Source organism: Companilactobacillus sp. FL22-1, assembly GCF_043951805.1.
GTDB lineage: Bacteria > Bacillota > Bacilli > Lactobacillales > Lactobacillaceae > Companilactobacillus.
The window spans coordinates 115,344-173,014 of the sequence record NZ_JBINJY010000006.1 but is presented as its reverse complement, the minus strand read 5'-3'; the positions used below and the strand labels follow the sequence as shown (position 1 = coordinate 173,014).

General features: G+C 36.5%; 57 protein-coding genes and 1 CRISPR repeat array (2 of these 58 cut by a window edge). Of the genes, 34 read left to right on the top strand and 23 right to left on the bottom strand.

Annotated elements, in window-relative coordinates; genetic code table 11:
- The 9 genes from ACG72T_RS06715 to ACG72T_RS06675 form a co-directional block, all read right to left on the bottom strand.
- Positions 1-383, bottom strand: the beginning of a protein-coding gene (locus ACG72T_RS06715) for an MFS transporter (RefSeq protein WP_395265405.1). 943 nt of this gene lie to the left of the window's left edge; the window shows 383 of its 1,326 coding nt (coding positions 1-383); it begins with the start codon at positions 381-383; its stop codon lies beyond the left edge, outside the window.
- A 9-nt stretch (positions 384-392) separates the two neighbouring features.
- A complete protein-coding gene (locus tag ACG72T_RS06710) occupies positions 393-905 on the bottom strand; it encodes a YagU family protein (RefSeq protein WP_395265433.1) in 513 nt (170 codons plus the stop codon).
- Between the two features lie 900 nt (positions 906-1,805).
- On the bottom strand, positions 1,806-2,732 hold the full coding sequence (locus ACG72T_RS06705; RefSeq protein ID WP_395265404.1) for an ABC transporter ATP-binding protein: 927 nt from the start codon (positions 2,730-2,732) through the stop codon (positions 1,806-1,808).
- The gene (locus ACG72T_RS06700) at positions 2,725-3,777 is read right to left on the bottom strand and encodes an ABC transporter ATP-binding protein (RefSeq protein WP_395265403.1); all 1,053 of its coding nucleotides are present in this window, start codon (positions 3,775-3,777) and stop codon (positions 2,725-2,727) included. The genes ACG72T_RS06705 and ACG72T_RS06700 overlap by 8 nt, the downstream gene beginning before the upstream one ends.
- A gap of 16 nt (positions 3,778-3,793) precedes the next feature.
- The gene (locus tag ACG72T_RS06695; protein ID WP_395265402.1) at positions 3,794-4,819 is read right to left on the bottom strand and encodes an ABC transporter permease; all 1,026 of its coding nucleotides are present in this window, start codon (positions 4,817-4,819) and stop codon (positions 3,794-3,796) included.
- A complete protein-coding gene (gene opp3b, locus ACG72T_RS06690; RefSeq protein ID WP_395265401.1) occupies positions 4,819-5,751 on the bottom strand; it encodes an oligopeptide ABC transporter permease in 933 nt (310 codons plus the stop codon). Before opp3b ends, ACG72T_RS06695 begins: the two co-directional genes overlap by 1 nt.
- Positions 5,752-5,774: 23 nt before the next feature.
- Entirely contained in the window at positions 5,775-7,412 is a 1,638-nt protein-coding gene (locus ACG72T_RS06685; RefSeq protein ID WP_395265400.1) for a peptide ABC transporter substrate-binding protein, read from the bottom strand.
- A 225-nt stretch (positions 7,413-7,637) separates the two neighbouring features.
- Entirely contained in the window at positions 7,638-8,933 is a 1,296-nt protein-coding gene (gene hflX / locus ACG72T_RS06680; protein WP_395265399.1) for a GTPase HflX, read from the bottom strand.
- Between the two features lie 317 nt (positions 8,934-9,250).
- A complete protein-coding gene (locus tag ACG72T_RS06675; RefSeq protein WP_395265398.1) occupies positions 9,251-9,457 on the bottom strand; it encodes a hypothetical protein in 207 nt (68 codons plus the stop codon).
- Positions 9,458-9,591: 134 nt separating this feature from the next.
- Here ACG72T_RS06675 and ACG72T_RS06670 point away from each other — a divergent pair, with 134 nt between their 5' ends.
- From ACG72T_RS06670 to ACG72T_RS06630, 9 genes are all read left to right on the top strand, one after another.
- A complete protein-coding gene (locus tag ACG72T_RS06670) occupies positions 9,592-9,942 on the top strand; it encodes a hypothetical protein (protein ID WP_395265397.1) in 351 nt (116 codons plus the stop codon).
- A 204-nt stretch (positions 9,943-10,146) separates the two neighbouring features.
- On the top strand, positions 10,147-10,524 hold the full coding sequence (locus ACG72T_RS06665; protein WP_395265396.1) for a GntR family transcriptional regulator: 378 nt from the start codon (positions 10,147-10,149) through the stop codon (positions 10,522-10,524).
- The gene (locus ACG72T_RS06660; RefSeq protein WP_395265394.1) at positions 10,517-11,257 is read left to right on the top strand and encodes an ATP-binding cassette domain-containing protein; all 741 of its coding nucleotides are present in this window, start codon (positions 10,517-10,519) and stop codon (positions 11,255-11,257) included. The genes ACG72T_RS06665 and ACG72T_RS06660 overlap by 8 nt, the downstream gene beginning before the upstream one ends.
- Positions 11,250-12,002: a hypothetical protein gene (locus ACG72T_RS06655; RefSeq protein WP_395265393.1), complete on the top strand. Its 753-nt coding sequence runs from the start codon at positions 11,250-11,252 to the stop codon at positions 12,000-12,002. The genes ACG72T_RS06660 and ACG72T_RS06655 overlap by 8 nt, the downstream gene beginning before the upstream one ends.
- 15 nt (positions 12,003-12,017) lie before the next feature.
- Positions 12,018-12,731 carry an ATP-binding cassette domain-containing protein gene (locus tag ACG72T_RS06650; RefSeq protein ID WP_395265392.1) on the top strand — a complete coding sequence of 238 codons (714 nt, stop codon included), beginning with the start codon at positions 12,018-12,020 and terminating at the stop codon, positions 12,729-12,731.
- The gene (locus ACG72T_RS06645) at positions 12,724-13,509 is read left to right on the top strand and encodes a hypothetical protein (RefSeq protein WP_395265391.1); all 786 of its coding nucleotides are present in this window, start codon (positions 12,724-12,726) and stop codon (positions 13,507-13,509) included. Before ACG72T_RS06650 ends, ACG72T_RS06645 begins: the two co-directional genes overlap by 8 nt.
- A 33-nt stretch (positions 13,510-13,542) precedes the next feature.
- On the top strand, positions 13,543-14,322 hold the full coding sequence (locus ACG72T_RS06640) for a hypothetical protein (RefSeq protein WP_395265390.1): 780 nt from the start codon (positions 13,543-13,545) through the stop codon (positions 14,320-14,322).
- A 439-nt stretch (positions 14,323-14,761) separates the two neighbouring features.
- Entirely contained in the window at positions 14,762-14,959 is a 198-nt protein-coding gene (locus tag ACG72T_RS06635; RefSeq protein WP_395265389.1) for a hypothetical protein, read from the top strand.
- 19 nt (positions 14,960-14,978) lie between these two features.
- Positions 14,979-15,194 (top strand): hypothetical protein, encoded by a 216-nt coding sequence (locus ACG72T_RS06630; protein WP_395265388.1) that lies wholly within the window; start codon positions 14,979-14,981, stop codon positions 15,192-15,194.
- Between the two features lie 161 nt (positions 15,195-15,355).
- Here ACG72T_RS06630 and ACG72T_RS06625 read toward each other — a convergent pair whose 3' ends face one another.
- Positions 15,356-16,291 (bottom strand): bifunctional oligoribonuclease/PAP phosphatase NrnA, encoded by a 936-nt coding sequence (locus ACG72T_RS06625; protein ID WP_395265387.1) that lies wholly within the window; start codon positions 16,289-16,291, stop codon positions 15,356-15,358.
- Positions 16,292-16,479: 188 nt separating this feature from the next.
- Here ACG72T_RS06625 and ACG72T_RS06620 point away from each other — a divergent pair, with 188 nt between their 5' ends.
- The 8 genes from ACG72T_RS06620 to ACG72T_RS06585 all read left to right on the top strand — a co-directional run bounded on the left by ACG72T_RS06620 (position 16,480) and on the right by ACG72T_RS06585 (position 24,547).
- Entirely contained in the window at positions 16,480-17,232 is a 753-nt protein-coding gene (locus tag ACG72T_RS06620) for an ABC transporter ATP-binding protein (RefSeq protein WP_395265386.1), read from the top strand.
- Positions 17,233-17,242: 10 nt separating this feature from the next.
- On the top strand, positions 17,243-19,036 hold the full coding sequence (locus ACG72T_RS06615) for an FtsX-like permease family protein (RefSeq protein WP_395265385.1): 1,794 nt from the start codon (positions 17,243-17,245) through the stop codon (positions 19,034-19,036).
- 267 nt (positions 19,037-19,303) lie between these two features.
- Entirely contained in the window at positions 19,304-20,035 is a 732-nt protein-coding gene (locus tag ACG72T_RS06610; protein ID WP_395265432.1) for an amino acid ABC transporter ATP-binding protein, read from the top strand.
- A gap of 12 nt (positions 20,036-20,047) precedes the next feature.
- Positions 20,048-20,875 (top strand): glutamate ABC transporter substrate-binding protein, encoded by an 828-nt coding sequence (locus ACG72T_RS06605; protein WP_395265384.1) that lies wholly within the window; start codon positions 20,048-20,050, stop codon positions 20,873-20,875.
- Positions 20,872-21,510: an amino acid ABC transporter permease gene (locus ACG72T_RS06600; protein ID WP_395265383.1), complete on the top strand. Its 639-nt coding sequence runs from the start codon at positions 20,872-20,874 to the stop codon at positions 21,508-21,510. Before ACG72T_RS06605 ends, ACG72T_RS06600 begins: the two co-directional genes overlap by 4 nt.
- A 10-nt stretch (positions 21,511-21,520) precedes the next feature.
- The gene (locus ACG72T_RS06595; RefSeq protein ID WP_395265382.1) at positions 21,521-22,174 is read left to right on the top strand and encodes an amino acid ABC transporter permease; all 654 of its coding nucleotides are present in this window, start codon (positions 21,521-21,523) and stop codon (positions 22,172-22,174) included.
- A 391-nt stretch (positions 22,175-22,565) separates the two neighbouring features.
- Positions 22,566-23,978: a Na+/H+ antiporter NhaC gene (gene nhaC, locus ACG72T_RS06590; protein ID WP_395265381.1), complete on the top strand. Its 1,413-nt coding sequence runs from the start codon at positions 22,566-22,568 to the stop codon at positions 23,976-23,978.
- Between the two features lie 86 nt (positions 23,979-24,064).
- The gene (locus ACG72T_RS06585; RefSeq protein WP_395265380.1) at positions 24,065-24,547 is read left to right on the top strand and encodes a prolyl-tRNA synthetase associated domain-containing protein; all 483 of its coding nucleotides are present in this window, start codon (positions 24,065-24,067) and stop codon (positions 24,545-24,547) included.
- Positions 24,548-24,663: 116 nt separating this feature from the next.
- On the opposite strand, the gene ACG72T_RS06580 is transcribed toward ACG72T_RS06585, so the two are convergent.
- Positions 24,664-25,497 carry a LysR family transcriptional regulator gene (locus ACG72T_RS06580; protein WP_395265379.1) on the bottom strand — a complete coding sequence of 278 codons (834 nt, stop codon included), beginning with the start codon at positions 25,495-25,497 and terminating at the stop codon, positions 24,664-24,666.
- Between the two features lie 278 nt (positions 25,498-25,775).
- Between ACG72T_RS06580 and ACG72T_RS06575 the strand changes: the two genes are divergently transcribed.
- The 9 genes from ACG72T_RS06575 to ACG72T_RS06535 all read left to right on the top strand — a co-directional run bounded on the left by ACG72T_RS06575 (position 25,776) and on the right by ACG72T_RS06535 (position 34,917).
- Positions 25,776-27,083, top strand: a complete 1,308-nt coding sequence (locus ACG72T_RS06575) for a YeeE/YedE family protein (protein ID WP_395265378.1) — start codon at positions 25,776-25,778, stop codon at positions 27,081-27,083.
- Between the two features lie 25 nt (positions 27,084-27,108).
- Entirely contained in the window at positions 27,109-28,815 is a 1,707-nt protein-coding gene (locus tag ACG72T_RS06570) for an FAD-dependent oxidoreductase (protein ID WP_395265377.1), read from the top strand.
- 19 nt (positions 28,816-28,834) lie between these two features.
- Positions 28,835-29,602 carry an ABC transporter permease gene (locus ACG72T_RS06565; protein ID WP_395265376.1) on the top strand — a complete coding sequence of 256 codons (768 nt, stop codon included), beginning with the start codon at positions 28,835-28,837 and terminating at the stop codon, positions 29,600-29,602.
- Positions 29,602-30,603 carry an aliphatic sulfonate ABC transporter substrate-binding protein gene (locus ACG72T_RS06560; RefSeq protein ID WP_395265375.1) on the top strand — a complete coding sequence of 334 codons (1,002 nt, stop codon included), beginning with the start codon at positions 29,602-29,604 and terminating at the stop codon, positions 30,601-30,603. The genes ACG72T_RS06565 and ACG72T_RS06560 overlap by 1 nt, the downstream gene beginning before the upstream one ends.
- 1 nt (position 30,604) lies before the next feature.
- On the top strand, positions 30,605-31,357 hold the full coding sequence (locus ACG72T_RS06555; RefSeq protein ID WP_395265373.1) for an ABC transporter ATP-binding protein: 753 nt from the start codon (positions 30,605-30,607) through the stop codon (positions 31,355-31,357).
- Positions 31,358-31,505: 148 nt separating this feature from the next.
- A complete protein-coding gene (locus ACG72T_RS06550) occupies positions 31,506-32,276 on the top strand; it encodes a hypothetical protein (RefSeq protein ID WP_395265372.1) in 771 nt (256 codons plus the stop codon).
- Positions 32,277-32,404: 128 nt separating this feature from the next.
- Positions 32,405-33,415 (top strand): aldo/keto reductase, encoded by a 1,011-nt coding sequence (locus ACG72T_RS06545; RefSeq protein WP_395265371.1) that lies wholly within the window; start codon positions 32,405-32,407, stop codon positions 33,413-33,415.
- A gap of 10 nt (positions 33,416-33,425) precedes the next feature.
- Positions 33,426-34,322, top strand: a complete 897-nt coding sequence (locus tag ACG72T_RS06540; protein ID WP_395265370.1) for an amidohydrolase family protein — start codon at positions 33,426-33,428, stop codon at positions 34,320-34,322.
- Between the two features lie 13 nt (positions 34,323-34,335).
- Positions 34,336-34,917: a histidine phosphatase family protein gene (locus ACG72T_RS06535; protein WP_395265368.1), complete on the top strand. Its 582-nt coding sequence runs from the start codon at positions 34,336-34,338 to the stop codon at positions 34,915-34,917.
- Positions 34,918-34,981: 64 nt separating this feature from the next.
- Here the strand turns inward: ACG72T_RS06535 and ACG72T_RS06530 are convergent, their stop codons facing one another.
- Positions 34,982-36,676 carry a phosphoenolpyruvate carboxykinase gene (locus ACG72T_RS06530; RefSeq protein ID WP_395265367.1) on the bottom strand — a complete coding sequence of 565 codons (1,695 nt, stop codon included), beginning with the start codon at positions 36,674-36,676 and terminating at the stop codon, positions 34,982-34,984.
- A gap of 562 nt (positions 36,677-37,238) precedes the next feature.
- Here ACG72T_RS06530 and ACG72T_RS06525 point away from each other — a divergent pair.
- The 4 genes from ACG72T_RS06525 to ACG72T_RS06510 all read left to right on the top strand — a co-directional run bounded on the left by ACG72T_RS06525 (position 37,239) and on the right by ACG72T_RS06510 (position 41,798).
- Positions 37,239-38,093 carry a PRD domain-containing protein gene (locus tag ACG72T_RS06525; protein WP_395265366.1) on the top strand — a complete coding sequence of 285 codons (855 nt, stop codon included), beginning with the start codon at positions 37,239-37,241 and terminating at the stop codon, positions 38,091-38,093.
- Between the two features lie 18 nt (positions 38,094-38,111).
- Entirely contained in the window at positions 38,112-38,456 is a 345-nt protein-coding gene (locus ACG72T_RS06520) for a PTS lactose/cellobiose transporter subunit IIA (RefSeq protein WP_395265365.1), read from the top strand.
- A gap of 14 nt (positions 38,457-38,470) precedes the next feature.
- Positions 38,471-39,901, top strand: a complete 1,431-nt coding sequence (lacG, locus tag ACG72T_RS06515) for a 6-phospho-beta-galactosidase (RefSeq protein WP_395265364.1) — start codon at positions 38,471-38,473, stop codon at positions 39,899-39,901.
- 130 nt (positions 39,902-40,031) lie between these two features.
- Positions 40,032-41,798: a PTS lactose transporter subunit IIBC gene (locus tag ACG72T_RS06510; RefSeq protein WP_395265363.1), complete on the top strand. Its 1,767-nt coding sequence runs from the start codon at positions 40,032-40,034 to the stop codon at positions 41,796-41,798.
- A gap of 186 nt (positions 41,799-41,984) precedes the next feature.
- On the opposite strand, the gene ACG72T_RS06505 is transcribed toward ACG72T_RS06510, so the two are convergent.
- The 3 genes from ACG72T_RS06505 to ACG72T_RS06495 all read right to left on the bottom strand — a co-directional run bounded on the left by ACG72T_RS06505 (position 41,985) and on the right by ACG72T_RS06495 (position 44,716).
- Positions 41,985-43,124, bottom strand: a complete 1,140-nt coding sequence (locus tag ACG72T_RS06505) for a trans-sulfuration enzyme family protein (protein ID WP_395265361.1) — start codon at positions 43,122-43,124, stop codon at positions 41,985-41,987.
- A 240-nt stretch (positions 43,125-43,364) separates the two neighbouring features.
- Positions 43,365-44,024 carry a histidine phosphatase family protein gene (locus tag ACG72T_RS06500; protein WP_395265360.1) on the bottom strand — a complete coding sequence of 220 codons (660 nt, stop codon included), beginning with the start codon at positions 44,022-44,024 and terminating at the stop codon, positions 43,365-43,367.
- A 41-nt stretch (positions 44,025-44,065) separates the two neighbouring features.
- The gene (locus tag ACG72T_RS06495) at positions 44,066-44,716 is read right to left on the bottom strand and encodes a histidine phosphatase family protein (protein ID WP_395265359.1); all 651 of its coding nucleotides are present in this window, start codon (positions 44,714-44,716) and stop codon (positions 44,066-44,068) included.
- A 112-nt stretch (positions 44,717-44,828) separates the two neighbouring features.
- Between ACG72T_RS06495 and ACG72T_RS06490 the strand changes: the two genes are divergently transcribed.
- Together ACG72T_RS06490 and ACG72T_RS06485 are read left to right on the top strand one after the other, a co-directional pair.
- Positions 44,829-45,449, top strand: a complete 621-nt coding sequence (locus tag ACG72T_RS06490; protein ID WP_395265358.1) for an NAD(P)-dependent oxidoreductase — start codon at positions 44,829-44,831, stop codon at positions 45,447-45,449.
- A gap of 7 nt (positions 45,450-45,456) precedes the next feature.
- Positions 45,457-45,897 (top strand): flavodoxin domain-containing protein, encoded by a 441-nt coding sequence (locus ACG72T_RS06485; protein WP_395265357.1) that lies wholly within the window; start codon positions 45,457-45,459, stop codon positions 45,895-45,897.
- Between the two features lie 174 nt (positions 45,898-46,071).
- Positions 46,072-46,701: direct repeats of the CRISPR family, unit length 36 nt; unit sequence GGTTCTTAAGTAAATGAGATGACTTACTACTAAAAC.
- 20 nt (positions 46,702-46,721) lie between these two features.
- Here the strand turns inward: ACG72T_RS06485 and csn2 are convergent.
- Together csn2 and cas9 are read right to left on the bottom strand one after the other, a co-directional pair.
- Positions 46,722-47,426, bottom strand: a complete 705-nt coding sequence (gene csn2 / locus ACG72T_RS06480) for a type II-A CRISPR-associated protein Csn2 (RefSeq protein WP_395265356.1) — start codon at positions 47,424-47,426, stop codon at positions 46,722-46,724.
- 263 nt (positions 47,427-47,689) lie between these two features.
- Positions 47,690-51,757 (bottom strand): type II CRISPR RNA-guided endonuclease Cas9, encoded by a 4,068-nt coding sequence (cas9, locus tag ACG72T_RS06475; RefSeq protein ID WP_395265355.1) that lies wholly within the window; start codon positions 51,755-51,757, stop codon positions 47,690-47,692.
- Positions 51,758-51,891: 134 nt separating this feature from the next.
- On the opposite strand from cas9, the gene ACG72T_RS06470 reads away from it, so the two are divergent.
- Together ACG72T_RS06470 and ACG72T_RS06465 are read left to right on the top strand one after the other, a co-directional pair.
- Positions 51,892-52,563, top strand: a complete 672-nt coding sequence (locus ACG72T_RS06470) for a hypothetical protein (protein WP_395265354.1) — start codon at positions 51,892-51,894, stop codon at positions 52,561-52,563.
- A complete protein-coding gene (locus ACG72T_RS06465) occupies positions 52,563-53,390 on the top strand; it encodes a DNA/RNA non-specific endonuclease (RefSeq protein ID WP_395265353.1) in 828 nt (275 codons plus the stop codon). The genes ACG72T_RS06470 and ACG72T_RS06465 overlap by 1 nt, the downstream gene beginning before the upstream one ends.
- A 131-nt stretch (positions 53,391-53,521) precedes the next feature.
- Here the strand turns inward: ACG72T_RS06465 and ACG72T_RS06460 are convergent, their stop codons facing one another.
- From ACG72T_RS06460 to lacB, 6 genes are all read right to left on the bottom strand, one after another.
- Positions 53,522-53,923 carry a MerR family transcriptional regulator gene (locus ACG72T_RS06460; RefSeq protein WP_395265352.1) on the bottom strand — a complete coding sequence of 134 codons (402 nt, stop codon included), beginning with the start codon at positions 53,921-53,923 and terminating at the stop codon, positions 53,522-53,524.
- A 24-nt stretch (positions 53,924-53,947) separates the two neighbouring features.
- On the bottom strand, positions 53,948-54,682 hold the full coding sequence (locus ACG72T_RS06455; RefSeq protein WP_395265351.1) for an SDR family oxidoreductase: 735 nt from the start codon (positions 54,680-54,682) through the stop codon (positions 53,948-53,950).
- Positions 54,683-54,875: 193 nt separating this feature from the next.
- Positions 54,876-55,193, bottom strand: coding sequence for a hypothetical protein (locus ACG72T_RS06450; RefSeq protein ID WP_395265350.1), 318 nt, complete (start codon positions 55,191-55,193; stop codon positions 54,876-54,878).
- 113 nt (positions 55,194-55,306) lie between these two features.
- Positions 55,307-56,302, bottom strand: coding sequence for a tagatose-bisphosphate aldolase (gene lacD / locus ACG72T_RS06445; RefSeq protein WP_395265349.1), 996 nt, complete (start codon positions 56,300-56,302; stop codon positions 55,307-55,309).
- 27 nt (positions 56,303-56,329) lie between these two features.
- Positions 56,330-57,274 (bottom strand): hexose kinase, encoded by a 945-nt coding sequence (locus ACG72T_RS06440; RefSeq protein WP_395265348.1) that lies wholly within the window; start codon positions 57,272-57,274, stop codon positions 56,330-56,332.
- Positions 57,275-57,574: 300 nt separating this feature from the next.
- Positions 57,575-57,671 carry the final stretch of a galactose-6-phosphate isomerase subunit LacB gene (lacB, locus tag ACG72T_RS06435; RefSeq protein ID WP_395265347.1) on the bottom strand. It continues 419 nt past the right edge of the window, so the window shows 97 of its 516 coding nt (coding positions 420-516); its start codon lies off the right edge, out of view; its stop codon occupies positions 57,575-57,577.

Sequence of the window (57,671 nt, the reverse complement as noted above, 5' to 3'; positions counted from 1 at the left end):
TTTACAGACGTATAGAAGAAGCCTAGGCCAAGATAGGTTACATAGGCCCAGATTAATTTCCCAGAATGTGGTAGGAAGTTAGGGGTGACAAAAGTTAAGACAGCGAAGATAACGTAAGGAAATGAATACCATAGAAAGAACGGACTACTTTTGCCCCATTTAGAATGGGTATTATCGATCATCATACCAATAATGAAGCTTTCAAAAACATCAGCAGTTCTAGCCACGACGAATAGAATTGCTACTTCACTGGCACTTAATCCGTAAACATCTGTATAAAAGAATAGAAGATAGGTAGTCATCATTTGGAAAACTAAATTATCCGCTGCATCGCTTAGTCCGTAACTGATTCGCTCAGTTAGAGAGGTTTTCCATCTATCCATTAAAAGCCCCTATTTTTGAGCAGTCAAACGACGATAGAGCTCACGGCCGACGATATCGTTAGTCCACATCCAGGCGATATGACCGAGAGCTTCAGAAATATGTTCTTCAGTAGGTTGATCTTTTGGTGAAGGAACGGTCTTCATCATTGGCATGATTCCAATGTGGAAGGCAACCCAAACGGCCAATCCAAAAATTGCTCCAGAACCCTTGCGAATAAATGGTGAGTATTCCGATAATACTTCATAAATTATGGCAAAAGAAGTTGAGAAGCCAAAATGCATTAGAAAACTTGCCCAAGACATTTGATGTCCTGAATAAGTATAAGTTCCTCTTGTAATCTTTGTTGGAATTCCCATTTGTTCCATCAAAGTTTGAGGAGGATTTACAACATTACGTTCTGGGGTTCTAGGAGGTAAAACATTTTCCCATCCCAATTTTACAAATCCTGAAAAGATACCAGCGGCTGTACCAGCAATAACAGCTGCCTTTAAGTTGACCCTTTGTTCTTTAGTTAATTTCATCATTACAACACCTCTTTAACAAATATTCATCTAAAGTATAATCCAGAAGAATTATTTAATCAGGTAATTAGTCTCCGAGGTCACAGATTCTTCATAGATTGTTATTAATTAATTCGTACTTTAGAAACTGTATATTCATAATTTCCCGTTATTATTTAAGCATAGTCAAATAACAAAAGAACAAAGAGGTGACCGAATGACTGAACAATCGATTTCCAAATTGTATTACATGAATTAATAGAAATACCCTAAAAAATTAAATTAATCCCCTTAATAATAAAAAAATTATATCCTCCCCTAATAGATATAAGAAATTACTTGAAAGAAGTGACCGGATGAAATTGAAGCCCCCCGTATAACATTATTTTCTTAGATAACTCACTTTACACATGAATAGAAATAAACCCCTATATAAAAATACTCTATTTTTTAAAAGTTTAATCCCCTTATAAACACATAGATAAAACTTTAATATCTCCCCCCTAAAGATATAAAGTTAATTTCCTAAATACAATTAGATATTTATCCCCCTAAATAAATATCTTTAAGAAGAAGCCTACCCCGCAGTAGGCTTTTTTGCTGGCAAAAATAAACTATCGATTTTTCTTCACATTTAATTACTATTTCTTTCGTACTTTCCTAATCGTATATTCATATTTACCCGCTATTATATAAGCATAGTCAAGAAACGAAGAGGTGACTCAATTGACTATAGAAGTATTATCCAAACAATGATAAATAAACTTTAAAAACTATAAATTTTTCAAACCTATCTCCTCCCTGAGATATACAAACAAACTCAAATAAGAAAGAAGTAAAATAATATGAAAAAGACAAATACAAAAAGAGTTGGCCAAACGGCCAACTCTTTTCTTTTGATAAAATAATATTTTTTTGATTTTAGTTCTTGAATTTAGCTGCTTCTTCATCATTACAGTAGAGGAAGTGTCCTGGTAAGACTTCTTGAAGTCTTTGGTCATCCTTGAAAGGAGACTTGTGATCAAAGTCAATTCTAGTCCGCTTCTTTTCTACCTCAGGATCAGGAACGGGAATAGCTGACAATAAGCTTTGTGTGTAAGCATGCAAGGGATGATTGTAAATTTCATCAGAAGCGGCTAACTCAACGATCTTACCACGATACATAACAGCGATCCGGTCACTGATGTATTTAACCATTGAAAGGTCATGGGCGATAAAGAGATAAGTTAAACCTTGCTTCTTTTGAATATCTTGCATCAAGTTAACAACTTGAGCTTGAATCGAAACATCCAAAGCAGAGATAGGTTCATCAGCAATAATAAACTGTGGATCAACGGCTAAGGCTCTGGCAATACCGATACGTTGACGTTGACCACCAGAAAATTCATAAGGGTAACGAGTCATATGTTCAGGGTTTAAGTTAACCATGTCGAGTAACTCACGCACTCTTTGGTCACGTTCTTCTTCATTCTTGACAAGACCGTGGACGTCAAGGCCTTCAGCAATGATATCCTTAACTTTCATTCTTGGATTCAATGAAGCGTAGGGATCTTGAAAGATCATCTGCATTTCACGGCGGAATTCCTTCATCTTAGGACCGTGAGCCTTGATCTTACTGATGTCTTGACCATTGAAGTAGATATGACCATCAGTAGGATTGTAGAGACGAATGATACTGCGGCCGGTAGTACTTTTACCGGAACCAGATTCACCAACTAATCCAAAAGTTTCACCTTTGTAGATATCGAAGGAAACGTCATCGACAGCTTTAACTTCGTTAGGTTTACCAATGTTGAAATATTGTTTTAGGTTTTTTACGGATACGATAACTTCGCGTTCATCAGCCATTATTGACATTGCCTCCTAACTTTGTAAATTTTTCATAACGTTTGAGGATACCTGCTGGTGGCGTTACTTTCGGTGCATTTGGATGTAACAGCCAAGTAGCAGCGTAGTGATTCTTGGAAACTTTGAAGAAAGGTGGTTGTTCTTCTTCATCGATTTCCATAGCATAAGCATTTCTTGGTGCAAAAGCATCACCCTTTGGTGGGTCCAACAAGTTTGGTGGTGTACCAGGAATGGAGTTCAAGCGAGCTGATTCGTTAGTGTCCAAAGTAGGCATTGAATCAAGCAAGCCCCAAGTATAAGGATGTTGCGGATTGTAGAAGATATCATCGACTGATCCGTATTCAACGAAACGACCGGCATACATAACGGCTACCCGATCAGCAATACCTGCTACGACACCTAAATCATGGGTGATAAAGATAATTGATGTACCGATTTTTTGTTGCAATTCTTTTAATAGATCAATGATTTGAGCTTGAACAGTAACGTCCAAAGCAGTTGTTGGTTCGTCGGCGATCAGAATTTCTGGATAATCGACGATAGCAATTGCGATAACGATACGTTGACGTTGTCCACCAGAGAATTGGTGAGGGTAGTCATTCATTCTGGCTTTAGGATTAGGAATACCTACTAAACGAAGCACTTCTTCAGCTCTTTGTAGGGCATCCTTTTTGGAAACATTGTTGTGAATCAATAGAGGTTCAGCAACTTGTTTTCCAATAGTCATTGTGGGATCAAGCGAAGTCATTGGATCTTGGAAGATCATGGAGATTTTGTTTCCACGGATCTTGTCCATTTCCTTATCGCTCTTTTGTAAGAGGTCGTCACCATGATAAAGGACTTCACCTTTAGAGATAGTGGCGTTTGAAGCTAATAATTGTAAGATTGAACGTACTGTGATGGACTTACCAGAACCAGATTCACCAACAATAGCTAAGGTTTCACCGGCATTTAAATGGAAGTTAACACCACGGATAGCATGGACGGTACCATTATAGGTATCAAAGTCGACATGTAAATCTTTTACTTCTAGAATTTTATCCATTTCGATTTCTCCTTAGTTAATGATCAGATGATTGTGGGTCAAAGGCATCACGTAGACCATCACCAAGTAGGTTAGTGGCAATCATGATAATACTCAAGATGATAGCCGGAGCCCACATTTGATATGGTAGGAATCTGAAGGCTTTTTGACCATCTGATAAAAGTGTACCTAATGATGCGTTTGGTGCTGGAATACCAATACCAATGAAACTTAAGAAAGCTTCGAAGAAAATGGCATTCGGAATTGTAAACATTGTTTGAATAATAATGGTTGAAGATAGGTTAGGAATCAAATGTTTAGTAGCAATCTTCATGGATGGTTCACCCAAGGTTCTAGCGGCTAAAATATATTCCTGTTCTTTTAACTGGAAGGTCTGCGCACGGACCAGACGAGCCATGGTAACCCAACCAGTAATAGCAATCGCGATAACAATTGATGTTAGACCTGGTTTTAGAACGATCATCATCAAAATAACAACGATCAAGTTAGGGATTGAAGAAACGATTTCAACGATACGTTGCATGAATGTATCAGTTCTGCCGCCTTTCCAACCAGAAACGATACCATAAGGTACCCCGATCAGAAGGTCAACTAAAGTAGCTAAGACGGCAACGATCAATGAAAGTCTTGTACCATAAATGATTCTTGAAAGTAGGTCACGGCCAAGGTAGTCGGTTCCTAAAATAAAGGAAGTTCCTTTTGGGGCACCGGCTTGTTTATAAGCATCGACCATATGACCACCCATGTTTTGGTAACCGTTAAAACCAGGGATATTCAAATTACCTAGTTTAGGAGGGAGATTAGATAGAGTAACTTGTTGAGCATTAGGATCATGTGGAGCAATTACAGGGGCAAAGACAGAGATTAAAACGATGATTGAAAGTAGTGTCAAACAAACGACCGCAACTTTGTTCTTAAATAAACGGCGACGAACATCTTGCATGTAAGTTAATGAAGGCGTGCTGATCTTTTCTTGTTCAGCATTATTTTCATCATGAACTAATCTAAATTTTTCCTTCGGAATTTGAGGAGTTTGTTCCATTATTCTTTACCTCCGTTTCCTAGTCTAATTCTTGGATCAATCAATCCATAAAGGATATCGACGATCAAGTAAACTATGATTAATAAGAATGAATAGAAGATTGTAAGACCCATGATTGTAGGGTAGTCATTTGTTGTAATGGACTTAACGAATTGTTCACCGATACCAGGGATAGAGAAGATATTCTCAACAACCATGGAACCAGTCATAACAGAAACGGCCATTGGACCAATGATAGTAACAACCGGGATCAATGAGTTACGAAGCGCATGTTTTGAAACAACTTTCCAATTTGAATTACCTTTGGATTTGGCTAATTCAATATAGTCACTACTCATAACATCGACCATTTCGGTTCTCATAAACCGGGCGACAGTACCTAATGGTAAAGCGGTCAGAGCCAATGTTGGTAGGATACTTGATTGGAAGTTATCCCAAAGAGCAACTGGGTAGATCTTCCATTTGTAGGCTAGATAGAACTGTAGTAAAACAGCTAAAACGAAAGATGGAATTGAAAGTCCTAAAATTGAAATAAATGTTGCTAAGGTATCAGCCCAAGTATTTTTCTTGATAGCTGCAACAGCTCCAAGCAAAATACCAAGGATAGTACCTAAGATCATAGCTTGAGCACCAATTTGCATTGATGGAGCAAGTCTTTGACCGATTAATGCAGTAACAGGTTCATTGTTGAATTGGAATGAAGTCCCCAAGTTACCATGTAATAAACCGACCATATAACGGACGTATTGAACACCGACTGATTGATCCAATCCATATTGTGCTTTAATGATCTTCAATTGATCTGGTGACATACGGTTCTGATTAGAGAACGGAGTACCAGGAAGCATCTTCATTAAGAAGAATGTGATCGAAGCAATTATGAAAAGGGTCAAAAATAAGTAAAGTATTCTTTTGAGAATATATTTAGTCATTATTTAATCTCCCTCACCTATGATTATTTTTTGTAAACAGTAACTAAGTTATAACTACCATTTGGAGTAATACGGTAATTATGGATATTTGATCTTGTTAAGTTAGCTTGATATGACTGATACAAAGGAATAGCTCCTTGGTCGTCAGTTAAGATCTTCGTTGCTTGTAGGAGATCTTGCCATCTGGCATCTTCATCAGTAGCATCAGTTGTCTTTGATTTATCGATCAAAGCGTCGTAATCCTTGTTAGAGTACTTACCATTGTTTTGTGGATTAGATGTTGTGAAGATATCCAAGAAGGTAACAGGGTCTGGATAATCAGCATTCCAACCAGTAACAACGATATCGAATTGACCTGATGAAGATTTATCAAGACGTGACTTAAATGGAACGTTTGATAGGGTGATCTTTAAGCCAGGAAGGTTCTTTTCAAGTTGACCTTGGATAAACTCATTTTGTTTCTTGGCATTATCAGTATCATCACCTAATATGGTAAAACTGAGATTCTTTTGACCAGTTTCTTTAATACCTTCTTCCCAGAGCTTCTTAGCTTCGGTTGGATTGTATTCAGTGTACTTATTTGAAGATTGTAAAATCTTTTCTTTCGTAAAGTCGGTCTTAGTCGTTGGGTTGAAGGACATACCAACAGGTACTAAAGTATGTTCAATACCACCAGTTTTACCAAGAACGTTGTTAGTCAACTGTTCACGATCGATAGCCATAGAAATTGCTTGTCTGATTTTGGCATTTTGGAAGAACTTGTATTTCTTTTGGTTAAGTTCGAGGTAGAAATTACCAGTTTGCTTATCCAATGAGAAAGTCTTGTAGTTTGAAACTTGACGAGCTGTGTCGCCACCAAGTTTTTCAAGACGGTTGATTCTATTAGTATCATAAAGGTTAAGTCCAGTATTGGCATCCTTTACGACATAGTACTTAACTTTCTTTAATTTAACAGCCTTGGCATTCCAGTAAGAATTATTCTTAACTTCAGTCCAAATGTTATTAGAGACAGTCCAGTTAACAAGTTTGAAAGGTCCATTGAAGACCATTCCAGCACTCTTTAAACCATATTGCTTGCCAGCCTTTTGTACTGCTGGTTTATATTGAGGATAAAATGTTGAACTAGCCATCAATGTGTTGAAGTAAGGGATGGCATCTTCCAAAGTAACTTCAAGTGTGTAATCATCCAAAGCTTTGATACCCAAAGTATTTACAGGCTTCTTACCAGCATTGATTGCGTCAGCGTTTTTGATACCAGTATAGATATAAGCGTATTGTGAAGCTGTTTTAGGATCAACAGTTCTACGCCAGGCATAAACGAAATCATTAGCTGTAACGGGCTTACCATTTGACCATTTAGTATGTCTTAAATGGAAAGTATAAGTTTTACCATTGTTTGTTGGCTTAACGACTTCTTTAGCTATAGCAGGTTCTAGTTTTTTACCATCATAGCGGTAAAGACCTTCCATAGTATTTGTTAAATTTTGAGCACCGATAACATCAGTGTTCATTGATGAATCCATTGTTGCGATAACATCACTGGAACTGATAGATAAAGTATCTTTACTATCCTTTTCAGTACTGGAACCACACCCACTTAAAACTAAAACAAATAGAAATAGCGGTAACAATGCCAGTAAATACTTCTTCTTGAATTTCATCAGTTAACCTCCCTAAAATAATTATTCTTAGAATACACTAATGAATATTAAAAGTGAATACCCTTAATTAAAAAAATTCTAATGTTTAACAAATAATAATACATTCCGTAATAAAATGCAAAAAAAAAACGAAAGCTGACGTAATAAAGTCAACTTTCGTTTCATTTTTAAATTTAGCCAAGATATTGGTTTTAGGGGTTTTTAACCTCAAAGATAGGTACTGAATTAATTATGTTCCAATTTTGTTTGAATATAATTATTAAATTTTTCTAATTCTACAGGACTTAAATTAGCAGTGATCAAGGAACCTTCATTCGTAAACTCTTTTTTGACAACTTGTGAGTTTTTGAGAATTTGTTCGGCAACTTTCTGGTCGCTGTACGGTACTAGTAGTTGCGTCATTTTATAGTGGTTGAAAACTTTTAACTTGATCAAATCTACCAATTTTTCGATTGATTCTTTATCGATGGCTGAATAATAAATATTATCGCCTTCGATAACTGGAAATTGTTGTCCCGGCTTTAGATCGGCTTTGTTGAAAGCATAAATCATCGGCTTATCAACAACTCCAACTTCCTTTAAAGTCTTTTCAGTAACTTCGATCATGTTACGCCAATGTTCATCAGAAACGTCGATAACTTGAATCAAGACGTCGGCATTTTGGGCTTCTTGCAAGGTAGTCTTAAATGATTCGACTAAGTTGTGAGGCAATTTACTGACGAAACCAACTGTATCTGATAGTAAGAAACTAGTGTTGTCGGCTAGATCGATTCTGCGAACACTCGTATCAAGCGTGGCGAAGAGCATGTTTTTTTCAAAAACTTTACGATCGTCAGAATCTTCTTTATTAAAGTTCAAGATACCGTTCATTGTCGTTGATTTACCAGCATTGGTATAACCGACTAATGAAACTAGCGGTAGAGAAGTGTTCGTCCGACGTCGACTTTGAACATCAATTGTTTTATCGACCGTTTTAAGCTCGTTACGTAATGCAGTAATCCGTTTTCTAATAACTCGACGATCCAATTCCAGTTTTGATTCACCAGCACCACGGTTAGCTAAGCCACCCGATGCTGACTGTTGATCCAGTGGATTACCAGAGGGGTGAATTCTTGGTAGCTGATATTGTAATTTAGCGATTTCAACTTGTAATTTAGCTTGTTTAGTTTGGGCCCGATTAGAGAAGACCTGTAGGATCAATTCAGTTCGATCCATGAAACTCAATTTAGTTTCTTTTTCCAAGTTTCTGATTTGTGAAGGTGTCAATTCGTCATTTAAAACGATAATTTGAACATCGTCCGCATTGGCAATTTCTTTGATTTCAGTAACCTTACCAGAACCAAAGTAAGTTGCACCACTGACACTGTTGGCATTTTGGATGACTGTATCAGCCACCTCCATATTGTTAGCCTCAACTAGAGCAGCTAATTCTTGCATCGTGTATTCGAAGTCAGGCTGTAGATGGCTAACTCCAGCGATGATAACACGTGTTTTTTCATAAGTTAATTTTGAATCTGTCATATATCCTCCTGGTGGCACTCATTACCCCGGGGATAAAAAATGCCTATTTATTATTTGTATGCAATGATATTAATCTTTAAGCGCATGATACGAATACCATCCTTTCGATAAACTGTATAAATAATACCATGGAAGCATATTAAACACCATATAATAGGTAGAAAACGATTTCTTAGATTTTTTAGGAACTAAAAATTTCAATTCAGGATATTTTTAAAATAAAACTAACGAACGAAAACACAAGCGTTAATGGAGTTGATCGATCAAACGGCTCAAGATGAGGCGGTGAAAAATGATTCAAATATTTTTGGAAGAATTTATCGTAGCGGTGTTTGGTCTTCTTCTTTTTTAGGCTTAGGTTTACGGAAAAGGCTGAGTAAAAAGAAGACAATCGCTGCGATGATAAAAATGGCATCGATCAAAATCCAAGTTGATTTGGTTGAATGCATGATAAATATAATACCAACGACTAGCATAGCTACGCCATACCAGAAATTGATTGTCTTGTAGAAAAGTTTATTCATAATTATATTAATCTCCAGAATTGTTAAAATGTATACGCATTATTATACACCTTTGGAGTATTTCAAAAATGTTGCCCGCAAGCGTATCTATTATTTTAAAAATCAGTTATATTAATATACGGGTGAGTAGACAAATGGAATATTCTAAACAAAAATTATTGCTTTCTATATTGATCAAATTCGATGAATCATTTAGCGACCAAGTCAATGAATCATCAATTAATCAAGAAATAGGGCAATTCATCAAGCTATCTGTCCAAGAACTCTCGGAAAAACAATATCGTGGTTCATTGTTCGATCAGAAGATCGACTGGATTATTGGAAAAATCAATCAAGCTAGAGCAACCGACAAATTATTTTTTAATGATTATACTGGTTGCTTGTGGGATCAGATCTTACAAATAAAACAAAGAACGACCAGTTTTGAAACAGCTTATTCTTTGATAGATATCCTTGGCAAAAAAGATGCTTCTCTGAAATTATAAGAGAAGCATCTTTTTTTGATTTTTTTAAGCGTTATAACGATACATTTAAAGTGCCACTTGAATGATATTCTTAAATTCCTTAGATTTGTCGCTGATTTTTGAAAGTGGCGACTTATATTTTATTTTAAAAAACAATCAAAATTGATTGCTTTTTTTATTTATCTGTTTTACTGTATTAGTGTACTAGAACAGTGAGAAGGTGAAATGATGGAGTATATAGATAACATACCGATTTACCTCCAAATCAAGGATATCTTGTATCGCAAGATTATTAGCAATGAGTATGAATTGGGGTCCCAACTGCCTTCAGTGAGACAGTTGGCAGTGCAGTTTTCTGCCAATTCTAATACCGTTCAAAAATCGCTTAAGGAGATGACTGACGAATCAGTGATCATTCCCCAAAGAGGTAAGGGTAACTTCGTGACTGAGGACGTGACAATCGTGCAAAAATTGAAAGAAAATATCGTAAATGAAATGTTTGATGCAACTTATGACAAATTGCATTCATTAAATATGAATGATAAAGAAATCATGAATAGTTTCAGTAACTATGTAAAACAACGGGAGGATGGTCATGAGTAAGATTCTAGAAATTAGCGAATTGAAATACAAAAAGAATAATAAGTTAATTTTGAATAATGTAAATCTTAACTTGGATAACGGAAAAATCGTTGGTTTACTTGGGGCTAATGGAGCGGGTAAAACAACACTTATGCGTTTGATAGCTGGAGTAAACGCAAAGACGGCGGGTAAAATCGTGGTTTCAGGAATCGAGAGTAAAGCCGCTATCAAGTCCTGTGTCAGCATGACTTATTCTTTAGACAGTTTCACTAAATCTAGAGGAGCTTTAAATAGTGAGAATAGCATCAAAGTTAAAAACATCGTGAAGTTTTATTTGGATGTCTACCCAGATTTCTTTTTAGAGAAGTATCAAGCGATGGCTAAGTATTTGGGAATCGATAGTGATACTAAGGTCGCTAGGATGTCGACTGGTAGTCGTGAAAAATTAGTCATTGCTTTGACTTTGGCTCGACAAGTACCGTTATATCTATTGGATGAACCTTTGAATGGAATCGATATTATGACTCGGAAGAAGATCATCAAAAGTATTATTCAATGGAAACCTGACGATTCAACGATTATTATCAGTTCACATTACGTGAATGAAATTGCTAGTTTGCTGGATGAAGTAGTTATTATCAAAGACCAAACGATCTATGAAGTCAGTTTGGTTGAGGATATTCAAACTAAGTATCATTTAGGAATCGAAGATTACTACGAAAAAGTTTACGAAGGGAGTCTTCACGATGAGTAGTTTAGGCCGAATCAGTAAAGGATTATTCAAAGATAGATTCACTTTTGTGACGAAGCTTTTCGGGATTCAAATCTTGATTCTAGTAGCTACTCAATTGTGGTCACACTTTTCTACAAGGATGGGAACGACTAGTTTTACCGGAAATATTGTAATGTTTACTGTGGTGATGGTTGCTATAACGGCAGTAATGAATGAAAAAATAATTACTAATGATAAATACCGCTTGATTCCCGTTAGCGATGGCGTCCTTTATGGTAGTAGCTTATTGACAGCTTTTGTGTCGTTATTATATTTCACACTTGGTGAGATCGTTATTTACTTAATGGCTTATTGGATTTTTCCTAATCACTACGACCAAATGATGATCAATGACTTTAATTCAATTCAACAGTATTTCTTCAAATTCGAAGTATTGATAGCTTTTATTCTCGGCATTATTGTCGTTTGGACTGGCGTAACGGCGTTACATTTATTAATCAATTGGGTCAATGATTTCTTGCCGTTCAGAAGTCAAACCATCAGTAAAGTTATCGTGGCAATCGTTATCGTGTGGGCGTTTATGATACCGTTCAATTTCATTACCGGAAATGTGCTTCGCCTTATGGGGATCAATGATATGAACAGCAGCTTCGCGGCGGTCAGTCACGTGATGTATTCCGGTATGGGCATGATGGTAATCTGGATCGTCATTTTCAGTGCCATCAATCTTTATTTATTAAATAAAAAATCTGAAACAACTATTTAAGAGAGGAGTAGATTCATGACTGAAATATTAAAAATCAAAAATTTAAAATATAAAAAGAATAACAAAGTAATTCTGACGGATGTCAATTTATCGATCAACAGTGGCAAGATCATTGGGCTACTTGGTGAGAATGGCGCTGGTAAAACAACTTTGATGCGTTTGATAGCTGGAGTTAATTCTGTACCTGAAGGTGTTATAACGGTTGGCGGTCAGGTGAAAAAAGCTGATATTAAACAAAACGTCAGTTTAAGCGACCAATTAGGCGGTTTTGGTAAGAACACTAAAATCAGCGAGATCTTAAGATTTTATGAGAATGTCTACCATGATTTTTCAAAAGAGAAATACGCACAAATTTCTGACTTCTTAGGCTTAGATGAGACTAAGCGTCTATCAGCTCTCTCAACTGGTACGCGTGGAAAATTGGTTATCGCCTTGGCACTTTCACGTGAAACAATGCTCTACTTGTTAGATGAACCTTTGAGTGGAATCGACAGCATGTCTCGTAAGAAAATCATCAGCAGTATTATTCGTTGGAAGAGTGACAATTCAACAATTATTATCAGTGATCATTATGTGACAGAAATCGCTAGTTTGTTAGACGATGTCATCATTATCAAAGACGAAACTATTTATCAAGTCAGTTCCGTTGAAAACATTCAAGAGAAGTATCACTTAGGTGTTGAAGAGTATTATGAACAGGTTTATGAAGGTGGTGTTACTAATGAGTGATTATATCAATTTGAGTAAGAATCTAATCTATGATAAGTGGAAGACGATGAACTGGGTCGTCATCATTCAATTGATTGCTTTTGTGGTCATGTATTTATGGAGATTGATCACGGGAGGCTTTGACGGCAGCCTTATGCCAAGTTATTTTGTCGCTTTTTTTACTTTTGAAACTGTATTAGCTAGTTTAGTTGGTTTTGTAATGTTGTCACGGCGTAACGAACAAGTTTTCACAAGCAACAATTACCGTTTGATACCAGTGTCTGACACAAAATTATATTTCGGCAATGTTCTAACTACCTTACTAGCCTATATTTATTTACAAATCATTGAAGGTATTTTGGGCAATATAGTTATGTTCATGGCTGGTGGCAACTGGAGTGATATTTCGATCAGTTCTGTCGTTGGACATTCCGAAATTGCTTCCATGGTCTTAATCTTCATCTTGATGATTTTAGGAGCTATTCTGATGTGGACTGGTATCACAGTTATTCACTTCTTGATCGGTTGGATCAGTGGTTTCTTACCTTTTGGTCGGCAAAAATTCGTTACTTTTATTCTTTACTTCGTCGTAACATGTATCGGTTTGATAATCTTCAACTTCACGACCGGTAAGGTGATTAAATTCTTAATTACGCATATAAGTACGCAAGGGATCACTAATTTGAATCAATTAAATAATGTCTTGTGGATCAGCTGCGGTATCACGTTCGTCTGGATTGCCGTATTTACATTATTGAATATTTATCTCTTGAAGAGATGGACCGAAACAATTCGTTAAACACTACAAAAATAACTATGGGATGGTTTGATTATGAGTAGCGTTCTGGGTGTAACAAAGGATTTAATGTGGAGTAAGTTCAAATTAATGAATATGATCTTACTTTTCGATCTCCTAGAGGTTTTAGTTTTAATTTTTATTGGAGTTTTAAAGTTAAATGGTGCGAAACAAGGAAAAGCCGGATTATCTATTTTGCTCAATTACAGTGAGGGTGTCTTGATCTTTAGTGCCTGCGTGGTTTATCTGATTGGCGTTTTGTTGTTGATCAGAAGTAACGAGCAAGTTTTTTCGAATGATCGATATCGCCTGATTCCCTTATCTGAAATGAAACTGTATTTCATCAATTTGGTAACGACTAGTTTGGCATATTGCTATCTAGTGATTTCAGCGACTGGTATCTTTATCCTCGCTTCATATACACAAATGAAGAGTGATATTTTTTTACATTTCATTATATGGAATAGTAATGAGTTGAAACTACTTGTTAAAGACGGTGTCATTACGGTGCTGGGAATCATCTTGATTTGGACTTGCGGCACCTTGATTCACCTTTTGGTCGATTACCTCAGTAATTTTCTCTCAACAAATAAACGCAAATTAACTTTTGTGATTATGAACTTCCTAATTTTGGGGTTGAGTATGGGCATTATCTTTGTAACTTTAACGAGGATGTCTCTAATTGATTTAGATGATTACCGAGGACTTGTGGCCCAAACATTCTTTAAAGTTTGTTTTTTTGATTTAGCCGGTATCGGACTTTCGATTATCGGAAGTTTACATTTATTACAGAATTATTTCGAAACTAGTCGTTAGATTACGTTCATGATAAGAAAATGTACGTTTATGATTAAATTGGCATATAAATAATTTTTTGGAGTATTATCGATACTAATAAAATAGTAAAGAAGGGTTCAACGTGAGGTTCAATAACGATTTTTACAAAGGAAAATACTTTTGGATAGGGATCTTTTGCATCTCCTTTCTAACAGTTTTCCCGTGGAATAATGTCTGTACGATCAACGGCATTTTTTCTTTTTTCATGGTCGTTATCGGTACAGTAATGTTGATCAATTCAATATTTAATTTTTCAAAATACTTTTCCTAAGGATTTTAGTTCCGACTAGACATCGTGAACTAAGATCCTTTTTTTTGTAGCGTAATTGTTGACGTCTTGTCAATCATTGAGACTCTCATTATATGACAATAAATATTATGATGAAGGAGATTGGTATACCTGAAAGAAGGGATCTCTATGTCTGACACACTTGCATTATTAGCACTTATTTTTGGATTTACGCAAATTGCTCTAACCATTAAAGCCATTCGGCAAGTTAGGCACGAATCGAAAAGATTTTATCCTCGTTTTACAGCCTTTATTTTATTGTTTGGTTCGAGCTTTGGTCTGATATTAGTTTTTATTGGTTTAGACATTATTTTCAAATGGATTTGATCCTTTGGTAAAATGTCTTATGATAAAAGAAAAGTGGGATGATTACGTGGGTATTGAGATGATTGGAATCGTTGTTATTTTGATGGGGATCTATCAAATATATGTTGGTCGAAAAATGTATTTTAATATTAAAAAGAATGTCAAAAATCCACAGCCTTATGTTTTCATGGGGGTTTATATGTCACTGATCATTGGAATTATTTGTTTAGTTGTCGGAGCTTTTTTGATTAAGTGACCGTTATATAACGGTATAATTCAGAGAAAATTTAATATGGAAGAAAAATACAAGAGTGAAGCAAATATGCTTGGCTTCCCAGTATTAATGCAAATAGAGCGACAACTCAATTTTGAGTTGTCGCTCTATTTGCATTAAGCAGACGTTGTGCCTTGGTTCAGTTAGATTTTATTTAAATTGTCCATGTCTTCAATCAATTCATAAACTTGTTCCATACTGCCGACATAAACGCCACTGGCCAGAGGATGACCACCGCCGCCGAATTTTTCGGCAATTTGGTTAATAGGCATTTTTTTAGAACGCAAGTTGACACGGAAATGATCAGTTACTTTTTCACTAACGACGATCCAATTGTTGACCTTATTGATGCGACCAATCAAGGGAACAGCATTGTCAATCTCACCGTCTTGTAAGTGAAAGCCTTCTAAATCAGGCTTACGGATAATAATATAGCCAAATCCAGACTCGGTTAGTTTGAAGTTGTTTAGTATATAAGCTTCCAAGCGTGCTAAACGTTCGGACATCTCATCTTCGTGCAGAGCAATTTGGGAAATGTCGATACCTGTTTTAGCAAGATTGGTTGCTACTTGTAAAGTTTGGTAACTAGTCTCGCCATATAAGAAGCGATTAGTATCGCCAACGATACCTGCATATAGTTTAAAGGCACTTTCTTGAGACAAGTTGAGCGGTTCTAGTTGAACTGTCAAATCGTAAATCATTTCGGAACAACTAGAAATTCTATCTTCGACCCAATTAATATCGCCAAACGAATCGACATCTGGGTGATGATCAATCTTAATTATCTTGTCAGCCAGCCGATATTCGCCAGCATTATCGATTCTTTTAGCATTAGCAGTGTCAACAGCAATGACCAGTGCATCTTGATAAACTTCTTGAGAAACTTGGTCCATGGACCCGATCCAATCTAATACGGGTAAGTCAATTCCCGTCGCATAAACTTCCTTATTAGGATAGGCTTCTTGGAGCATCAATTTGAGACCAACTTGGGACCCGATCGCATCAGGGTCAGGGTTTTGATGTCTCACAATAATAATTTTGTCGTATTCTTCGATACTTTTTAAAATATCAGCAATCATAGAAAGTACTCCTCAGCGTTTATCAATTTAGTTATATTCTATCATCAATACTGGTTATTTTACCCATTAGATTACTCAACACTCATCGTAAGCTGAACTTACAAAACTGTAAGTAGATGTAAGAGAAAACCCACGACTCATCACCCCATACCCTTTATGATAGATATATCAAATGGAGGGAAGTAAACATGCAAAAAATAGTCGATGTACAAAATATTGAAAAAATATACGGAAAAGTGGGCGAGAAACAATTTAAAGCCTTATCTGATGTTAATTTTGAAGTAAAACCTGGGGAATTTGTTGGAATCATGGGTGCCTCAGGTTCGGGTAAAACTACTTTACTGAATATTTTGTCTACATTAGACACACCCACTAGTGGCCAAGTAGAAATTGCTGGTCAAGACATAACTAAATTAAATAACAATCAAATGGCCGACTTTCGGGCTAATAAAATTGGCTTCATTTTTCAAGACTTTAATTTATTGGAAAATTTAACAGCTTATGAAAATATCGCATTGCCATTAGCTTTGCAGAATAAAGCTACCAAGGAGATTAAACCAGCAGTAATGAGTATTGCTGAAAAACTTGGTCTTACGGAAATCTTGAATCATTATCCAACTGAATTGTCAGGTGGACAAAAACAACGTGTTGCGGCCGCTCGTGCTTTAGTACACAATCCTTCAATCGTCTTTGGTGATGAACCTACTGGTGCCTTAGATTCCAAGAGTGCTAGAGCTCTGTTAGATACGTTAACGAAAATCAATCGTGAAGATAATGTATCAATTTTACTGGTGACTCATGATCCGTTTTCAGCAAGTTTCTGTGACCGAATCCTCTTTATCAAAGATGGTGAAATCGGCCAGGAATTGAAAAAGGAAAAACGCAATCGAGCTGAATATTATCAAGAAATCCTAGATTCACTCGGAACATTTGCAGAATAGGGGGGTAAACATGTTAAACAAATTAGCTTTAAACGGTATCAAGCATCGGGCGCGTGATTACAGTGTGCTTTTTTCAGGACTGATGATTGCGGCAGCGATATTTTATATGTTCATGGCACTAGCCACGAATCAATCTTTCTTAAAATCTAATTCACCAGCCAGTGCAACAGTCTTTATTTTTGGTTTTGGAATCGTCTTGTTGGCAATCATCACGATCGTTTACATCAATTATGCCAATACCTTTCTCTTGAGTATGCGCCAAAAAGAGTACGGGATGTTCATGATGTTAGGTGCTAAAAGTAGTAAGATTTCGCAAATGATTTTCATTGAAACTTTATCAATTGGCGCCATTGCTACTTTGATCGGGTCAGCCATTGGAATTTTCTTGACCGGATTCGTTGGTAAATGGCTGATCAGTGCATTGGACATGCAGATCAAGCACTTCGATAGTTTTTATTTACCAGCTTTTCTTTGGACATTGGCTTTCTTCGTGATTATTTTTGCCTTTTCCGCTATCAGAAATGCAATCTCATTACGTCGCAGTAAAGTATTAACTTTATTGAATCGTGATAGCCAACCAGTAAAAATCAAACGTAACGGCGTTGTAAAAGCTGTTCAAGCAGTTTTAGGACTCATTCTCTTGGCTGTGGGATATTTAACCATGTATTTTGTTGGTCAACAGCCAGGTTTTATTTATTTAGGTATTCCCTTGGCTTTAATCACCATTGTTGGTGGAACTTACTTTACGATCAATTCACTTGTAACATTCGTCATCGTCGCTTTGAAACGTAATATTAAGTATTCTCAAAAAGGTTTGAATAATTTTACACTTTCACAATTGAGTTTTCGAATCAATGACTACACCAAGATTCTCTCAATGGTTTCGATTATGTTTGCCTTAGCTTTAGGCGCTATAACGGTCGGCTTAGGTTTCAACAATCAAATTGACAATGTGGTAAATGGACAAAGCTACTATGATGTCCAAGTTACCAATCCGGATGCTGCACAGCAGAAACGCATCCGTGGTTTACAAATTGACAAAGAGAATGTTTATACCTACAAAACAGACGCTAAAAATGTCTATTATCAAGCCAGTGAATTCAAGAAACAACCATTGGGTTATTCCAAAATCAATACTGAGACAATGGTCTCAAAGCACGCCACTTCAAGTGATCCTAGTAAAAATGACAATGCAAATTTTGCGTTGATGAATACAAGGTTGCCAGCACAAAGAACTAAAAATACTAAATTATTGAGTGATCAAGAGTATGCAGCAATCAAATCGCCAGAGACTAAGACAGTCTTAGTTAAGACGAATTCATTTAAGGGTAACTTGAATCAGATCAAAGCAATTTCAAAAGCTGAAAATCAACGTTATCCTGAATTAAAGACCGCCGGTGGCGATAAGTACAGTTCTTATACAATGATCAATGGTTTCTTCTCTGGATTAGAATTTATGGGCTTATTCTTGGGAATTGCCTTTCTAGCTATGCTTGCTAGTTGCTTGATGTTTAAGATTTTGTCTGGAGCTAGTGGTGACGTTAAGCGTTATAACATGCTTTATAAAGTTGGTACTCGTCAAAAGATGCTTCGTCAAACAATCAATAAGGAAATTGCCGTTTTGTTCTCTGTTCCTGCAATTCTAGGTTTGATTCATGTACTGGTTGGTTTACAGCTATTTAGTAAGATCCTTTACCAACCATACAGTCATATTGAGATTCCATTCATGATTTTCATCGTATTGTATTTGATTTATTACTTCGTTACTAGATACTTATACAAAAAAATCGTCCTTAAAAATTAAGATTAAATTATGTCAGATTGTTTCTAATAATCTGGCTTTTTTGTTTGTTCGTAAAAAAAATTTATTTTTGGAATTGTTGAAATGAATATTTAGATAAGATTGGTGTTATAGTTTGCGTGTAATCCTAGCCAGCTGAAAAAAGTCGAACATTTTATTCACAAAGAAGTTTTTTGTTGCTAAAAGTTCGGTTTAACATTAAAATTTTCTTAATATAAGTTTTAGAAAAATCTTTTATGAAGTAAGAAGGGAGATTTTATTATGTCTTCAATGATTGAATTCCGCAAGGTTCAAAAGTACTACGGAGATTTCCATGCCTTAAAGGACATCAACTTGGAAATCGATAAGGGTGAAACAGTTGTCTTAATTGGACCATCAGGTTCAGGAAAGAGTACTTTATCTAGAACTGTTAATGGTTTGGAAACGATCCAAGAGGGGCAATTGATCGTAAATGGTCGTGATATTGCAGACAAATCGACTGATATCAATCGTATTAGACGAGATGTCGGCATGGTTTTCCAACACTTTAATCTATATGCAAATAAAGACGTTTTGGAAAACATCATGTTAGCTCCAAGAATTGTCTTAAAAATGAATGAAGATGAGAATAAGAAACAAGCAATGGCCTTGTTAGATCGGGTCGGTCTGGCTGACAAAGCTCACAGTATGCCAGCACAGATCTCTGGTGGACAGCAACAACGTGTCGCTATCGCTAGATCTTTAGCTATGAAGCCTCGTTGCATGTTATTCGATGAACCAACTAGTGCGCTTGATCCAGAAATGATCGATGATGTTTTGGGAGTAATCAAGTATGTTACAAGCCAAAGCGATATGACTTCTTTGATCGTGACCCACGAAATGGGCTTTGCTCAAGAAGTTGCTAACCGGGTTATCTTCATGGCTGATGGACAAATCTTGGAAGATGATGACAAAGATACTTTCTTCAATCATCCAACTAATGAACGTGCACGTCAGTTCCTCAGCAAAATTATTAAACACTAGGGGGATAAGGATATGAAACGCTGGAAATATTTAGTATTAGTTATCACTTCTTTACTTCTAGCCGTTACATTATCAGCCTGTGGCTCCAAACCTCTGTCAGCACAAAATGTTTATGAAAATGATAAAAAATCAAAGACAGTGACATGGGGCGTCAAAGCCGATACAAAGTTGATAGGTTTGATTGATGTTAAAGACGGAAAAGAAAAAGGGTTTGAAATTGACTTGGCTAAAGCTATAACGAAGAAAATGTACGGCAAGAATGCTACAGCTAAGTTTGTTACCGTTACGTCACAGTCACGTATCCCCTTGCTAAAGAATGGTAATATCGATGCAATCATCGCTACAATGACCATAACGCCAGAACGTGAAAAAATTCTGGACTTCTCTAATTCATATTTTGACGCTGGTCAATCGATTTTGGTTAAAAATAACTCTTCAGTCAAGAAGGTTCAAGACCTAGATGGTAAGACCGTTATTGGTGTTGTCGGTTCTAACTCTGTTCAAAATGTGAAAAAATTCGCTCCAAAAGCGCAGGTTTTACAGTTGCCAGATTATGCTCAAGCCTTGACAGCTTTGAAATCAGGTCAAGGTGATGCTTTGACGACTGATAATGTCATCTTAGCTGGTATGGCAGTTAATAATCCAGGCTATAAATTGCAAGGTAAAGCCTTTACGACTGAACCATATGGTATCGGAATCAATAAAGGCCAAACTGAATTTAAGTCAGCTATCAATAAGGCTTTAAAAGAAGTTGAAGCTGATGGAACATACAATAAGTTAGTTATCAAATGGTTCGGTAATGTCCCAGGATTCAACTACAAGGAGGTGCTACGCAAATGATACATCTACTTACAGATAATTGGAGTGCGTTTATTAGTGGCTTCGGCTGGACCCTTTTATCAAGTGTCTTAGCACTATTCTTTAGTTTGATTATCGGTTCACTGTTCGCTATTTTGGAAGTTGTACCAAATAAGTTTTTAAGGGTAGTCGGGAGAGTCTACGTTGAAGTCTTCAGAAATATCCCCTTGTTGGTTATAACGATGTTCTTCTATTTAGTAATTCCGCTTTATGTCGTTAAGATCAATGGATTTACTGCCGGAACGATTGGACTGACGATTTATACATCAGCTTTTATCGCTGAAACAGTCCGTGCGGGAATCAATTCTGTTAACATCGGACAGATGGAAGCAGCACGTGGTCAAGGGATGACTTTCTGGCAAGCGATGCGTTATATCGTTTTACCACAGGCCTTCAAGTACGTAATCCCACCACTAGGTAACCAGTTCGTTAACTTAGTCAAAAATTCTTCAGTTCTAGCCTTTGTGGCTGGTTTTGATTTAATGTATCAAGGTAATGCCATTGCTTCAACGACCTTTGACACAGTCAATACCTACATCATTGTTGGTATTTTCTACTTGATCATTACTTTACCAATCAGTTATTACATGCAACATCTAGAAAGAAAATTAGCTTAGGAGGGGTATTATGCAAACTTGGATTGACGCTTACTCATGGATCAATATCAGATTCCTTCTCCAAGGCTTATGGATCACGATTTTGATCTCCGTTATATCGGTGGTTTTAAGTTTCATTTTTGGATCGATCTTAGGAATTATCCGTTATGCTAAGATTCCTTATTTCTCAAGAATTATCGGTCTGATCATTGATGTTATCCGAAATTTACCATTGCTGTTGATCATCTTCTTCGTTTACTTTGGATTGCCAGCATTTGGTTTCAAGCCGGATACGATTCCAGCCGCAATTTTGGCGATGACAGTCTTTGAATCGATGATGATTGCTGAAATTATCCGTTCAGGTATCTTGGCGGTTGATATCGGTCAGATGGAAGCTGCCCGTGCAATGGGGATGAAGATGTCGCAAGCTATGTGGCATATAATTCTTCCACAAGCTTATAAAAAAATGATTCCAGCCTTGGTTAGTCAATTTATTTCATTGATCAAGGATACATCTTTGGCCACAATCATTGTGGTTCCGGAATTAATGCAACATGGACAAGTCGTTTACGGACAAGATCCAAATTATATTATTCCAGTCTTCGTAGCGATGGCATTGATGTACTTTGTCGTTTGTTACGCATTGTCCATTTTGTCGAGAATTATCGATCGTCGGATGGCCTAAAATTAAAATAATGTTGACAGATCAAAATAAGCCTGTTATTGTTTAAGGCAATCGAATAAACACATATAAGTGTCTGAATCAATTAGTAATGTATCTGGGCGTAAGAAAGCCGGTGGTTGATGCGAACCGGTCAGGGTGCAGTTATGAAATACCAGACACGACTTGGTTTTCCAAGCGGAATAAGAGAGCCGTTATTCTCAAGAGTGGAGTAATAGTTTATTTAACTATTCTCAAGCTGGGTGGTACCACGGTAAATCGTCCCTGTTGCATATGTTTGCAGCAGGGACTTTTTTTATACAAGGGGTATTGAAAATGATGATTAATACATGCGGTGGTAATCCTCGATATTGATTTTTCAGTTGAATGTAAAAACAATTTTGGAGGAAAGATAATGAACAAGAGTAAAAAAGCGATTAGTTTTAGAGAAGCCGTTACAATTTTGGTTGTGATGTTAATAGTTTTAGGTTTTGGTGTTATCAAGTTTGGTTTATCACCACAGACACCGGTTTTAGTTGTCATTGGCCTATTGATTCTGTGGAGTAAAGTCCGTGGCAACAGTTGGGACGACATTTTTGATGGAATAACTGAAGGCGTAAAGAATGGTATCATTCCCATTTTCATTTTTATTTTAATTGGGGCTTTGATCGGTACATGGATTGCTGCCGGAATCATTCCTTCGATGATGGTTGCAGGTTTTCATCTGATCTCAGTACAATGGTTCGTACCTTCTGTCTTTCTTGTCTGTGCTTTGATAGGAACGTCAATTGGGAGTGCTTTTACTATCATTTCAACTATTGGGATTGCTTTGTTTGGAATGGGACAAACCCTCGGTATGAGTCCAGCTTTAGTTGCTGGAGCCATCATTTCCGGAGCTATCTTTGGTGATAAGACATCACCATTGTCCGACTCAACTAACTTAGCTTCAGCCATTGCTGAAGATGATTTATTTGATCATATTAAGAACCTGATGTGGACTACGATTCCTGCCTTTATCATTTCTTTGATTCTTTACGCAATTTTAGGCAATGCCGGTTCAAATGCTAGTTTGAGTAAAATTGATACGACATTAAATATTTTGAACAGCCACTTTGTCATTACTTGGTGGGCTCTTTTACCAATCGCACTATTGTTCTGTTGCGCCATATTAAAAGTGCCAGCCATCGCTACTTTGATTTTGAATATCACCGTTACAGTTGGAATGATTTTTGTAGAAAAGCCTAATACACCAATTAAAGATATCGCTGGTTTCATCGAGAATGGCTTTGTCTCAAAAACTGGTAATGCTAGTGTCGATGCTTTACTGACTAGAGGTGGGATCACCTCAATGATGGGTACTGTTTCCTTGATTTTCCTTACTTTGTCATTAGGTGGATTATTGATGAAATTCGATGTGATTCAGACCGCTATGACGCCACTAGCTAAGAAGTTGAAGACACCAGGATCAGTCGTTACAGCCACGATTTTATCCGGAATCGGTGTTAATATCTTCGTTGGTGAACAATACTTGTCAGTTATCTTACCAGGTAAAGCTTTCAAACAAACTTTCAACGAACGTGGTTTGGACAACTTAGCTCTAAGTCGGGTGCTTGAAGATGGAGGGACCGTAATTAACTACTTGATTCCTTGGGGTGTTGCCGGTGCCTTTGCTGCCAATACCTTAGGAGTTCCAACCTTAGCCTTCTTGCCATTTTGTTTCTTTAGTTTGTTATCACCAATCCTCTCAATCATCAGTGGATTTACCGGTATCGGATTGAAACGTTTAACTAAGACAGTTAAAACTGATAAGAAAGTTGCGACTGTCTAACAATTGATCAGTAAATAAGATATTCTAAGAGCAGAGATGCTCTTTTTTATTTACAAAAGTATGAGGTATTTGAGGGGGAAGTTGCGATGAGTCCATATGAACAAGTGAAGGCAGAATTAGATAAGTTAAAAATAAACTATGAAATTGTTGAACATCCGGCCGTCTACACTGCACAAAAAGCAGACGAGTATATTGAGGGTAAAGATTGTATTCGAACCAAATCACTCTTTTTGACCAATAATAAGAAAAAAGCCTTTTACTTAGTTTTTATGGCTGATGATAAACGTCTTGATATGAAACATTTTGGTGAGTTGATTGGCGAAAAACATCTAAAGTTTGCTTCAGAGCAATTATTGCTGGAAAAATTAGGTTTAAAGCCAGGTTTTGTTTCAATCTTCGGACTGCTGAATAACCGGGAAAAGGACGTTCAAGTTTATTTTGAAAAAGATATTGTTGGCCAGAAGCCATTGACCTTTCATCCGAATGATAATACTAAGACGTTGTTTCTTGGGATGGAGGACTTGGAAAGATTCTTGGTTGATTTGGGGTATGATTACAAGATAATTTAAGTGATATTTGTTATCAGCTACAGTAAGTTTCATGATTATAGAATAATGGTCTAGAAGTCATTTTGATTTCTAGACCATTATTTTTTAATCTATAAATTGTAATCTAGCTTTTATCCTTAGAAATGCAATTGGGGTAATAAGGTCTTAACCAGAGCGATCAAGTTTTGAATTTCGGTAGAATTAGCTAATTTTGGATTGATTAAATAAAATTGATTACAAAAATCACTTGTTAGCTGTTCATATGGTAATAACGTATCAGTAATGGAGCGTTTAGCCACAATAGCTTTTCCAATTCGTCTAGAGACCAATTTAATTATTAAGTTATTGTCGTTTACTTTGATAATTTTGGTTGGACGAATATGATGTTCGTTGAAGTATTTATCAGTATATTCACGTTGGGTAGAACCAGTTTTTCCAATTATCCATTCCGGGCTATCAATATCGCCTGCTAAGACTAATTCATCAGTGGCAAAAGATACTTGTTCAATGTCATGAGTCACAATAGGTTTTTCAATAATACCGAAGTCTATTTCTCGTTTAGTGATTTCTTCAAGAATCTTTTCAGAATCAGCTGTGATTAATTCGAAGTCAAAACGATCGAAATATTTCTTTAAACTATCCATTAATGGCGGAATAACATGATTAGCGGTGGTTTGAGAGGCTCCAATAACGCATTTGATACGGTTACTACGATGTTTTTTTACTAAGTGATTTAGGGAATTTTCCCAATTGTTCAGTACTATTTGTGAATCACGATAAAATCGGTTTGCATTTTCAGTAGGTACTAGTCCCTTATTACCATTACGTTTGAATAATTGAACACCTAGCTCTTCCTCTAGTTTTTTTATTTGAATCGAAACACTTGGTTGAGTGACGTATAATTCCTTAGCTGCACGTGTGATGCTTCGCGTTTCATATACTTTTTGAAAGGCAACAATGTCTCTAAACATAAGTTTTTACCTCGATATAAATATTATTTATGTAGCGATATATAAATATAATAACGGCTTAATATTGTGATTAAATTATAATATAAAAATATCGGTACGAGTGTGGTAAGACTGATAGATGGTAACTAATGAATAAAGTAAAAGATTTTTTTCACAAGGATGTATTGGAATATCAACCGTGAATACGATTACATATTAATATAATTTATGATAAATTAACACCATAAACACGCGTGTACTAAGAATGGAAGGTGCTGAGGCTGATGATTGGAAAAAATATGAAGAAATATGGCTTAAATGCTAAACAACCAATTATTGGATTGATGGTCTTTGTTTTAGTAATTATTTGGGCAATATTTTTAAACTCAGAGGCAAGTAAATTGCCAATGGCTCTGTTTGCGGGTTTGATGTTAGGTTATGTTTTGACAAGATCTAGATTTGGGTTTGCAGGTGGAATTAAAAGGGTATTTTATCGTGGAGAAGCTAGTTTAACCAATGCACTCCTTGTTATGTTTGCAATTACAGCAGTTGTTAATATTGGAATTCAATGGGCTGCTGCCAGTAAAGGTGCTCTACCCGCATGGCAAGTTACAAGTGAAACGCAGTCCATTATTCCAGGAACTCAAAATGTTAGAATGGGAAATATTTCAACGGCATTGGGAGGCTTCCTATTTGGAATTGGAATGATGCTAGCTGGTGGATGTGCTAGTGGAACCCTATCAGATTTTGGTGAAGGTGAAGGACATTCTTGGATAGCATTGCCATTTTTTGTTTTAGCTGCTGCGCCAGGACAAAAATTAGGATATGATTTGGACCAGTCTGCTATTGGACAAATAGGTATCAAAGCGTGGATGCCACAGTATATCGGTTATGGTGGTTCAATAGCCGTGACCTTATTAATATTCCTTGGACTATATTATTTGACCAAGAAATATGAAAATCATAAAAAGGAAATGGGAATGTATTCAGATCCAAAGTCTGACTATTTAGACTTTGAAAAGCCTATAAACGATAATGCAAAGGTTATTAAATTTTTCTCATGGGAAACATATCATAAATTCTTTGTTGAAAGATGGAGTTTTATAACTGGAGCCATAGGTATCTCAATTGCTGCAATTTTTATTTTAATAACAACTGGTAAAGCATGGGGAGTTACCACACCATTTGTCTCACTAGATCAAAAATTTTTAGGACTATTCGGAGTAACATTTACTTCACCTGCTTTTGATGAAACGGCGGAAGCAATGAAGGGCAGCTTATTAGTAGATGGTGGAACGATTAGAAATATTGGATTAGTCTTAGGAGCATTTTTAGCATTTTTGATGGCTGGTAGATTCTCTATGAAGTTTAATTTTACAAAAAAAGATATTTTTATTTATGCTACAGGGGGATTACTAATGGGTTTAGGTAGTCGTTGTGCACGTGGATGTAATATTGGTGCTCTTTACTCATCCATTTGTAATTTCTCAGTTCATGGATACGTGTTCATGTTTTTCCTAATATTAGGAGGCATGGTTGGTATTAAGTTGTTTGAAGGTAAAGTTGATTTGTTACCAAAATATTTAGTTTCAGATGGTGTTGAATAATTATATTAAAAGGAGTGGCTTTATAATGGATAACAAAAAAATTGTTGTAGTAGGTGGAGTTGCAGGAGGTGCATCAGCAGCAGCTCGTGCACGTAGATTAGATGAATTTGCAGAGATTACAATGTTCGAAAAAGGACCAGATGTATCGTTCTCTAATTGTTCATTGCCATATCACTTAAGTGGATTGGTTCCAGACGCCGACAGCATAGTCATGATGACTCCAAAACAGTTTAAGGATCAATATGCTATTGATGCTGAGGTTAACTCTGAGGTTATTAATGTTGATCCTGAGAAAAAAGATGTTGAGGTCAAAAATACACAGACAGGTGAAATAAAACATGTTACCTATGATGAATTAATTTTGTCACCAGGCGCTAATCCAATCATGCCAAGCAGTATCAAAGGAATTGATCATGATAATGTCTTCTCGGTCAGAAATGTTGTTGATATAAAAAAGATCAAAACTTACTTGGATGTCAATAAAGTGACTGATGTTGCGATTATTGGCGGTGGATTTATTGGTTTGGAAGTATGTGAAAACTTAGCTCAAACGGGGACAAAAGTTTCCCTAATTGAAGCAGCTAGTCATGTTATGGGAACAATCGATGATGACTTTGCTCAATTAGTTCATAAAGAACTTTATGATCATGGTGTTAACGTTATTTTAGATGATGGTTTAGCCGAAATTAATGATGATAGTATCAAATTAGGTTCAGGCCGTGTCATCAAGTCTCAAGCAGTTATAGTAGCTATTGGTGTAAAACCAGATACAACTTTGGCAAGTAAGATCGGCTGTAAGTTAGGGTTAACAGGTGGCATTGCTGTTGATCAACACTATCAAACATCAATCCCTAACATTTATGCAGTTGGTGATGCAATTGAAGTTAGTCACATGTTAACACGTAAAAAGACTCGTTTAGCATTGGCTTTCCCAGCTCAAATGGAAGCAAGAGACGCGATTGACCATATTTATGGTAGAACTGTGGAAACAAGAGGCTTTATTGGCTCACAAGCCATTCATATTTTTGATATCAATGTTGCTTCAACCGGATTAACGGAAAGTGAATGTCAAAAAGATGGTATCGACTATCGTACTGCGGTAGTTATTCCTAAGAGTAGAGTTGGTTTAATGCCTGATGCAACGCCGTTATACTTGAAACTTATTTTTGGCTATCCAAGTGGCGAAGTTCTTGGGGCTCAAGCCATTGGCAAATCAGATGTTGATAAACAAATTGATATTATTGCAACAATGATTTCTATGCATGGACATATTTCAGATTTAACACATCTAGAAGTTTGTTACTCACCTTGGTTCAGTACCGCTAAGAATGCCGTTAATATGGCCGCTTTAGTTGCTGAAAATGTTTTGAACGGAGAATTCAAACAAGTACAAGTTAGCGATATTCGTAAATTAGTAGAAAATGGAGCCTTTATCCTTGATGCACGTGAACCGAAGGAATATGAAGAAGGACATATTATTGGTGCTGTAAATATTCCATTAAGTCAATTCCGTCAAAGATTAGATGAAATTCCAACAGATTGTCCAGTTTATGCTCATTGTTTAGTAGGACAACGTAGTTATAATCTGGTTCGAGCTTTGAATAACCGCGGTTATAAAAATGTTATCAATATTGCAGGATCATATTTGGACCTTTGTGAATATGAATATTTCAAAGATCAAACTACAGATCGTAAACCAATTGTGACAAACTATCGTTTTGATTTATTGTAATTAAGTAGGGGGTGATGAAATGAAGAAAAAATCATTACTAATAACGACTTGTGTTTGGGTCGTCTTATTAGCAATCTGGTTCTTGGTCACCAACTTAAAATTGGTCTCACCAATCCTCTTTCCATCACCACAAGATGTTTGGTTCACGTTTACTAGTATTTTGGTACACGGCTATAACAATATTTCCTTCTGGCAACATTTAGGTATCACCTTGTTTCGACTTTTCTCAGCTTTGATCTTGGCAATCATCACAGCAGTTCCATTAGGACTAGCTTCAGGGATGTCAGAATGGGTCCATGCAATCGTTGATTCTCTGATCCAGTTTTATCGTCCAATCCCACCTTTGGCCTACTATACGATTTTGATTTTATGGTTAGGTATCGGCGAGGGTTCAAAAATAATCTTGCTGTATTTAGCAGCTTTTGCACCGATATATATCGCTTGCGTTGAAGGTGTTCATCACTTAAATCAAGACTATGTTTTGAGCGCTAAGTCACTAGGAGCAGACAAGTGGTCGATCTTCAAATGGGTCATTTTCCCAGGTTCATTACCGGATATTTTTACCGGCATCAGAACAGCTATGGGTGTATCATTTTCAACTTTAGTTGCTGCGGAAATGGTTGCTTCAACATCTGGTATCGGCTGGATGGTGATCGATGCTTCGAAATATTTGAAGAGTAGCGTTATGTTCATGGGTATCTTTATTCTTGGTGGATTAGGTTTATTGCTAGATTGGCTACTACAGTTGCTGGAAAGAAAATGGATCTTCTGGAAGGGTAAAGACTGATGAAACGGTTAGTTAAATTTGTTCTTGTAGGAATGATTTTGTTACTGACTGTCAATCTGAGTAGTTGCTCTACCAAGAATAAAACGAAACCCAATGAAGTCAGAATTGGCATTCTCAATACACCTAATGATGTGGCTGTGGCTAGAAATAAGGGCTATTTTCAAAAAGCCTTTCCGAATAAAAAAGTCAGTTTCATCACCTTCGATTCAGGAGTCGATGCTAACAAAGCATTGATGTCTGGCGGCGTTGATTTCGCTACAATGGGTGATACTAACGGCATCGTAGCACTGACTGCTGGGATTCCTGTGAAGTTACTGTGGATCAATGAAATGTGTGGCAGTAACGAGTCTTTGATCGTCAAAAAGAACTCTGGAATCAAGTCGGTTGCTGATTTAAAGGGTAAAAAGATTGCGACGCCGTTTGCCTCGACTTCGCATTACAGTTTGATGATCACTTTAAAAAGAGCTGGTTTAGAACATAAAGTGAAGCTATTAGATATGGATACGCAAAATATTGTTGCAGCTTGGAAGCGTGGCAATATCGATGCTGCATATACGTGGCAACCGACTTTATCACAATTACAAGCTGACGGACGCGTGTTAGTGGACAGTTCTGATTTATCAAAAGCTGGTTATTCAACGGCTAATATTACTTTAGTCAGCAAGGCTTTCTTGAAGCAGCACCCAGCTGATGTTAAAAAGTTTGTTGGCGTTTTATCAAAAGCACACCAATTACGAAAAAACGATTACGAAACAACCGTCAAGTCGGCGGCTAAACAAACTGGTATCAGTAACGGGGATGCTGATAAACAGATGTGTGGTACCACTTGGCCATCACTCAATGAAGAATATTCAGCTAAGTATTTAGGTCAAAAAAATCAGTTAGGACAATTTGTCGTCGAAATGCAACGGGCTGGAAAATTCATGTCTGGACAACAAACTATCAGCTATGCGCCGACATTGACACAGTTCAGAAAATTCGTTTATCAGGAGGGGGAATAAGATGGAATTAGTTAAAGCATTAGATCTATCGATCAAGTACCCTCACTCTGATGAACCAGTGATCGAGAAAACTAATTTTACGATTGCTCAAAATGAGATCTTCGTTTTAGTTGGACCATCTGGCTGTGGCAAAAGCACTATCTTGCAAGCTTTAGCTGGTTTTATCAAAGCCCAGGGAACTTTAACGATGAACGGAGAACCAATCACTAGCCCTGACTGGCAACGAGGTGTCGTTTTTCAAAACTCTTCGTTATATCCTTGGTTTACAGTTAAGGACAATGTCGGTTTTGGCTTGAAAGCTAGAAAATTTTCTCAGACGGAAATCAATCAACGAGTAGCTTACTTGTTGGATCTGATTGGACTGAGTGATCAAAGCAATACCAAAACTTTTGAATTGTCTGGGGGGATGAGGCAGCGAGTTGCTATTGCCAGAGTTCTAGCTAATAAATCACCATTGTTGTTGATGGATGAACCATTTGGTGCTTTGGATGCCTTTACTAGAGCGAAGATGCAACAATTGATCTTGGATATTTGGCAAAAAGAAAATACGAGTATTTTCATGATCACCCACGACTTAAATGAAGCGATTCGTTGTGGCAATCGGATTGCTATTATGAATGCTCATGATAAAAAAATCGTTCAGATCAAAGATAATCCATTTCAAAATACTGATCTGTCACAATTAGATGATTTTGAATTGGAAAGAAAGATAGATGTTTATCGTAAAAGCATTTTAGAAATTATTAATCAATAAAAAATTTCCTATCAAGACAAAATTTAATCGTCCTTGATAGGAATTTTTTTGTTATAGAACAGATACAATTAATTACATGAAACATATAAAATAATCGCGGTACAACAACTTTCTGTCACGTGCGATAATGGCACAAAGGAGGCTTGCAATGAAAAAAACACTAATGATCGTTGTAGCTTTATTAGTATTTACCTTACCGCTATCCGCTTACAGTGTTAATTCTTTAAAAAGTATTGATAAGAAATCTTTACGGTCCGAAATGGTCGCTCAGTCAGCAACGGTTATTCAAAAAAATCAACGTCAGTGGCACAAAGAAATTTTCGATTCGAAAGTTAAGGTCGTGCATAGCGCCGGATTCACGGATGAATTTAATACAACTAGTTTGACCTTAGATCAGCTACAGAACCATAATCAGTCAGTCATCAAAGGTACCGTCTATAACTTACAAAAAATGAATAGTCCCAAGAATATGGCTTATACGAAAGCTAAGATTCATGTCGACAAAGTCATCAGTGGCGATAAAACCATGCAAGGTAAGAATATTTATTTAGTCTTTGACGGTGGCTTAGTATCGTTTAATCATTGGTACACTAAGGAACAATCTAAGAATGCGGAACGGGAATTGTTTGTTAAAAATGATGAATTTCCGTTACCTGCGATCGGTTCAAAAATTATTACTGGCCTTATTCCCAATCATTTAGATGAACCATCAGATCATAACGCCGTTTTGAAGCAGAGCGGCTTTACGATTCACAATTCATATACGATTAGCAATCCGAAATACAACTTATGGATCAAAAATACTTCCGCAAAAGAGTTTCAATTGAATAATCCTAAGTTGAAAGAGAAGACTAACAATCCGTTGATCCGAAAATTGCAGAGTTTAACTAAGCAGCTCAATCAGAAATACAATAAATAGCGGTTTTCCATACCTAAAAGGTATACTTGCTAATGAATAATAGGTATTATACATTTCAATAAATTGGCGCCATACTAAAGATGTTCTCTTGTGAGAATGTCTATTTTTTTACGAAAGGTGACGTTAGAATGGATTATCAAAAATTAGGTAATACGGGTTTAGATGTTTCTCGAATTTGTCTAGGGACGATGGAATTTGGTCGACCAGAGTCAGGGATGTTTCCTTGGGCAGTTGATTATGATCAGAGTGAAAAAGTAATTAAAGAAGCGTTGAATTTAGGTATTAATTTTTTTGATACAGCTAATATATATTCACATGGCGACAGTGAAGAATATGTCGGTAAAGCTTTGAAGAAAAACGCCAACCGTGATGAAGTCGTCGTGGCTACCAAAGTGTTCTTCAGTCCTTCCGATAAGCCTAATCAAGCTGGACTATCTCGCAAAGCAATTATGTCGCAAATTGATCAAAGTCTAGAACGTCTGGATATGGATTACGTTGATCTATACATCATTCATCGTTGGGATTACAATACACCAATCGAAGAAACAATGGAGGCTTTGCATGATGTGGTTAAAGCTGGCAAGGCTAGATATATCGGAGCTTCAGCTATGTATTCATGGCAATTTGAAAAAGCCCAAGCCATTGCTAAAGCACACAACTGGACCCCATTTGTTTCGATGCAGAATCATTTGAATTTGTTGTATCGGGAAGAAGAGCGTGAGATGATGCCATTGTGTGAAGATCAAAATATCGCTGTCACGCCATACAGTCCATTGGCTTCAGGCCATTTAACTCGTACAACATGGAATGCAGCTACCAAACGTTCGCAAACTGATAAAGTAGCTGTCAGCAAGTACGATCAAGCTGAGATTAATGATATGGAAATTGTTAAGCGAGTTCATGAAGTTGCTGATAAATATCAAGCAACAATGGCGCAAGTAGCACTAGCATGGCTGTTGCAAAAGAAACAAGTTGTTGCTCCAATCATTGGCGCTACGAAACCAGATCACTTGGCAAGCTCAGTTGATGCCTTGGAATTGAAGCTGACTTCAGAAGATGTAGCTTACCTCGAAGAACCATATCAACCTCATGCAGTCGTTGGCGCTTTTTCCAAACAAAATCACGATTATACACGTTAAGGAGAAGTTTATGAAAATTGACAGTTTTGCCCATGTTTTGCCGATTGGTTTACTTAAACAGCTGCAACATGCTGTACCTGATATTATCGAACAAAATCCTTTTTTGAAGATTCCGGCTTTAACTGATATGACGATTAGAAAAGAGTCTTTCCCTACAGATGTAAAACAAATCATTTCTAACGTCAATCTGAATCCAGAAGATTACTTAGATGGTGCAAGTTCTAGCAAGTTATGTATTGCTGTGAATGAAGAACTACTTCAGTTAGTTCATGATAATTCTGATATTTTTACGAAGGCTGTCGCAATGGTACCAATGAATAATATCCCTAAAGCTGTACAAATAATTGAACAACAAGTAAAAGGTCAGTTTGTAGGAATCCAACTCTTTACAAGGGCTTTAGGTAAGTCGATTGCTGATCCGGAGTTTGAAGCGGTCTTTGAAACGATGGCAAAAAAAGATTTGCCGATTTTTTTACATCCAGTTTTTGATGATAGGAAACCAGATAACAATATTACTTTTAGTTGGGAATATGAATTGACACAAGCAATGTACCAAATTGTTCAAGCGGGTTATTTTGAAAAATACCCTAACTTAAAAATCATCGTTCATCATGCTGGAGCGATGGTGCCATTTTTTGCTGGTCGGATCAAATATACGATGTCAGAACAACAATATGAAGATTTTCAAAAGTTTTATGTCGACACGGCTATTTTGGGCAATCCTAAGGCATTAGAGCTAGCAGTCGATTTCTTTGGTGCTGATCATGTGTTATTTGGAACGGATGCACCTTTTGCCGTGATGCCAAATGGTGATACATCAGAAATTATTCAGGCAATTGCACAGATGAATGTTTCAAAAGCGATTAAAGAAGATATTTATAATAATAATATTTTGAAATTGATTTAAGAGAGGGATACTAATGCCAAAAACACTTTATCTCATGCGCCACGGTCAAACTTTATTCAATCGACAACATAAGATTCAAGGTGCTTGTGATTCACCACTGACAACTCAAGGGATTGCTGATGCCAAATCAGTTGGACAGTATTTTCAAACAAAAGGAATTGCCTTCGATCATGCTTACACTTCAACTCAGGAACGAGCTGAGGATACTTTGAAATTAGTTACTTCACAACCATATCAGCGGTTAAAAGGTTTAAAAGAATGGAATTTTGGTGAGTTTGAAGGTGAGAGTGAGCGTCTAAATCCGCCATTTGATCCTAAAGTCGGTTCGATGGGGGATGCTTTCGTACCTTATGGTGGTGAGGGGGCAGATCAAGTTCAAGCTAGAATGGTCAAGACATTGACGAACGTAATGCAACAAGAAGACAACCAGCAAGTTTTAGCGGTCGGTCATGGCGGTGCCATCTATTTGTTTTTGAAGCAGTGGCTATCTTTGGATGAAATCGTTAAACATACTGATCTGCACAATTGTACGGTTCTGAAATTTAGTTTTGACGGTCATGATTTTACTTATGAAACGACGATCAATGTTGTCTAGACGAAATATGATAAACGAAAAAGACCCTGATTCCATGGAATCAAGGGCTTTTCTAGGCAATTTTCTAGTTATTCATTAATTCAGATAGCAATTCTTTAGCTGACTCGTGCAAACTGTCTTTTGACTTGTCATAGCCAAGGTGAGTATAGGTCTCGCCGACATAAACGTTATCTTGATAAAGTTTATTGAAGACTTTGTCGATAATTGGACGAGTTTTTGCTTCTTCTTGAACTGGTCCGAATGGGTTAGCGAAGAAAGTCGTACTCATACCGACTTCATCAGTTGTACCCAAGGCCTTACGTTTACCAGCAATGAAGGTAGCCTTAGCTTTTTCTTCATTAGGGAACTGGTGCAAGCCAATTTCAGCATCGTAGTTATTAGCATAAACCCACATGTCGATTGAATGGTGTTCAACAACGTGCTTGTATGTATTAGCAGGTAGAATAACTCGAGCGTTCTTTAATTCAGGGTTCAAGTAAATTCCCCGATCCATGTTATTAAAGGCTACAGAGCTGCTCAAATCATCCAATCGAACGAAAGCTCCAGTTTCGGTTCCTTGAGCATAGACATTACCGTCATCGTCGAAAGCAAAACTACCCATATCATCAAAGATAGTTTCGATGTTGATGATCTTGTCATCTGCGACTTCTTGTAAGGCTTCGATTGATTCAGATTTTCCAGCACCAGAGTCTCCAAAGAAGACAACGGACTTAGTTTTACCATTCGAGAAGCTGATTCGAACCATTGAGCCGTGGATAGGTAGATTATTTTCATAAATCATATGTAAATTGTGAACTGTCAGACACATTTTCTTCATATAACCAAAGTAGGTTGTCTTGTCGTTATATGGAACTTCCCCGATCCAGATGTCATTTTCCTCGTCGTGATAGTAATGGCTGACATTTCCTTCGGTTTCTTTAAGACCAAAGAGGATGATCTCGTCAGGTTTCTTACCGGCAACGCTAGCTTCATCTGCGACTTCGAACAAATTGGCTAGAGCAATACCACTGACAAAGTAGTCACGATGGAAGTAAATGAAAGCTAAACTTTCACCAATCTTAGCTGGGAAGCAGTACCAGTCATTTTGGGAACCGTCGAATTTTTCAATGGGATTGTCATTGACAGCACTGAAAACACCCTCACGCTTGTTACTCTTAGTGTGCATCATCATTGGGGGACGCATCATAATCGTATCTAAGAAACGGATACTTTGTAGTGATTGGTATTTGGCAGGCATGTCCCATTTAATTGATTGTGTTAGGACGCAGGCGTTAGTACCAGCGTTGATTTGGCGATATGCACGATTTGAAAAACCTTGTAGTTTTTCTTCAATAGCTCGATATAAACGAATAACGACCTCGTTGAAACGATTATCGATATTCATAAAATTGCCCTTAACGATAGCACTGCTATGTTTATTGATCAGAGAAACTCTAAAGTATGAACGGTAATATGAATAGAAATCTTCAATACTAGTTAAGATCTGTTCATTACCATATTTTTCATATGCGGGTTTATCGTCAATTAAAATAGCTTTCAAAATATTAATGTAAGTATCGGCAGCTAAGCCTTCAACTTTGTTAGTTACAGCAAGTTGACTTTCCTCAAGATAGAGGGCAACTAAATTATGGAAACCTTGGCTATTGATCAACTGAAAGACATCAGAAATATACTCCTCGTTGTAATTAATTACAGCAACTGATCGATTAGGATTGATGTAGAATGCTTTTGATTCGATAGCGTCGATTGAGTCAGACATATGTTAAAGTTCTCCTTTCAAATATAAGCTTAATAATCAGTTTATAGCATTTCTCAGCAAACTGATAGCTAAAATTAGAACTAATTTAATATTAGAAATATTTAAAAAAGCCAATTAGCGGCAACCACAATCAATTTGAATTTCGATTTGAAATATTTCAAATAAAAAAATTATTTGATTAAATTGATTGTAATCCTGGAGGAGAGCAAGGGTTACTTTCTGAAAAAATCAAAAATCATTTTCAGAGTGACAGATAACAATACTTATTTGCACAAAATCTATGCCAAAAGTTTTTTGATTTTTTTAAGTGATTCATTATTGTAAATATAATCGCCTAAATTGAGGCATTTGTGATCAAAAAATATATTCGTTTTTATTGAATTATGATGATTTAATACCAAAAATAAAAATTAAAGCGTTTACAAAACAAAAAATGCTCGTTATAATAATCCATGTAAGTTGAATAAAAAGTTGGATTGTTACTATTAAATTAGGCATGACCATGAGCTTCCCACAAAGGGCGAAGTTTATGGTCATTTTTTTTATGAAAGGAGGGGATGCTTTGTTAGTAGTAAATCGTGTTTATAATAACAACACAGTTCTGGTGGATGTTGGAAATAAAGATCAGGCAATTATTCAAGGTAAAGGTGTTGGATTTCAGAAGCGACACGGAGATGATATTTCACCCAAGGCGGTGGAAAGAATTTTTTATTTGAATACTAATGAAGCTAAAGAGAGATTTGGCACCTTATTGAAAGATGTACCTATAGATATTACAATGACCAGTTTTGCTATTATCGAAATGGCTAAGCAAACCTTCCACTATCCTGTTCTTGATTATATTTATGTAACATTAACTGATCACATATCACAAACTTACAAACATTTGATGTCGGGTAAATATCAAAAAAGTAGTGCACCTGATATTCGTGATAAGTATCCAGTTGAATATGAAATTGCTGACAGAGCGGTTGAGATGATCAATCATGATCTGAATGTGCATTTTCCTCGGGATGCAGCTCAACCAATTGCCTTACATTTCATCAATGCTCATGGTACTGAGGCAACCGAAGATATGGAAAAATTCGACGACAAAGACTTTGGCACTAGTGTTAATAAAATTGTTCGTGCGGTTTTTTCAGAATATGGGATTACGAGAAATATAACTAACCAAAATTATTTTGATCGACTAATGATCCATTTACAGTATTTGGTTGCACGGATACAAACCAATGAGCAGGATAAGCGTATTTTGAATCAAGATATTGAAGCTGATTTTCAAAAACTTTATCCAAAATCATACAAAATAGCTAATGAGATTTGTAACAAAATTGAATCTCGACTGAACATTACATTAAATGATAACGAATTAGTTTATTTTGTGATTCACATTCAACGGTTAATTCAAGAAAAATAAAATTCTAGGAGGTCAGAAATGGCAACTAAAGAAGAAATATCAATGACAGGATTTTCAATCGTCGCCTATGCGGGTGATGCTAAAACTAGCTTGATTGAGGCATTGCAACACGCTCAAAAAGGCGAATTTGATAAAGCTAATGCTTGTGTTGAGGAGGCTAATCAGTCGATTGTTGATGCGCACAATGAACAAACGAAGCTTCTGAGTAAAGAAGCAGGTGGCGAGGATATGGACGTCACTTTTATCATGGTCCATGGTCAAGATACTTTGATGACAACGATGATGTTGCTTGATGAAGTTAAATTTTTCATTGATGAGTATAAGCGAATTGATAAGATTGAAAAGAATTTAGGTATGAAATAAAAGGAGGCTATGCTATGGATGTTGAATTAAATCGTGTAAAGAAGTTACCAAAAAACTTTGTGTGGGGTGGAGCAACCGCCGCATATCAAGTTGAAGGGGCTACGAAGGCTGATGGTAAAGGTAAAACGATGTGGGATGATTATCTAAAAGCTCAAGGTCGTTTTTCGCCTGATCCAGCAAGTGATTTTTATCATTTATATCCTGAAGATATTGCGTTGTCCAAGAAGTACGGATTAAATGCGATTCGAGTCTCAATTTCTTGGACAAGAATTTTTCCAGAAGGATACGGCAAGCCTGTTCAAGCTGGAGTAGATTATTATCATAGACTGTTTAAAGAATGCTTAGACAACGGCATTGAGCCATATGTATCACTTCATCATTTTGATTCACCTAAAACTTTGTTTGATGATGGTGATTGGTTAAATCGTAAAAATATCGATTATTTTGTCGATTACGCTAAATTCTGTTTTGATGAATTTACTGAAGTTAAACATTGGTTCACCATCAATGAATTGATTTCCTTGGCTTATTCACAATATATTCAAGGAAACTTTCCACCAAACCATAGATTTGATGTGACTAGCGCTATTCAAGCCGAACACAATGAATTATTAGCTCATGCCCGAGTAGTTAACTTATTCAAAGATGGAAACTATGATGGAAAGATAGGCTTGATTCATGTTCTTCAACCAGTTTATCCATATCCTAATACACCCGAGAATCAACATGCGGCAGATCTTAGCGATGCCTTCATGAATGCCTTTCTACTAGATGGAACCTTTAAAGGTGAATACACAGATAAGACTATGAAGCTGATCAATGAAATTTTGGATGCTAATGATGCCAAATTAGATATTGAACCTGGTGATATGGATATCTTGAAGAAGGCTTCTACCAGAAACGATTACTTTGGTTTGAATTATTATCAACCATCATTCTTTGCTGCATACGATGGTGAGAGTACAAACCATTTCAACGGAACTGGTGAAAAGGGAACATCATCATTCAAATTCAAAGGAGTTGGTCAAGCAGTTAAGAATCCTGATATTCCAACAACAGATTGGGATTGGAATATTTATCCAGAAGGTTTGTACGATATTTTGAAGAGAGTCAGTTCACAATATCCAGAAAGTAAGGAAATTTTTATTACAGAAAATGGTTTGGGTCTAAAAGAAGAATTGCCAGCTGGTGCTACTCAAGATACGATCATTAATGACGACAAACGAATTGATTTTGTTGATCAGCATATGGAAGCAATTTTGAAAGCACGTAGTGAAGGAGTTAATGTAAACGGTTACTTTATTTGGTCGCTACAAGACCAGTTCTCTTGGGCTAATGGTTACAATAAGCGTTATGGTTTATTCTTTATAGACTTTGCAACACAAAAACGATACATCAAGAAGAGTGCACTTTGGTATAAGGCACTCGCTGATACAATGAAATAATAGCTTCTAGTTGTGGATTGTTACTATTAAATTAGGCATGACCGCAGTTGGGATATAGTGGGGAAAACTATATTCTGCTGCGGTCATTTTTTGTGCAATTTATTCAGCATAATAAAAAAGGGGTGTCATTATGCAATTTATTATCGATCGACTAGAGAAACATCAGAAATTCTTTGATAAAATCTCTAAAAATATTTACTTGATGGCTATCAAAGATGGATTTTTGGCCGCAATGCCAATTATCTTGTTCTCAAGTATTTTCATTCTTTTAACATCTGTACCTCCACTACTAGGGATCAATCTCTCAAGTGGATTGAATGATTGGTTTAATAAAATTTATAACTATACGATGGGATTTGTTGGTTTATATGTAGCTGGTACAACCGCAAAAGCTTTTACTGGTTCAATTAACCAACGTATCAAAGGTGGAAGATTTATTAACAGTACTTCAACCATGATGGCTGCAATGTGTGGTTTCATGCTTTTAGCTATTGGAACAACTAAGAGTGGTGCTTATCTTGGTGATTACTTTGGTACAAAAGGTATCCTTTCATCATTCGTTTCAGCATTTTTAACTGTACACATGTACAAGTTCTGTGTTGAACGAGATATTACTATCAAAATGCCAAAAGAAGTTCCTGGTGCTATTGCTCAGAACTTCCGTGACGTTTTCCCATTTTCATTTTCAATCCTTGCAATGGGTATCATTGATGTTGCTATCCGTGCTTGGTTACACGTTCCATTTAGTGAAATGCTAGCTACATTGATTGCTCCATTATTTAAAGGAGCTGAAAGTTATTGGGGTATGGCAATTATCTGGTTCTTGATCCCATTATTCTGGTTTATGGGTATTCACGGACCATCAGTTGTAAAACCTGCTATTACAGCTGCACTTTATGGTAATACAACTGCTAACTTGGCTTTGTTTAAAGCCGGCAACTTCCCATTCCACTCACTAACAGAAAACTTTGGTAATTATATTGGTGAACTTGGTGGTACTGGTGCTACGTTCGTTGTTCCATTCATCTTTATGTTTTTGATGAAATCAAAACAATTAAAGGCAATCGGTAAGGCCTCATTTATTCCTGTAATGTTTGCCGTTAACGAACCACTTTTGTTCGGTGCTCCAATTATCTTGAATCCTTACTTCTTCATTCCATTTGTCTTGTCACCAGTTGTTAATGTTTTGATTGGTAAAATGTTTATTGATTTGTTTAAGATGAGAGGATTCATGTATATCTTGTCATGGGCTTTACCTGGGCCTATTGGTGCCTTTCTAGATACTAATTTCCAACCAATTTCACTTGTTTTAGTACTCGTTCTATTAGTACTAGATACATTGATCTATCTACCATTCTGTAAAGCATACGATGCTTCATTGGTTAAACAAGAAGCAGAAGTTGACGCTGCTGACAGTGAAACTGATGCCGCTATTGAAACAACAGATACAAACGATTCAACTGATACAACACCTGCTACAGCTACTGCTTCTGTAGCAACTTCAGCAACTGCAACGACTGAAGAAACAAACGCCGAAGATTCATTTGCCAAGAAATTAAGTCATGAAGTTAAGGTTCTAGTTCTTTGTGCCGGTGGTGGTACGAGTGAACAATTAGCTAATGCCTTAACTGACGGTGCTGAAAAATATGATGTTCCAATCGTTGCCAGTGCTGGTGCTTATGGATCACATCACGATATCTTGCCAAATTACGACTTAGTTGTTTTAGCTCCACAAGTTAGAACTTACTATGACGATTTAAAAGCTGATACTGATCGTTTAGGTATTCAACTAGTTGCTACAAAGGGACAACAATACATTGCATTAACTCGTGATTCTAAGAAAGCATTAGACTTTGTATTGGATAATTTGAATAAAAAAGATGATGAAAAGAAGTAATTATTGACTAATTATCTTCATCTTCAATCACTTTATTAAAAATTAATAAAGACATGTGATCAATGAAGTGCCTTAAAGTGTTAGATTTTTGTCTAACTTTTATGGGTCACTTCATAAAAACTCACATGTCTTTTTAATATCTAAAATTTCAAATTGATGATTCTTTGCACCCGCAAAGACGTAATACTAAATCTTGGCAAAAGCTTGTTTCAAATCTGCCAACAAGTCGACTTCATCTTCAATTCCAACTGACAAGCGGATCAATTCATCAGTAATACCATTTTGAAGACGAATGTCCCGTGGAATAGCGGCATGTGTCATTACGGCAGGGACTTCGATCAAACTTTCGATTCCACCTAAACTTTCTGCTAGGTCGATCAATTTTAAACTTTCGACGAATTTCTTAGCATCAAGTCCAGCTTTCAGTTCAAAGGAAATCATTGCTCCAAAGCCACGCATTTGTTTTTTAGCGATGGCATAACCTGTGGAATCAGGATTGCCTGGATAATAAACTTTGGCAACCTTATCGTTATCTCGCAAATAGTTGTAGATCAATTGGGCATTTTCGTGATGAACTCGCATTCTTACGCCCAAGGTCTTAATACCACGCATCAAAAGCCAACTGTCATCAGGTCCGAGCACACTACCAATTGAGTTCTGAAGAAAGGCTAGTTCTTTGGCAATCTGTGAATCATTAGTAACCGCTAGACCGGCTACAACGTCACTATGACCACCAAGATATTTGGTAGCACTGTGAACGACGATATCAACGCCTAAAGTTAGAGGGTTTTGGTTATAAGGTGTGGCAAAAGTATTGTCGACGATCGTTTTTAAATTATGTTTTTGGGCAATGTCTGAAACAGCCTTTATATCAGTGATTTTTAATAGAGGGTTAGTCGGTGTTTCAAAGTAAATGGCTTTAGTGTTTGCCTGAATCGCTGCCTCAATTGCTTCAAGATCACGGGTATCTACTACGGTGAATTCTAAGCCAAAGCGTTTGAGGACTTTGTTCACTAGCCGAAAAGTCCCGCCATAGACATCATTGCCAATAATGATATGATCGCCCGCTGAAAAGAGGGAAAATACGGCATGAATGGCGGCTGAACCTGAAGCAAAGGCAAAGCCATCAGTGCCATTTTCGATAGTGGCGATTAGTTCTTCGAGAGCGTGTCGAGTTGGGTTGCCAGTTCGGGCATATTCCCACTTAGGTTGGGCTCCCAGTTGGTGTTGGTGAAAAGTCGATGAGCGATAGACAGGGATTGAAACAGCTCCAGTTGTTTCGTCTTCGCTGATACCGCCGTGGATCAATTTAGTATTAAATTTCATAATTAAAGATTCTCCTTTGTTTTTGAGCGTAAAAAAAGGGCACAAATCAAATTGATTTGCACCCTACGCGTGATTTACCAGTAGTCTAGTTCGATTTTAGATACTCAAACTGACGGCACGCATAGAATGCGAACCGCAACAACATGAAGATGTTTGAGTATTGATTAAAATCATTGTCATAGCCTCCTAGTAAGTGATGAATTGAGAATAGTTTAATTAAGTTTGTTTGTCAAATAATTATTATTTTAATAATTGATTGTAGCTAGTGACTTTATTTTTACCGTTATCTCTAGTTAACATTGTCAAACTAGAGTTTCGAGGACTAACCGTTACATCAAAATCACCATCGTTATAACGGTCAGTGATGGAGCGAATCGTCGTTCCATGTGAAACTAATAGGATTTTATCGCCATCGTGGGCGATTTCGTCGATTTTTTCAAAACCCTTATTGACCCGAGTCCAGTATTCTTCAGCGTTTTCGGCGTCATGGAATGGATCGGCTTCTTTCATGAAGTCTTTCGTAGCATCCATACCATATTTAGCGATAATTTCACTGAAGCTGTGAGCACCATGAGGTTCTCCTACCATAAACCAGGCTTCAGGAGAATTCATACCCTCAAAGTAACCATAGAATTCTTCACGAAATTCCGTTAATTTAACTGGAGTAATTTTGTCATGATTGATATTTTCATCAACGATCAATTTGCAAGTGTCGATAGCCCGACGAGCATCAGATGAATAAGCGGCCGCAAAGTCGACATCTTTTAAGGCATGGGCAGCTTTTTTAGCTACTTTTACTCCCTCAGGGGCAAGGGGGGTATCAGACCAACCTTGCATTTTGTTATATTTGTTAAACCACGTCCGTCCGTGGCGAACCAAATAAATCTGGTATTTTGCCATATAAGCGTCCTCCTCAATATTGTAGTTTTATTGTACTACATTCAGATGAGGGATTGATTGTACTTGGTTATTAGATTTTGACCATGGTCACGTTCCATTAAGGTTAAACTGGCATTAGCAGGGATGTCGTTGATCTCTAAGCCAGAAGTTGGGTAACGTAAAGCAAATCCTAGGATGGTGATACTGTGAGTCACTAACAGTATTTTATCGCCGTCTTGAGCTATTCGATCAATTTTCTTGAAACCACGATCGATTCGCCCCCAGTATTCCTCCGCATTTTCAGCATCATGTAAAGGATCAGCTTCTTTCACAAAATTCAAAGCATCATCGAAGCCATAATTTTTAACTATTTCAGTGAAAGAAGTAGCGTTATGCGGTTTACCGATTGCAAACCATGATTCATCAATACTGCGTCCTTCAAAATAGCCATAGAATTGTTCACGAAATTCCGATAGTTCTTGAGGCACTAGTTTATTTTTATTCCGACGGGTGATGATTCTGGTCGTATCAAGAGCCCGTTTCATATCAGAAGTGAAAGCAGCCTTGAAGTCAGTACTCTTCAATGTCTCAGCTGCTTTTTGTGCAACCTCAACCCCATCGTCGGTTAAAGGAGTGTCAGACCAACCTTGCATTTTTTGATACTCGTTATACCAAGTTCTGCCGTGTCTTACTAAATAAATTTGATAAGCCATTAATTTACGCCTCCTAGCAGAATAAGTTTACTATATTAGAGTCTTATCTTTAGTTATTTTGCTTATGATTGTGTAAAGTAAAGTTATTGAGAGAGTTTGGAGGAACAATTTTATGAAAATAGCGGTTATTGGTGCTAATGGAAAAGAAGGTTCTTTGATCGTCAAAGAAGCTTTGAGTCGTGGGTTAGATGTGACATCGATCGTTCGGGATGCAAAAAAATCGCTGACTGATAAATATTTGGTCAGGGATGTCTACAGTTTGGCATCCGCAGATATTGAAGATTTCGATGTTTTAGTCGATGCCTTAGGCTTTTTTGGACCAACAGTTAAAGAATATGTTCCCGCAGTTGAACATTTGATTGAAATTATCGGTGATTCAAATACGAGATTGATGGTTGTAGGTGGTGCAGGTTCACTGTATGTTGATAAAGATCACACCCAACAACTATATCAACAAGATGATTTTCCGGCCCCAATTAAAGAATTAAGTGAAGAAATGGGTAAGTCCTTAGATGTCTTGCGTAATAGTAAGATCAATTGGACCTTTATCAGTCCTGCAGCTGATTTCGATTACGAAGGAGCTAAGACTGGTAAATATGTATTAGCTGGTGAGGAATTGACCTTTGACTCTAATGGCGAAAGTAAAATCAGCTATTCTGACTATGCGATTGCTATGGTGGACGAAATTTTATCTGGTCAGAACCAAAAAGAGAGAATCAGTGTAAGGTGGTAATTGAATAATGAAAATACTTTTAGCATATACAAGTATGACCGGTCGCAATGAAAAAATTGCCAATTATTTAGCCGATTATCTACGTGAAAAAGGTGCACAAGTCGACTTACAACAAATTGTTGACGCTGACGCCTACGAATTGGTGAAATATGACGCTTTTATCGTTGAGACATATACGTATAACGATGGGGAGATCCCTGATGAAGCACAGGATTTCTATGATGATATCAAAGACATCGACTTGGAAAGAGCTAAGTTTGCTGTTTTAGGTTCCAGCTCAAAGCAACATATTCACTTTGGCCGAGCCGTTGATTACTTCACCATGCAACTAAACTCCAGTAATGGTGAGCAAGTAGCCGATTCAGTGAAAATTGATCAAGACCCTGATGAAGATGACTTCAAGCGGATTCGTGATTTAGGAGATCGAGTTTTTAATAGTATTAAATAAAAGAAGTTTCTATCGATATCCAATTAGGTTGGATTGGTCGATGGAAACTTCTTTTTTTGAGTTCTAAAGTAAATGAGATGACTTACTACTAAAATTTCTCCTCAAACGTATACTCATTAGAAATAATGGGCTGGATTTAAAGATTATTTAATATAGTAACATAGTTTGAAATTTGGTTCTAAAGCAAGTGAGATGACTTACTACTAAAACGATCGTCCAGTCGAGGGTGGGAAGTTCGTAGGTTCTTAAGTAAATGAGATGACTTACTACTAAAACACGTACACGATTAAAATTGACGTTTCAAAAGGTTCTTAAGTAAATGAGATGACTTACTACTAAAACTACAAGTTCGTAGCTGATGAGTTTGAACAAGGTTCTTAAGTAAATGAGATGACTTACTACTAAAACAACAGTGCATGGAATACATCCATACGATCGGGTTCTTAAGTAAATGAGATGACTTACTACTAAAACTTGAACTCTAACACTCATTCCTTTTCAGGTGGTTCTTAAGTAAATGAGATGACTTACTACTAAAACAGTGACCAGCTTTTTGTACTTTCTTTCCGGGGTTCTTAAGTAAATGAGATGACTTACTACTAAAACCCTTGAGTGTTTTGAGCTAAGCTCTTACCAGGTTCTTAAGTAAATGAGATGACTTACTACTAAAACACATTTACAGACGTTGATTGGAAAGTTGATGGTTCTTAAGTAAATGAGATGACTTACTACTAAAACACATTACTAACCTTTCTATGCTATTAGATAGGTTCTTAAGTAAATGAGATGACTTACTACTAAAACCGTTATTTTTTAATCAATCACTAATAATCGAATCTAACATGGTCATTATCGATTGAATAAACCCTTGCATCTAAGGTCTCATCCTTCAACATCATAGGATAGGATTCGAAGCTAACGATTGATAAGTTAACAGATTTTAAGTATTTGTTTATCTCATTTAGTTGTTCAGAGTTAAGTAAACGCTCTAAACTATAAAAGACTAATATTTTTTTGTTAAAAAATTCTGAATAAAAGCTTACTACGTCCATAAGTTTATCACAGTAATTCTGCCATTTACTAGTATCCATGAAGATTCCTTTTGCCTTTAAGATTTTTTCAAAGTCGGCATAAAAATCTAGATTTAAGGGGACAGAATACGGTGTGATAGATGCAAAAACTAGATCATTGAGTTCAGAATTGATACCTTCAATTTTATCTTTTAAAACAGTAGAATCACTGATCAATTTTTTCAAGACAACTTTTAATTGTGCAGCAGAATTTATATCAAAATTATTGAGATCGCCAATTAATGCAATATCTGCGAGGTGTTCCTCGATAGGATCATCAGGATCTGTATAAAAATGTAAAATTCTATCTTGGTCGTCAACCAAAGTAGTGTGTGTTTTGAGATTGTGTAAACGAAAGATCAACTGTGAGTATTCGTTCTTATTTTGAAAGTTTAGCAATGTTAGACCGTAGTTTAATTCAAATGGCTGATAAGGAAAAATCGTAAGAGTATTTGTCATATTACAGTTAACCTCTCAAAAGTATTCTCTTCAGAGTTGTCTTTTTTTCCTGTAAGAAAGCTCATTGCTGCAAACTGCTTCTCAGTCACAATCAATGATTGTACTAAGCCTTTTGGGTGCATATATTGAATTTAAAATAGAAGTACGATAAAATGAATTTGGTTCATAAGTAAATGAGATGACTTACTGAATTAATTAAAATAAACATAAATGTTAAATAGCCTAACGGCTGCTCCCGCGTGGGGGCTTTTTTTTTGCACTTTTTACTCTACATGGAAAATACTCTGGTATAAGCCGGTGACAGATTGATAAATTAAATCAATGTCTTTAATTTGGACACCATTACTTTTTCGTCCAAAACGACTCTTTTTTATTTCACCAAATTCAATTTTGGCATTGCTTGAGTTTGCATGAAGCATTATTAATAATTGTTGCAAAGTATTTACTTGTTCTATTTGTGTAGCTCCCATGAATTCATCTCTGATTGAAACTAAATATTTCTTCTCATTGCTATAGAAAGGATAGAAGACGCTCATTTTATCAATGATGGTATCAAAGATTTTAAGCAAATAGTCTTCGTCATAAAATGACAAAATTTGCTCATATTCCGTCTTTGGACCATGTAATAAAGTCAAAAGAGCCACATATTCTGCTGGTAAGATCAATTGTTGTGCATTAGCGATTTCTTTTTCTGATTGTAATGTTAAATAACCACTTTGAGTACTATGTATTAGTTGGCTAATCGGAATCTTAGTTTTGAGTATTTCTATTTTATTATTATGTTTAACATTATCTTCCAGCCATTTTTGTAACGAAAGTTTACCTTCATCAATTAGAGCGGCTAGTCTTATGGGGACGGATATCAAACTCGTCTTTTTATTATCAACTTTAACAATGGTTAGATATGCTGAATTCGCGCTACTGTAACCGCCATAAATAGTCGGATCCAAGTCTTTCTTTTTAGCAATTATTTTTTTGATTTTAGGATCGTGTGGGGAATAAAGTGTTTGATTGTAGAATTCACCAGATTTGATTTCCGTTCTTCTTGTGACGTTATATGGTTTGTAACGGAATATCTTAATAACTTGGTTTTTGAATTCCATATTCCAGATTTCTTCTTTATTAGCGTCAACGACTGTATCTCCAGCGACCATGGGGGTTAAAATAAAACCGTTTTTTTGGTTGTCAGGCATCTTACCATTTTTTTGAAAATTATTTTGTGCGATCGCAAAAAACTTACGATATTCTTTCTTAACCAAAAGCATCTCATCACTTGGGAATTTTTTGAGGCGATATAATCCTAGAAGACATGCTAAGTAGGCGTCTTGGGCATGATGGAAGTCATTGACATCACGATTTTTAATGAACTCGGGATGTTGGAAATGGTAATTGTCATTTTGTTGACTGAAGGCAGCTCGGAAACTACTTGTTAAGTTTGCTCTTGATTGAATGCAGGTGGTGCCTTGATCTTTATACATATTATCGAGAATATCGGCTACGTTTTTAATGATTTGGGAAGTTTGAACCAATTGACGATTAATAAAATTATTCAAATCGTCGTCCGAAATGACACGTCTAGTCAAATTTTTGAATTTCTTTGGACCCATCATGCCTTTATCTTTCATGTATGTCCAACGTTCAATATTTTTGTCGATAATAGCAGGATCAAGTAATAGATTGTCAGCCTTTCTCTGGTTTTCAGTGGCCAAGACTAGGGCCTTATTCTCAAGCGAATTATCTGGAATATATGTTCGTGGCAAAATATGGTCAACTTGATACTCTGATAGTTTATCAAGTTCCAATTGTTCGCCTGAATAGAGGGACTTTCCATTTTGAAGGAAGTACAACATCAGTCTTTCATTGGAGAGATCTTTATTGTGGTTTTTTAGTTCATCACGGATATTCTTATTAGGAATCAGATATTTACGTAAATCAGTTTTTATTTTTTTAGTATCTTTGGATAGTGAAGCGTAAAGTTTTTTTAATTGCTTTTTGCGTGAATCGGTTACAGAGGAAGATTGATCTTCTCGAGTGAATTCTAAAAAGATGTGCTCTGGCGCATGTCCCATAATTTTTACAATTTCTTGAACAATATTTATCGATTGGATAATACTACGTTTTAAGGCTGGCGAAGTATGAATGTCATCAACAAGCTCTTTAATGTCAACGTCATCTTTTTTATCAGAATTATAGTCGTCGATTTTGGTCTTAAATTTGTAGTTATCATCATTCAAGATACTATTGAAATTCTTTTTAGTAGCCCACATTAAATTCAAAATTGAGTAATTTTCTGATTGATGTGATTGAGCTGTAGTAGTTTCAGTTTTGAGACCACAAAGTAGTTTTTTGGATAATCTTCCCCAGCCACGATAGCGAATGTTGGAGAGCTGTTTAATTTGTTTAGGAGTGTATGAATATTTGGAAGTGTTTAATTTTTCAGACAGTATTTTTTTATCCTCGAAAACAGTGAACCACTCGATTAATTCTTCCAATTGTGGTTGATTAGCTGGATCTTCAACGAAGGCTTGATCAAAGATACTTTTTAGGTCAATGAAGGTTGATAAACAGGAGATGAATTCAGATCCTTTCGCTAACCCCATAATAGTAGGAGCGGTGTAGTAACTATTAGCGATGAGCCATTTGGCCAATTGTTCACTGGTAACTTTTTTATACCGTTTGAAAAGGTCATTAAAAATTTGTTGCTTGGCAGGTAAAGGCAGTTTTGATCCTTTGGGATCGGTCTTTAAATCTTTGGTTACTCTAATATTATTTAATTCATTTAGAACTTCATATCGTTGATATATTAGACTATTTTTCGGTAAAACCGGTTCACCGACTAAGTAAGTATCAGTAGAGGTCATTTTTTTTATGAAATTATTCGAAGACTTTTCACGATCGACAACTTCGTCAAAGTTCCAAGGTCTAGCTTTCTTTTGAACCTTTTTCTCCATCCAGGCAAAGGGATTCTTTTTATCATTTTGAAGAGGTCCGACATAATAGGGAATCCGGAAGCTGAGAATAGAAATAAGTTTATCTCGGTTCTCTTTTAGGAAGGGGTAGTACTTCGATTGATTATCAATTATTTTTTCCATCTCAATAAGATTCAACTGAAAAGGAATTACCCCGTTTTCACTAGTACGTTGTTTTAATAAGTAGGTGTGTGCGTTGATCTTTTTTAACGCTTCTTGAGCCAGATTTTTAGGAGTTGCTTTTTCCAAAAATGGAGTTATATCTTTATAAAGCTGATCAGCTGTAAGGTCACTGTTAATGTACTTTTTATATGCTTGTTGTGCCTGTTTGGTTAACTCAGAATCTGTAGAATTAGACCACATTTTCCTTAAATTGGATAAATCATTTCGGTGTCCGTTATATTGTTCGATTTTAGCTAAACTCAAATAGGTTTGACCATGTAAAATATTATTTAAGGTTATGGTGCTATATATTTTATTGGCAGAAGTAATCAGATGAATTTGCTTGTCAGATAACAGACTGTCTAAATTTAGTAGCTTGGTTTCAATATCTTTATCTGAAAACGATAATTTAGAATCACTTTTCTCTAAATCGGTATTGAATATATTATTCAAGTTAGCTGAATTGCCTAAAATAAGTTTCAAAATTTCTTGCAAATATTTTTTTGAGTCTTTATCTAAAGTTAATGAATTAATCACTGTGTCTTTTTTGAAAGTAGGACTAGTATCTTTAGCTAATAAACTTTCTGCAATTTTTTCGAAATCAGTTTTAGCTGGGAAGCCGGTTTCCAAAGGTAACTCTTGATTGAACTCGATTAACATCTTTGTAAAGTCATTATTCATTTCAGAGATGTTGAATTTTCGATATTCGTACGTGAAATTACCACGATATTTGATGATATTATGTAAAGCTAGATAAATTAACCTAACGTCAAACTTTTTATCATTGAGCATTAAGTCACGTCTTAGGTGATAAATCGTCCGATAATCGTGATAGTAATCGCTGTCAGTATAGTCTTTGTCAATGAATAAGTTGTATTTATCACGTGACCGTGAAGGATCTTTTTTGGAAACCCAAGAGGAGTTAAGTCGCATTAGAAAAGAAGGGTCAATTTTGGCAAGCTCCTGGCTAAAGATTTCGTTGAGCCAATTGATTCTATTGCGTCGGCGTCTATATCTTCTTCTAGTCGAGCGACTAGTCCGTCGTTTAGCAGCGGTTTCAGCTTCACTAAATAAGCGCACACCCCAGAGATTCTTTTTCTTGATATTAAGTAATTCGTAGTTTTTGTTGGTAACAGACCATCCTACAGAACTTGTACCAATGTCTAAACCGATATAATATGGTTCTTCTCTTTTATCCATTCCATTCTCCTTAAACGCTTTACTAAGCTTGATTAAAATTTAACTATATACTAAACTAAAGCTATTATCTTCTCAATAGCAATTCGCATTTACATATTTTTTCAATCATTCTTAATCTTACATAGGGGGGAATTATGACTGCAATAAGTAGTATAGGGTTAGTGATTGTTACTTTGGCTGTGGTTTTTTATATCGTGAAAGTAATTTTAAATGTAAAAAATAGGCCCAAAAGAACAAAATATCTAAAATATTTAGCAATTAGCTTTGTATTAATGATTTTTTTCACGATTATGAGTGCTATCTCAGTTGGGAGTGATTCGGCAGATAAAAGTAGAACGACTTCTGCCGATACAGCTGCCAAAGTCGTAAAGAAACAAAAGTACATTGGCAAAGACAAGTATCAAATAGCCAAAAAAGAGAATGTGGCTTTGATCGCAAAGAAAAAAGATCTTGAGAAGCAAAATGATAAGCTTCAAGATCAAAAGGATCAGATTGAAAGTGCTGATCAAGCGCAAAAACAAAAAGAGGCTGAGGCTCAAGCGGCGGCTCAAAAGCAACAAGAAGAACAAGCTAAGGCAGCTGAGAAGCAACAAGCTGCAGCTTCTCAACAACAATCCCAAACGACTAATTCACAACCACGTGGTGATATGAATACAGCAGATTCTGGAGATATTATTGGTAACTCGAATACCCATGTATATCACGTCCCCGGACAGGCTGGATATAACATGAATTCAGCGAATGCGGTCCACTTTAGTAGCGAACAAGAGGCCATCAATGCTGGTTATCGGAGGTCTAAACGTTAATGAAAAAACTAGTTAAACTTTTAATTTTATTATCATTAGTTCCTGCCACGGCAACTTTTACGCAAGAAAGCCAAGCAGCTAATAAGCATGTCCAAACTGAATATAATTATACTTACCAGAAAAAAGCTAAGAAGCTTGTTTCAAAAAATAAAAAGTTAAAAAAATCGATTACGAAGCTGCAACAAGAGATTGCAGACAATCAAAAATATATCGATGAACATAATAACCAGCAAAATAAAAACGCTGATAATACAGACTTAGCGAACCTAGATTATAATGGCTCGCAAGAAATTATCGTTAATAACAATAATCCCAAATTTAATGACAATGATTTGAGTACTGCCAAAGGTGCCTGGCAAACTTATGGCGATTTGGATAATCTCAATCGAGTCACTGCCGCCAATGCAATGCTAAATGTTTCTTTAATGCCAAAAGCTAAACGGGAACCATTGCACTGGAATCCAACTGGTTGGCATAATAAACGGATCAGTGGTGGTTGGTTGTATAATCGTAGCCATTTGATCGGCTATCAACTAACGGGTCAAAATGATAATCCTAAGAACTTGATGACCGGAACTCGTTCTTTGAATAGTCCTGAGATGTTAGCACATGAAATGGATATCGCATATTACTTAAAACAAAGCAACGCCCATTATATTCGATATCGTGTTACACCAATCTTTCGTGGTGATGAATTATTGCCACGAGGGGTACAAATGGAAGCACAATCTATCGGTGATAACTCAGTTCATTTCAATGTTTATATTTTCAACGTTCAATCAGGCGTGACGTTAAATTATGCTGACGGAACTAGTCAGGTTGGTTAAAAGTTTCTATAAACTAAAGCAATTATCTAATGTCTTTCATAAAAAAATTCCAGTGAATCAACCATCTCAATTGGTTAATTTCATTGGAATTTTTTGTTATCTGTAAATCAAATGATATTTTTTCACTTTGGTTACTGACTAAACCGTCGAGCAGGACTTAAACTATCATTCTTTTTACCAGCAATTATTGCTTCCTCGGTTTGAATTTTAGCCTTTAAGAGGGTTAATCGTTCAGTCGAGTCGGTTAATTCAGCCTGTGCTTTTTGATATTGCTTCAACAACATGGCGTGGCGTTTTTTTACAGCTGCTGGACCGGATTTTTGACAAAGCTCTTGATAAGACCTTATTTCGCTGATAGTTAAGCCTAATTCTCGTAGAAATTTGATTCCTTGTAGCCAAGTAATGGCTTCATTATCAAAGATTCGTTCACCCTCTGAATCTCTAGTCATGGAAGGAATTAAACCTAAGTCGCTATAGTAACGGATGCTGGAGACCGAAAGACCAACTTGCTTACTGATTTCAGAAATTTTCATGTGTTATCAAATCCTTGAATGAATTTACATTTGAGTAGTTGGTCGAATGACGATCTCATTGATTGTGGTATCTTCGGGTGCGTTGATAGCAAAAGCGATCGCTTCGGCTATTCGGTCAGCACTAATTGCATAGTCAGCATAAAATTTGTCAGTGATTTCTTTATTCTCAGGGTCTTTAACATGGTCTGGTAATTCAGTATCAATCGCTCCAGGAGAGATGACGGATACCCGAATATTACTTTTAGCAGCTGCCTCTTCTTTTCTCAAAGATTCACTGATAGCTCGAACGCCAAATTTAGTGGCCGAATAAACTCCAGAACCAATGCTCGCGGTATGACCAGCAACTGAAGAGATATTGATGATTTGTCCACTATTTTCTTTTCGCAAGATAGGTAAGACAGCATCAATTCCATTTAAGGTGCCTTTCAAATTTACATCGATCATTTGATTCCATTCGTAGATACGCCCCTTAATTAATTCTGAACGAGGCATTAGACCAGCGTTGTTAATCCAGACATCGATTTTTCTAAAAGTGTCCAGAGTAAATTGAGCTAAGTCTTCAACTTGGTTTAGATCGGTGACATCGGTGACCTTGTAAGCCGCAATACCATCGGTTTTAGTGATATCTTGTACGATATTTTTTAGCTTATCCTCACGGCGGGCAGCTAAAACGACCTTATTGCCTTGTCTGGCCAAAATCCTAGCTGCAGCCTCACCGATACCGCTGGAAGCACCAGTTATAACAATCACTTTTTTCATGTCAAATGCTCCTTACAAAATGATTATTGTTTTGGAGTCAGCATAGCATCTTTAATTGGGGAGATTAATTTTTTGAATCGTTGAAGGGGCATTGAATTATACGAATCATTGCTGTAGTGGGGAGGATTAGTTTATTTTCGTTACGAAATGTACAAAAAAAGACATAACCGAATCATCAGTTATGTCTAATACATTATTTCTCTTTAGATTTTTTACCAGAACGTTTAATCATTGAACTAATAATAAAGGCGACCACGACTACCATAAAGACAAAGGTAATGATCGTGTTCAGGTATTCTAAGTTGGCTGTCAATTTAACGAAGTTCATTAAGGTGATGTAAACGCAATAGAGGGCTACAAAACTTAATAAGATCGTATCGGCAGTCCAAACCTTTTCTTTATCACGATGTGAATACTTAGAAATTAAATAAATAATGTAGATAACGATCAAAAGAACTGCAACCATTGATGTAATGGCATTTTTGGCTAGTTCAAAATTTGCAGGAACCATAAATTTACCCCCGAAAAGCTTTCTCTCTAATAATGAAAAACTGGCTTCTCCTGAACAGAAGAGTGTTCAAGAAAACCCAGTTTATTCAAAATCTCTTAATTTAAAGTTTTAAATTAGTCTTTTGAAACTTTGTCTTTCCATGAAGTAGCAGTTTCAGCAAGAACTTCGTTCAATTCTTCGATGTTCTTCTTACCTTGATCGTTCATCCACTTCTTACCAGCTTCTTCGCCGTCTTTAGCGAATGGTTCGATGGCACCTTTCCATGTAGCACGTCCACATAGAACACCATTGAACTTAGCATCAGCATCTTTAGCTAGGTGTAATTCATCTCTGAAGGCCTTAGCAGAAACGCCGGCACTCAAGAAGATGTATGGCAAGTCTGTAGCATCACTTTGTTCCTTGAAGTACTTGATAGCTTCATCCTTTGTGTAAACAACAGGGTTGTCGCCGTTAAATCCTTCAACGTAGTCAAGGTTAATAGGAACTTCAACCTTCAAAACATCAATGTGATATTGTGGCTTTGAGAATTCTTTCATAGCTTCGATAACCTTGTGAGGCTTTACCTTAGCGTATTCAGCACTCTTAACATCACCGATTGAGTCGTCATATGTAACAAGTTCAACGAAGAAAGGAATATCTTCGGCAACACATTCGTCACCAACTCTTTCTACAAAGGCTTCTTTTTGGTCAATAATTGATTTATCTTCGTCTGGATCGATGTAAAGCAAGAACTTGATTGAGTCGGCTCCGGCTTCCTTAAGACGACGTACTGACCAGATTGAGATCAAGTCTGGTAATCTACCAGGTTCAGTTGCGTCATAACCTGTCTTTTCGTATGAAACCAATAGTCCTGAACCTTCAGCTCTAACTTTAGCTGCTGGAAGACCATATTCTGGGTCCAAAAGGATAGCTGAAGCATAAGGTGTCAATTCTGAAGAAATTGCTTTCTTGAATTCAACGATATCTTCTTCGTTAGCTGGCTTATTTGCGGCTGCGGCTAACATCTTCTTTAGTGATCCACGTTGATCGATAGCAAGAGCTGCAATAACTCCGTTCTTGTCAGACATTTTTTCTAGTGCTGCGTACTTCTTTGCTGTTGTCATATACATTCATTCCTCCGAATAATAAATTAAACATTAGTACTTAACTATGTCTACCTTTTCAAAATAATCTTTATACTGACTAATGTCAATATATCCAGTTTTTTCCTGTAAGGTATTCAGGATTCCAACTGTCATAGCTCGTTTCATAATATCTTCTGGTTGTTCGTTTTTGACGATACCTGCGGCTAAACCAGCAACGGTTGAATCGCCTGATCCAACTGGGTTTACGGCGTTAATTTTTGGAATGTTAACTTTGAAGAAGTCTTGATGGTATTTAACGAATGCGCCGTGTGAACCTAGTGAAACAACGACCCAAGGAATATCTTGGAAGATATCCTCAGTTGCTAGTTTGTCCTTGAGATCATTTAAATCGCCAATTTCTTTGCCAATCAATTGAGCAATTTCATCTTGGTTGGGCTTAATCATAAATGGTTTAACATCGCTTTCTAGTGCTAAACGTAAGGCCTCGTTAGAGCTATCGAGGATAACTGGTACGTTATGTTTAGCGGCGACTTGAACCATCTTGGAGTAGAGTGCCTTTGATAAACCTTGAGGCAAACTACCAGAGATTGTTACTAATTTGAAGCTACTTACTTGGTCCTCGAAATGTTTAAGAAAACTGTTCTCGTCATCTTTTGAAAGGATAGGACCTGCTTCAAGAATCTCAGTTTGGTCGCCATTATCGTGTAAAATAGCGATACAATTGCGAGACTCTTGACTTATTTTCATAAAAGCATGGTCGACATCGTTTTCGTCAAGTTGGTTAGTAATATATTGACCAATCGTGCCACCAATAATTCCTGACGCTGTGACTTCGACGCCTAATTGTTTGAGAACCCTTGTAACGTTTAATCCCTTGCCACCAGCTGTCTTGGAAACATCCTTAACACGATTGACTGTATCGATTTTTAGATGTTCTAGTGGGTAAGAGATATCAACAGAAGGATTCATGGTGATTGTTAAAACTGAATTACTCATTGTGTGGACCCCTTTATTAAATTTAAAATAGTCAATTTCGGCCATTAAAAATGGGTTCTATGAAACAATTTATCGAGTTAGTCCAGCCTCAAGCACTGTACAGATACGTTCAGTGCTTGAGGCCGGGCTAACTTTTTATTTCATATAGCCCTTGATGAGTTACACAATGGTAGCTCACTTGATTTGTGTGTATATTTTTTTGATTGAATTTTTGTTTGGATTTAGCGATTTTGCGGTAAAGATAATTTACTTTTGTTGAGTTGGGCAAATCCTCGGAAATTCCCGGGCTTGTTCCACTCTCTAGTCGTGATAGAATCCTTCGTCCCACAACTTCATTTCATGGTCATAGAAGTGTGGATTGTCATGTTGTTCTGGGTTGTCTTTGCTTTCAACGGCA

Bases quoted from the DNA above. Each gene is read 5' to 3' on its own strand.
- ACG72T_RS06710 (WP_395265433.1), bottom strand. From the start codon at position 905: ATGAAATTAACTAAAGAACAAAGGGTCAACTTAAAGGCAGCTGTTATT.
- ACG72T_RS06705 (WP_395265404.1), bottom strand. From the start codon at position 2,732: ATGGCTGATGAACGCGAAGTTATCGTATCCGTAAAAAACCTAAAACAA.
- ACG72T_RS06700 (WP_395265403.1), bottom strand. From the start codon at position 3,777: ATGGATAAAATTCTAGAAGTAAAAGATTTACATGTCGACTTTGATACC.
- ACG72T_RS06695 (WP_395265402.1), bottom strand. From the start codon at position 4,819: ATGGAACAAACTCCTCAAATTCCGAAGGAAAAATTTAGATTAGTTCAT.
- opp3b (WP_395265401.1), bottom strand. From the start codon at position 5,751: ATGACTAAATATATTCTCAAAAGAATACTTTACTTATTTTTGACCCTT.
- ACG72T_RS06685 (WP_395265400.1), bottom strand. From the start codon at position 7,412: ATGAAATTCAAGAAGAAGTATTTACTGGCATTGTTACCGCTATTTCTA.
- hflX (WP_395265399.1), bottom strand. From the start codon at position 8,933: ATGACAGATTCAAAATTAACTTATGAAAAAACACGTGTTATCATCGCT.
- ACG72T_RS06675 (WP_395265398.1), bottom strand. From the start codon at position 9,457: ATGAATAAACTTTTCTACAAGACAATCAATTTCTGGTATGGCGTAGCT.
- ACG72T_RS06670 (WP_395265397.1), top strand. From the start codon at position 9,592: ATGGAATATTCTAAACAAAAATTATTGCTTTCTATATTGATCAAATTC.
- ACG72T_RS06665 (WP_395265396.1), top strand. From the start codon at position 10,147: ATGATGGAGTATATAGATAACATACCGATTTACCTCCAAATCAAGGAT.
- ACG72T_RS06660 (WP_395265394.1), top strand. From the start codon at position 10,517: ATGAGTAAGATTCTAGAAATTAGCGAATTGAAATACAAAAAGAATAAT.
- ACG72T_RS06655 (WP_395265393.1), top strand. From the start codon at position 11,250: ATGAGTAGTTTAGGCCGAATCAGTAAAGGATTATTCAAAGATAGATTC.
- ACG72T_RS06650 (WP_395265392.1), top strand. From the start codon at position 12,018: ATGACTGAAATATTAAAAATCAAAAATTTAAAATATAAAAAGAATAAC.
- ACG72T_RS06645 (WP_395265391.1), top strand. From the start codon at position 12,724: ATGAGTGATTATATCAATTTGAGTAAGAATCTAATCTATGATAAGTGG.
- ACG72T_RS06640 (WP_395265390.1), top strand. From the start codon at position 13,543: ATGAGTAGCGTTCTGGGTGTAACAAAGGATTTAATGTGGAGTAAGTTC.
- ACG72T_RS06635 (WP_395265389.1), top strand. From the start codon at position 14,762: ATGTCTGACACACTTGCATTATTAGCACTTATTTTTGGATTTACGCAA.
- ACG72T_RS06630 (WP_395265388.1), top strand. From the start codon at position 14,979: ATGATAAAAGAAAAGTGGGATGATTACGTGGGTATTGAGATGATTGGA.
- ACG72T_RS06625 (WP_395265387.1), bottom strand. From the start codon at position 16,291: ATGATTGCTGATATTTTAAAAAGTATCGAAGAATACGACAAAATTATT.
- ACG72T_RS06620 (WP_395265386.1), top strand. From the start codon at position 16,480: ATGCAAAAAATAGTCGATGTACAAAATATTGAAAAAATATACGGAAAA.
- ACG72T_RS06615 (WP_395265385.1), top strand. From the start codon at position 17,243: ATGTTAAACAAATTAGCTTTAAACGGTATCAAGCATCGGGCGCGTGAT.
- ACG72T_RS06610 (WP_395265432.1), top strand. From the start codon at position 19,304: ATGATTGAATTCCGCAAGGTTCAAAAGTACTACGGAGATTTCCATGCC.
- ACG72T_RS06605 (WP_395265384.1), top strand. From the start codon at position 20,048: ATGAAACGCTGGAAATATTTAGTATTAGTTATCACTTCTTTACTTCTA.
- ACG72T_RS06600 (WP_395265383.1), top strand. From the start codon at position 20,872: ATGATACATCTACTTACAGATAATTGGAGTGCGTTTATTAGTGGCTTC.
- ACG72T_RS06595 (WP_395265382.1), top strand. From the start codon at position 21,521: ATGCAAACTTGGATTGACGCTTACTCATGGATCAATATCAGATTCCTT.
- nhaC (WP_395265381.1), top strand. From the start codon at position 22,566: ATGAACAAGAGTAAAAAAGCGATTAGTTTTAGAGAAGCCGTTACAATT.
- ACG72T_RS06585 (WP_395265380.1), top strand. From the start codon at position 24,065: ATGAGTCCATATGAACAAGTGAAGGCAGAATTAGATAAGTTAAAAATA.
- ACG72T_RS06580 (WP_395265379.1), bottom strand. From the start codon at position 25,497: ATGTTTAGAGACATTGTTGCCTTTCAAAAAGTATATGAAACGCGAAGC.
- ACG72T_RS06575 (WP_395265378.1), top strand. From the start codon at position 25,776: ATGAAGAAATATGGCTTAAATGCTAAACAACCAATTATTGGATTGATG.
- ACG72T_RS06570 (WP_395265377.1), top strand. From the start codon at position 27,109: ATGGATAACAAAAAAATTGTTGTAGTAGGTGGAGTTGCAGGAGGTGCA.
- ACG72T_RS06565 (WP_395265376.1), top strand. From the start codon at position 28,835: ATGAAGAAAAAATCATTACTAATAACGACTTGTGTTTGGGTCGTCTTA.
- ACG72T_RS06560 (WP_395265375.1), top strand. From the start codon at position 29,602: ATGAAACGGTTAGTTAAATTTGTTCTTGTAGGAATGATTTTGTTACTG.
- ACG72T_RS06555 (WP_395265373.1), top strand. From the start codon at position 30,605: ATGGAATTAGTTAAAGCATTAGATCTATCGATCAAGTACCCTCACTCT.
- ACG72T_RS06550 (WP_395265372.1), top strand. From the start codon at position 31,506: ATGAAAAAAACACTAATGATCGTTGTAGCTTTATTAGTATTTACCTTA.
- ACG72T_RS06545 (WP_395265371.1), top strand. From the start codon at position 32,405: ATGGATTATCAAAAATTAGGTAATACGGGTTTAGATGTTTCTCGAATT.
- ACG72T_RS06540 (WP_395265370.1), top strand. From the start codon at position 33,426: ATGAAAATTGACAGTTTTGCCCATGTTTTGCCGATTGGTTTACTTAAA.
- ACG72T_RS06535 (WP_395265368.1), top strand. From the start codon at position 34,336: ATGCCAAAAACACTTTATCTCATGCGCCACGGTCAAACTTTATTCAAT.
- ACG72T_RS06530 (WP_395265367.1), bottom strand. From the start codon at position 36,676: ATGTCTGACTCAATCGACGCTATCGAATCAAAAGCATTCTACATCAAT.
- ACG72T_RS06520 (WP_395265365.1), top strand. From the start codon at position 38,112: ATGGCAACTAAAGAAGAAATATCAATGACAGGATTTTCAATCGTCGCC.
- lacG (WP_395265364.1), top strand. From the start codon at position 38,471: ATGGATGTTGAATTAAATCGTGTAAAGAAGTTACCAAAAAACTTTGTG.
- ACG72T_RS06510 (WP_395265363.1), top strand. From the start codon at position 40,032: ATGCAATTTATTATCGATCGACTAGAGAAACATCAGAAATTCTTTGAT.
- ACG72T_RS06505 (WP_395265361.1), bottom strand. From the start codon at position 43,124: ATGAAATTTAATACTAAATTGATCCACGGCGGTATCAGCGAAGACGAA.
- ACG72T_RS06500 (WP_395265360.1), bottom strand. From the start codon at position 44,024: ATGGCAAAATACCAGATTTATTTGGTTCGCCACGGACGGACGTGGTTT.
- ACG72T_RS06495 (WP_395265359.1), bottom strand. From the start codon at position 44,716: ATGGCTTATCAAATTTATTTAGTAAGACACGGCAGAACTTGGTATAAC.
- ACG72T_RS06490 (WP_395265358.1), top strand. From the start codon at position 44,829: ATGAAAATAGCGGTTATTGGTGCTAATGGAAAAGAAGGTTCTTTGATC.
- ACG72T_RS06485 (WP_395265357.1), top strand. From the start codon at position 45,457: ATGAAAATACTTTTAGCATATACAAGTATGACCGGTCGCAATGAAAAA.
- csn2 (WP_395265356.1), bottom strand. From the start codon at position 47,426: ATGACAAATACTCTTACGATTTTTCCTTATCAGCCATTTGAATTAAAC.
- cas9 (WP_395265355.1), bottom strand. From the start codon at position 51,757: ATGGATAAAAGAGAAGAACCATATTATATCGGTTTAGACATTGGTACA.
- ACG72T_RS06470 (WP_395265354.1), top strand. From the start codon at position 51,892: ATGACTGCAATAAGTAGTATAGGGTTAGTGATTGTTACTTTGGCTGTG.
- ACG72T_RS06465 (WP_395265353.1), top strand. From the start codon at position 52,563: ATGAAAAAACTAGTTAAACTTTTAATTTTATTATCATTAGTTCCTGCC.
- ACG72T_RS06460 (WP_395265352.1), bottom strand. From the start codon at position 53,923: ATGAAAATTTCTGAAATCAGTAAGCAAGTTGGTCTTTCGGTCTCCAGC.
- ACG72T_RS06455 (WP_395265351.1), bottom strand. From the start codon at position 54,682: ATGAAAAAAGTGATTGTTATAACTGGTGCTTCCAGCGGTATCGGTGAG.
- ACG72T_RS06450 (WP_395265350.1), bottom strand. From the start codon at position 55,193: ATGGTTCCTGCAAATTTTGAACTAGCCAAAAATGCCATTACATCAATG.
- lacD (WP_395265349.1), bottom strand. From the start codon at position 56,302: ATGTATATGACAACAGCAAAGAAGTACGCAGCACTAGAAAAAATGTCT.
- ACG72T_RS06440 (WP_395265348.1), bottom strand. From the start codon at position 57,274: ATGAGTAATTCAGTTTTAACAATCACCATGAATCCTTCTGTTGATATC.